Here is a 56,976-nt window from a genome sequence, read left to right on the forward strand (position 1 = left end):
GCCTCGGAGGAGACCGCCGCCGGAGAGCGCGTGTTCGCCGAGGGGGCGGGCGCGCTCCTCACCGACCTCGACGGCAACCAGTACCTGGACTTCGCGGCCGGGACTCTCACGCAGTCGCTGGGCCACTGCCACCCGGAGGTCGTCGGGGCGCTCACCGAGCAGGCCGGGCGGCTGTGGAACGTGCACGACGCCGCGACACCCGAACGGGCCGGACTGCTCGAACTGCTCGCGCGGCTGCTGCCCGACCACCTCGACACCTACGCGCTCTTCTCCACCGGCGCCGAAGCCGTCGAGGCGGCCCTGCGCGTGGTGCAGGCGACCGCCCCCGCCGGGCGCAACCGGATCGGGGCGCTGCGCCACGGCTTCCACGGCAAGACGATGGGCGCCCGGATGCTGGTCCACTGGGACATCGGCCACCAGGCCTTCGCCGGAAACAGCGTCCTCGGATACGCACCCAACTGCTACCGCTGCCCACTGGAGTTGACCTATCCGAGCTGCGGGGTGCGATGCGCCTCGCTCGTGCGCAAGCACATCGCCGAGAAGCCGAACGTCGCCGCGCTGGTCTTCGAACCGGTGCAGGGCGCGGCGGGCGTCGTCGTCCCGCCACCGGGCTACTGGGAGCAGATCGCCGAGGCCTGCCGCGCGAACGGCGTGCTGCTCGTCGCCGACGAGGTGCTGACCGGCGGCGGCCGCACCGGCGCCTTCCTCGCCTGCGACCGCGTCGGCGTCGAACCGGACCTGGTGATCCTCTCCAAGGGCATGGCGAACGGCTTCCCCTTCGCGGTGCTCGCCGGGCGCGCGGAACTGCTGCGCTCCCCCGAGGCCGCCACGGCAGGGTCGTACGCGTCGACGTACGCGAGCAATCCCCTGGGAATCGCCGCGGCGCACGCGACGCTCGGTGTCATCGAACGCGACGGACTGACCGAACGGTCCCGCAGACTTGGCCAGTTGCTCGGCGACCGGCTCGCGGCCCTGCACTCCCGCTACGAGCAGCTCGGTGACGTACGGGGACTGGGGCTCCTGTACGGCCTGGAGTTCGTCACCGACCGGGAGAGCCGCACGCCCGCGCCGAAGCTCGCCCGCGCGGTCCACTCCGCAGCACTCGACCTGGGCCTGCGGACGGCCTTCGGCGGCCACATCATCCGCCTCGCCCCGCCGTTCACGCTCGAAGAGGCACAACTGGACGACGGCGTGGCGCTGTTGGAGCTGGCCATCGAGCGAGCCGTCAAGCAGGTGGTGGCGTGATCGTCGCGGAGAACCTCACCAAGGAGTTCCGCATCGCCGAACGCAGACCCGGCCTGCTCGGCAGTCTCGCCACGCTCTTCACCCGCGAGTACCGCACCGTGCGCGCAGTGGACGGCGTCTCCTTCGAGATTCCCGCCGGGTCGAAGACCGCGTACATCGGCGCCAACGGAGCCGGAAAGTCCACCACGATCAAGATGCTGACCGGCATCATGACGCCGACGTCGGGGCGCTGCCTGGTCGGCGGCATCGAGCCCTACCGCAAGCGGCGGCAGAACGCCCGCTCCATCGGCGTCGTCTTCGGGCAGCGCAGCCAGCTGTGGTGGGACCTTTCGGTGCCCGACTCGTTCCGCATCCTGCGCCGCGTCTACGACATCCCCGAGCCGGTCTACCGCCGCAACCTCGCGCTCTACCGCGAACTGCTCGACATCGACGCTCTCGGCACCACCCCCGTGCGGCAGCTGAGCCTGGGCCAGCGGATGCGCGCGGAGATCGCGGCGAGCCTCCTGCACGACCCGGCCGTCGTCTTCTGGGACGAGCCGACCATCGGCCTCGACATGGTCCTCAAGTCGGCGGTGCGCGACCTGGTCAACCGCGCGCACCGCGAACTCGGCACGACCGTCGTGCTCACCAGCCACGACATCGCCGACATCGCCGCGATCTGCGACAGCGCCCTGGTCGTCGACCACGGCCGGGTCGTCCACCAGGGCTCCATCCAGGACCTGCTGCGCACGGCAGAGGACCGCTCGGTCACCTTCGACCACCGGGGCGGCCCGGCGCCGCGCGAGGCCATGGACCGCATCGAACGTGGCCTGCCCGGGGCGCGGGCGGCGGTCGAGGACGGCGGACGGATCCGCGTCGACTACCCGGCGGGCCTCTTCGCCTCGCGCCAGGTGCTCGCCTTCCTCCTCGACCACTTCGACCTCGTGGACTGCTACGCCCCGGAGCCCGACCTGGAGGAGGTGCTGCGGCAGATCTACGGCCGGGCACCCGCGCCTTCGCCCGTCAGCATCGACGGCGGCGGCCCCTCATGAACCTGGACATGAAGACGCGCGTGGGGCGGTACGTCCCCTTCGCCACCGGCGGCCTCCAGTCGCTGCTCCAGTACCGCTCGATGTTCGTCGTCACGGGCGTCACCGCCGCCGCGGGCGCCGCGGTCACCGTCTTCCTGTGGCGTGCCGTGTACGCGGACTCCCCGGGCGGCACGGGTCCCGGCGGTTTCACCACGGCGGGCATCACCACGTATCTGCTGGTCGCCCAGGTGCTGCAGGTCCTGCACGCCAACCGGGTCGACGACGAGGTGGCCGCCGAGGTCTACCGCGGGGACGTCGCCGTGATGCTGGTGCGGCCGGTCAGCTATCCGCTGGTGCGGCTCTTCGCGTGCCTGCCGGTCGTCGCGGCCAACGCCGTCCTGGTCGGTGTGCCGGTGCTGGTGTTCTTCTCGTTCCTGGTGCCGCTGACCGCGCCCCGCCCCGGCGACGCCCTGCTGTTCGCGGTGTCGACGGCGCTGTCGGTGCTCATCGCGTTCTGTGTGAATCTGCTGACCGGCATGACCGGCTTCATCACCACCAACACGTGGGGCGTGCGGATGGTGAAGCAGAGCGTCGTCGCCTTCTTCGCCGGTCAGCTGGTGCCGATCGCGCTGATGCCGGGCCCGCTGGCCGCGGTCGCCCGTGCGCTGCCCTTCAGCGGGATGGTCGACGGTCCGCTCACGCTGCTCCTCGGGAGGTACGAGGGGGTGGGCGGGGCCGTCGCCGTGCTGGCCCAGCAAGTGGGCTGGGCCGTCGGCCTCACCGTGCTGTGCGCGGTGCTGTGGCGGGCCGCGCTCGGGCGCCTGGAGGTGCTCGGCGGATGACGCGCACACGCCTCGGCACAGCCCTCTGGTACGTCAGGCTCTCCTGGTTCCTCGGCGGCGTCGGCCTGCACCGGCTCGCCGCCTACCGCCTCGACTTCGCGCTCGGCGCCGGGGCCTTCCTGGTGCGGGTCGGCATCCAGACCGCGGTGGTGGGCCTGGTCTTCCGGCAGGTGCCCGCGGTGGGCGGCTGGTCCTACCAAGAGGTGCTGTTCCTGCTCGGCTTCTCGCTTCTGCCGCGCGGCCTCGACCACCTCTTCACCGACCAGCTGTGGGAGCTCGGCCGCAAGCTGGTGCAGCGCGGCGAGTTCTATCGCTATCTGATCCGCCCGGTGAATCCGCTCTTCTCGCTGCTGTCCGAGCGCTTCTTCCATCCCGACGCGCTCGGTGAGCTCGTCGTCGGCGCCGTCCTCGTGACGTACGCGGGCACGTCGCTCGACCTTGACCTCACGGCCACGCAGTGGGCGCTCGCCCCGCTGCTCGTGCTCTGCGGGGCGCTGATCCACACGGCGGTGAAGCTGTTCTTCGCGTCGCTCTCGTTCTGGACGGTGACGAGCCTGCCCGCGATGTACGCGGCGAGCCAGGTCTCGGAGTTCGCGGCGTACCCCCTCGACATCTACCACGCGTCGCTGCGTGCGCTGCTGACCTGGGCGCTGCCGTTCGCCTTCACGTCGTACGTCCCGTGCGTCTATCTGCTCTCCGGCGGGACGGGGCTCCTGGGGTGGCTGCCCGTGGTGACGGCCCTGTCGCTGCTGCTGGCCCTCGCCGTGTGGCGGCGCGGCATCAACACGTACGAAATGACAGGGAGTTGAGGCCCGTGATCCGCGACGAGGGGCTGGACGCGCTGCTGCGCACGGCACCGTGGATGTCCGAGGACGGACGCAAGGCCGACCGGTATGCGCGCGTCGACCACGCCGAGCTCGGCTCCGCGGCGCTGCTGCTCGTCGTGGCGGCGGTCGGCGGTCCCGCGTCGGGCAGGCGGTTCTTCGTGCCGGTGGACCTGCGGGGCGGGCGGGAGGGACCGAGGGAGGCCCACGCCATGGACGAGTTCCACACGGCCGCGGTGCTGCGGACGCTGGCGGGCGGGACGCTGCGGACGGCGCAGGGCGGCGCGGTGGAGTTCCGGAGCGCGGGCGGTGCCGCACCCGAGGTGCGGCGGCTCCCCTTCGAGCGGGGCTGGTCGTCCAACGCCCTGTCCCTGATGGAGATCGGCGGCGTGCCGCACATCCACAAGACCTACCGCTGCCTCGACGACGGCGTGCGGGAGCCCGACCTGCTCCGACTGATGAACGGCACGGGACGCACCCCGGAGTGGACGGGAGACTACGCGTACACCGACCCTGCCTCCGGCACCCGCCACCCCCTGGGCGTCGTCTACCGCTACGCGCCCGGCGAGGGCATCGACGTACCGCTGCGGCAGAACCTGCGGTCCCTGTGGCCCGCCCTGTCCCGCCTCCTCAAGGACGCGTCGCCGGAGACGGTGGCGCGGCGCCATCTGCGGCCTCTGGAAGTGCAGTTGCGCGAGGCCGGGCGCTTCCTGCGCGGCTTCCACACCGACCTGGCCGAGCGCCTCGGCGACGGCACGCCGCAGCCCGCCTATCCGGCCGGTGAACGACTCGCGCAGACCGAGGACCGGCTCGCCGAGCTGCACGGCCGCACCACCGCCGACCCTGCGCTGCCCGGCCGGGCCGTGCGGCGGGCGTTCCGCGCCATGGAGGCGGAAGTGGCGTCTCTGCATGCCGAGTTGGGGCGTCCGGGCGCCTCCTGGACGGGCGGACCCTGCCACGGCGATCTGCATCTGTCGCATCTGCTGTGGCGCCCACCGGCCCTGATCGACCTCTCCACCCCGAGCACCGCTCCCACCGCACCGGGCTGGGCCGCGCAGTCGCCGCTGGAGGATGTCGTCGCGCTGCAGCGGGGCCTCGAGTACTTCGCGGCGGACGAGGCCGCGTTCGAGGCGGCCGGTCGACTGGGGGTCGAATCCCTGGAGACGATGCTCGGTTCCCTCGACGGCGCGCCCCACCTGCCCCCGGCCCAACAGGACGAGCTGCGGCAGGTGTTCGCGGTCGCCGACCACTGGCGGGAGCGCGTGCGCGCGCTCCTCCTCGGCCCCGCGTCCGGCGGACCGCTGCGGCGGCTGCTCTATCTGCGCCGACTGCTCCACGAACTCGCCTACAACCACGCGCACACGCGCCCCTACCACGCCGCGATCGACCTGCGCCACGCCCTGCGGCTCGGCGAAGGCGGCAGCGGCGCCCACCGCGAACCCGAGGACGTGAGGCCGTGATGACCCCCGAGACCGGCGTACCGGTCGAGCCCCGCATGCACATCATCGAGACCTACTTCGAGTGCTGCGGATTCGACCACACCTTCTTGCAGGGCGGCACCTCGGTGTACCTGTGGAACCTCTCGCGGGCCTTCGCCGCGCGCGGCCACCGGGTCTCCATCGTCACACCGGCGCACGGCAGGCTGGACGACCTGCGGTCGCGCTACGACGTGGAGGACCTGCCGTACGAGGACACGTACACCCTGCCCCTCGTCCTGGACCCGCAGGTCTGGCGGGGCTTCCCGGCCGAGGCCGCGATCGAGCTGCGCACGACGGCGCACCGCATCCGCCTTGACGGCGTCGACCTGTACTTCCTCTCCAACGACTACCTCGACCGGCTGCCGACCACGTTCTATCCGCCGTACTCCGCCAAGGGCCGTGACCTGGTCTTCTTCAAGCCGCTGGTCTTCCAGGCCGACAGTGTGCGGTTCCTGCGCGGCTGGTTCGGCGAGGAGCGGGCGATCGTGCACGCGCACGAGCCGTACTACCACTATCTGCTGCCTGCCGCGCTGCGCGACGACCCGACGAAACTGGTTGTCAGCACCGTGCAGAGCAATATGCCGATCGCGAAGAAGGTGTACGGGCCGAAGGTCCGGCGGCTCCTCGAACTCCTCGACGCCAAGGTCGAGTTGCCGACTGGGACGGAGGGCGAGGAAGGCGCGTATCCGGCGGCCGTCCTGCAGTACCAGCAGCTCACCCACCTCCACTACACCTACCCGCCCGACCACATCGCGCTCTACGAGCTCACCGCCGAGCACTCCGGCCTGATCGACTTCCTCTCCCCCGGTCAGCTGGACTTCTACGCCTCGTTCCGCGACACCCCGTTCGCCGAGCTCTTCGAGCGCCTCCCGATCGCGGACGTCGTGCGGCGCAACGCGCACAAGATGTTCGTGGGCGGCTGCGCGATCTCCGACGAGTGGCTCGCCAGGGACCCGGCCGACGTCGACCGGGCGGACGTGCTCGGCGGCCTCGGCCTCGATCCCGCCCTGCCGACCTTCTTCCACAACGCGCGCTACGCGGTCCACCACAAGGGACAGGTGGAGCTGGTGCGGGCCGTGGACCGGGTGCTGAGCGAGGGGCTCGCCGCCAACTTCGTGCTGCGCTGCATCGCCGGGGAGGGCATCGACGACCCCTACTTCCACGAGGTCGCGCGACGGCACGCGGGCCGACTGCACCTGGAGTGGGAGCGGGTCGACGAGCGGCGAGTGTTCGCGTACGCGGCCAGCTCCGACTTCTGTCTCTTCCCCTCCAAGTTCGAGATGGACACCTTCCTGATCGCGCAGGGCGAGGCGATGGTGTGCGGCGCCGTGCCGATCGCCACCGACCAGGAGGGCATGGCGCACTTCCGGCATGCCGATGGCCCCGCGACGGGCACCGGATTCGCCGTGAACCGGTCCTTCGCCGAGGACGACGACCTGCTCACCGCGGCGCTCACCGGCCGGATCCGGGAGGCGGTGACGCTGTGGACCGAGGAGCGGGACCGCTACCGGGAGCTGTCGGCCCGTGCTTCCGCCGTCGCACGCGCCTTCACCTGGGAGCGCTGCGCGGACCTGCACCTGGCCGCCTTCGGCCGCCTCTGGCGGGGCGAGCCCGCCGAACCACCGGTCCAACTCGCCCTGCGGCACGGCTGGTTCGAGCAACTGGAGGGTGCGGAGGCGGAAGAGGTCAAGGAGGCGGCGATCGCGCACGGCGCCGTGGACGTCTACGAGCGCCACGCACCCCTGAGCGCAGAGGCCGACGCCGATGCCGCCCGCCGGATCTTCGACACCGCCTGGCTGCGGGCCGACTTCGCCGCCTGCGAGCAGGTCGTCGACCGGGCGCCGGACGGTGTCGTGCGGGCGCAGGAAGTGGACCGGCTGCGCGGTCGCTGCCGCGTGGGCGAGGACGGCCGGATCGTCTACCGGCTCCCGCACGCGGAGCGCGTCGAGCTGGTCACCCCCTCCGAAACCGGCACGGACGGCCGCGCCCTTCCCTCCGTACACCTCCTGGAGCGCACCGCCCCGGGCGAGTTCAGCGGCCCGGCGCCCGACGAGCCCGGGGCCCGGCTGCTCCTGACCCTGTCCTCCGGGCGCGTCACGTGGGACGAGGTGCACCATGGCTGAGCCGGACGTGACGGGAACGGTCCGCACGGTGCTGCTCGCGGGCGGCGAAGGCCGACGCATGGGGCCGCTCGGGACGGGGCGGCTCAAGCCGCTGGTGCCGTACGGTGGGGCCTGCCGCCTCATCGACTTCAGCCTCGCCAACGCGCGGTCCTCGGGCCTCGGCGAGGTGCTGCTCCTCTCCCAGTACGAGGAGCGGCAGCTGATGGACGACCTGCACCGGGTGTGGAACCAGGGGCCGGACTTCCGGGTGCACTTCGGCCCGTACGACACCGCGTACGCCACGGCCGGTGCCGGGCTCCCGGCGGAACTGCCCACCCGTACCTGGCCGTTGGAGCGCGGCACGGCAGACGCACTGATCCGCAAGAGCGGGTACGTCTTCGGGGGCGAGAGCGGCCGTCGCGACCCGGAGCACGTCCTCGTCCTGCACGCCGACCACGTCTACCGCTTCGACTACCGGCCGCTGATCGACGCCCACCGCGCCTCGGGCGCGGCGCTCACCCTGGCGTACCAGCGGATCGACCCGCGCTGGGTGCACCTGTTCGGCATGGTCGAGTTCGATCCGCGGGGGCGGCTCACCGCGTTCGTGGAGAAGCCGGACGTCGCCACCAGCGACCTGGTGTTCGCGGCCTTCTGCGTCTTCGACGCGGCCGTCCTGCACCGGTATCTGGAGTTGCTCGACGGCAGCGGCTGGCAGCACGACATCAGCAGGGACGTGATCCCCGCGATGCTCGCGGCGGGCGAGCACATCCGCGGCCACGAGGTCGCGGGGCACTGGGAGGACATCGGCACCGTCGAGCGCTACCACCGCGCGCACCTCGCCCTCGCCGCCTCTCCCACGGCCGGGCTGCCCGTCGGCCGCATGCCGTGGACCGTGGCTCCGCAGGTGCGGCGCGCCTGGGTGGCGGACCACTTCGGGGTGCGCTCGTCGGTGGTGCCTTCGGACCTGGTCAACGACGGCCGGGTGGAGGACAGCGTGCTCTTTCCCGGCGTGCGCGTCGGCGCGGGCGCCCGGGTGCGGCGCAGCGTGGTGCTGCCCGGCGCCCGCGTCCCCGCGGGCGCCGACATCGACTCGGCGGTCGTCCTGGAGGACGGGCGCATCCAGCAGACGGACATCCGGCAGACGGCATCCGGCGGCCGGAAGACAGAGGGAGTACGCGCATGAGTGAGCCGCAGTACGACGTCCTGGTGGTCGGCGGCGCCGGGGTGGACACCATCGTGCGTGTCGACGCGCTGCGCCTGCCGCCCGGTGACTCGGTGTTCGTGCCGCCCGTGTACGACTACGTGGCGCACACCGGCAACGGGGTCGCGCTCGGCTGGCACGCCCTCGGCCTGTCCACCAAGTTCATCGACTTCCTCGGGGACGACGCGCAGGGCCGCTCGGTCCTCGACGCGTACGCCACCCGCGGCCTGGACTTCAGCCATGTGGTCTCGCCGCACGGCACCCCGCGCGGCGTCAACCTGGTCGACCCGCAGGGCCGCCGCTTCTCCTTCTACGACGGGCGGCACCCCGCGGACCTGCGGCTGCCGCGCGACTTCTACCTGCCGCACCTGGAACGCGCCCGGCACGTCCACCTCTCCATCACCGGCACCAACCGCGACATGTACGACGACATCCGCAGGCTCGGCGTGACCTGTTCGACGGACCTGCACGACTGGGACGGGCGCAACCCGCACCACCGCACGTACGCCCTCGCATCCGACCACGTCTTCCTCAGCGCGGCTGCGATCCACGACCGGCTGGACGAGGTGCTGCACTCGGTCATCGACGACGGCAGGGCACGCATCGTCGTCGCGACGGACGGCGCGGACGGCTGCCACGTCCTGGAGCGCGGCGACACGGAGGTGCGGCACTTCCCGGCGGTGCGTCCTGAGCGGCCCGTGGTCGACAGCAACGGCGCGGGCGACGCCTTCGTCACCGCGTTCCTGCACTCCCTCTTCGAGGGGCGACCGGTGGCGGAGTGCGTGCTTGCCGGGTCCGTTTCCGGGGCCTTCGCCTGCGGGAGCGCGGGCACCCACACCGAGTTCATCGACCTGCCGGGGCTGCGGGGCGCGTGCGCACGCGCGAGCGCCGCGGCCGCAGGCTGAGGGAGCGGCACGCACGTGCACATCATCAACTTCTCGTACGAGTGCGGCGGTTTCGACAACCGGCTGATGCGGGGCGGTCTCTCACCGCTGGTCTGGAACCTGTCCCGGGAGTACGCGGCGCGCGGTCACCGCGTGTCCGTGATCACCCCGGCCCACGGCCATCTCGACCGGCTCCGGGAGACGTTCCCTGTCGAGGAGCTCGACTACCGCGCCGACCACGTGGTGCCGCTCGTCCTCGACCCCAAGGTGTGGCCGGACCACCCGGCCGAGGTCGACGTCGAGCTGACCACCCGCGCCCACCGGCTCCGCCTCGACGGCGTGGACGTGTACTTCCTGTCCAACGCGTATCTGGACCTGCTGCCCGACCGGCTCTATCCGCCGCCCGGTATGGAGGGCCGGGACCTGGCGTACTTCAAGCCGCTGGTCTTCCAGGTGGACGGGCTGCGCTTCATCCGGTCAGGGCCGGTCTCCGACGCCGCGGGACCGGAGCCCGCGATCGTCCACGGTTTCGAGCCGTACTACCACTACCTGCTGCCGCCGGTGCTCGCCGCCGACCCGCGGCACCGCACCGTGAGCACGGTCGCGGCCAACGCGCCGGTCGGGCAGCAGGTCTACCGGCCCCAGGTGGAGCGTCTCCTCGCGCTCCTCGGGGCCGACTCGGGCATCGACCTCGACGCGCTCGACGGCCCGCTGCCGCCGGAGGACAGCGCGGCGGCCACGGTCGCGCGGGCCCTCGCGGGCACGCGGATGCACCAGGAACGCCGCCCCGACCACGTGAGCGTCTTCCCCCTGGTCGCCACCCACGCGGACCTCGTCGACTTCGTCTCGCCCGGCCAGCGCGCCTACTACAGCACCTTCGAAGGCACCCCCTTCGAGGCGCTCTTCGAGACGCTTCCGGTCGCCCGCGAGCTCCGCGCCCATCCGGACAAGCTCCTGATGGGCGGCTGCGGCGTCGCCGACGGCTGGCTCGGCCGGGATCCGGGGAGCGTGGACCGCGCCACGGTCCTGCGGGGCCTCGGCCTCGACCCCGCGCACCCCGTCTTCTTCCACGCGGCCCGCTACGCCGTGCACCACAAGGGCCAGCTGGAGCTGATGCGCGCGGTGGAGGAGGTCCTCGCCGCCGACCCGGACATCGGCTTCGTCATCCGCTGCTCGACGGGTGGGGGCGGCGAGTCGGCCGCGACGGTGGCGAACGCCTACTTCCAGAGCGTCGCCGACCGCCACCCCGGCCAGGTCCATCTGGACTGGCGGCTCGCCGACGAGGACACCCTCTTCGAGCAGGCCGCCTGCGCCGACTTCTGCGTCAACCCCTCCAAGTACGAGCTGGACGGCTTCCTCATCGCCCAGGCCGAGGCGATGGCGTGCGGGGCGGTACCGATCGCCACCGACCAGCGGGTCACCGGCCACTTCGGGCACGCGCGGCCGCTCGACGACCCGGCGGCGACGGGGTTCTCCGTGTGCGGCTCGTTCCGCGACGACGACCCCGTGCTCGCACGCGAACTGGCCGCGCGCATCCGACAGGCCGCCGCGGTCTTCCGCGACGACCCCGCCACGTACGACCGCCTGTCGGCCAACTCCCGCCGTCTCGCCCGGCAGTTCACCTGGTCGCGCAGCGCGGAGCTGCGCCTGGCCGCGTTCGGCACGCTGCTGCGCGGCGAACGGCTCCCCCGCCCCGTCGAGGAGGCCATCGCGTACGGCTGGTTCGACGCGCTGGACGACACGGACTTCGCGCGCCACGGCGAGCGGATCGCCCGGGCGGCGGCCGAACGGGGCGACGCGGCAGCGTACGCACGGTGTGCCCCACTGGACGCTCCCGCGCTGGAACGGCTCTTCGAAGCGGCCTACGCACGCGCGGACTTCGCGCGGTGCGCCGATCTCGTGGCGCTCGCGGGCCGCGACGACTGGGCGGCACGGCTGGCGGCCCGCTGCCGCCTGACCCGGGGCCCGGACCCGGACGGCGAGGGGGACGACGGCCGCCGGTGGCGGGTCGAGTACGTCCATGCGGGGGCCGAGCGCGTGGAGGTGGTCGTGGAGTCGGCGGGGGCGGCCCGGTCAGGGGTGTTGGAGTCCGCCGCCGAGGCCGTTGCCTCGGACGAGGCCGTGCCCATCGGGAGCGGGGCCGGGTTCCTGGCGCTGCGGCCGGGGGACGACGGCACGTTCCACGGGACCCTCGACGGGCCGCCCGTGGGACGGGAGCTCGTCGTCATGGTGACCCTGCGCTCGGGGCGGGTCGCCTGGGACGCGGTACCGGTCGCCGGGGCGGCGTCCCCGCCGTACCGGGTCGTCGCCACCGACCTCGACGGCACGCTGCTGCGCGGCGACCTGACCGTGTCGGACCGCACCCGCCGGGCCATCGCCCTGGCCACCGGGGCGGGCGCGCACCACCTCGTCGTCACCGGGCGGCCCGCCGCCGCCTGCAAGGAGTTCCTCACCGCGCTCGGCTACCGGGGCATCGCGGTGTGCGGGCAGGGCGCCCAGCTGTACGACGCGGGCGCGGACCGCCTCCTCGACTCCGCACGGCTGGACCTCGAACTGGCCCGGTCGGTGGTCGCGCGGGTCGAGGAGGTGCTCGGCACGCTGGAACTCGGGGTCGTCACCGCGCCGCCCGAGAGCCGCTTCAAGGTGACGCCGCGCTTCGGCGAGCGGGTCCGCCACGGATGGGACGTGACGGCCGACCGTGCGCGGCTGTGGTCCGGGCCCGTCGACAAACTGGTCCTGCACCATCCGGAGGTTCCGGAGGACGAACTGGCCACCGTCACGCGGAGGTTGTGCGGCGACGACGTGTCCGTCGTGCACTCCGTGAAGGGCATGGTGGAGGTGCTGCCGCCCGGCGTCACCAAGGGCGCGGGGGTCGCCCGGGCCGCCCGGCTCCTGGGGTTCACTGCCGCCGACACCGTGGCGTTCGGCGACATGCCCAACGACGTCCCGCTCCTCGCCTGGGCGGGCCACGGGGTGGCCGTCGCCAACGCCCATCCCGAGCTGCGCGCCATGGCCGACGAGATCGCGCCGAGCAACGATGAGGACGGCGTCGCCGTCGTCCTGGAACGGCTCTTCGCCCCGGCGCCGACCACTTCCCCGGGACGACGGGGGGCTCTCGCATGACGGGGAACTCCCTTAGGGCGAGCGGCCCTCGCCCGACGGACACGCTCACCGCACTCGCCCACGCCCACGCCGTGGCCACCGCCTACACCACCGACCGGGGCCACCGCGTGGACGTCTCCCCGGACACGCTGGTCGCCGTCCTCGCGGCATGCGGCGTGGACGCGTCGACGGAGACGACGGCACACGCCGCCCTGGAGGCCCACCGGCAGGAGCGGGCGGGGAGGTTGCTGCCGCCGTGTGTGGTGATACGGGTGCCCGGCGACGGTGCGCCGAACGACGGCCCCCCGCTCCCCGCCCTCCACCTCCCCCTCCACACCGACACCCACGTCCAGTTGGAGTCCGGCGCCACCACCGCCCTCGCACCCGCACTCCCGCCCGGCCACCACACCCTCCACGTCCGCACCCCCGACGGACGGCACGCGCACGCACCGCTGCTCGCCGTGCCCGACCGCCTCCCCGCCCCCGCGGACCGCACCTGGGGCTTCCTGATCCAGCTCTACTCCGTGCTCTCGCGCCGCTCCTGGGGCATGGGCGACCTCGGCGACCTGGCCGAACTCGCCTCCTGGTCGGGGCGGGCCCTGGGCGCCGGGTTCGTCCAGCTCGGACCGCTGCACGCCGTGGAGCCGGGCCCGCTGCCCGATCCCTCCCCGTACCGGCCGAGCTCGCGGCGCTTCGCCGACCCGATGCACGTACGCGTGGAGGCGGTGCCCGAGTACGCGTATCTGGACCCGGCGGCGCGCCCCGCCGTGGACCACCTCGTCGCCCGCGCCCGACAGCTGAACGACGCTGTCCTGGACGGGAGTTCACTCATCGACCGCGAGGCCGTGCGCGACCTCAAGCACCGGGCGTTGCGCGCCGTGCACGACGTGCCGCTGTCGCCGGGACGGGCCGCCGCCTTCGCCGCGTTCGTCGAGCGGGAGGGGCAGGGCCTCACGGACCACGCCACGTGGTGCGCGCTCGCCGACGTGCACGGCGGGGCGTGGCGGTCCTGGCCGGCCGAGCTGCGCGACCCCCGCTCCCCCGCCGTGTCGCGGGCCCGGGAGGAGCTCGCCGGGGCCGTCGACCACCACCGGTGGCTTGCCTGGATCACCGACGAGCAGCTGGCGGCCGCACAGGCCGCGGCGGTCGGTGCCGGGATGCGGGTCGGGCTCGTCCACGACCTGGCGGTCGGCGTCGCGCCCGAGGGCGCGGACGCCTGGGCCCTGCAGCGCTGTCTGGCCGCGGGCATGAGCGTGGGCGCGCCGCCGGACGACTTCAACCGGCGGGGCCAGGACTGGGGCCAGCCCCCGTGGCGGCCGGACGCCCTGGCCGCCGAGGGCTACCGGCCCTTCGCCGAGCTGCTGCGGTCCGGGCTGCGGCACGCCGGGGCCCTGCGCGTCGACCACGTGATGGGGCTATCCCGGCTGTGGTGGGTGCCGGAGGGGCGCCCACCCGCCGAGGGCACGTACGTCGGGTACGACCGGGACGCGATGCTCGGGGTGCTCGCGCTGGAGGCGTACCGCGCGGGCGCGGGCGTGATCGGCGAGGATCTCGGCACCGTCGAGGACGGCATGCGCGAGGAGCTCGCCGGGCGCGGCATGCTCGGCACGTCCGTGCAGCGCTTCGAGTACCTGGGCGGCTCCGCGGGACGGCACGGCCCGCTGCCGCCCGACCAGTGGCGGGCGGAGTGTCTGGCCACGCTCACGACCCACGACCTGCCCACGACGGCGGCCTGGCTCTCCGGCGAACACGTGGACCTGCGGGCCCGGCTCGGGCTGCTGACCCGGCCCGAGGCCGAGGAGAAGGCGGCGGCCGCCGCGGAACGCGACGGCTGGCTCGCCGAGCTGACCCGGCTGGGGCTGCTGCCCGACCCGGACGGCGAGGTCGCCGCCCTGCACCAGTTCCTGCGGCGCACGCCGGCCCGGATGCTCGGCGTCTGGCTGCCTGACGCGACCGGCGACCGCCGCCCGCAGAACCTGCCGGGCACCGCCACGGTGCACCCCAACTGGCGGCTGCCGGTGGCGGATGCGCAGGGCCGCCCGGTCCCGCTGGAGGAGCTCCCCGGGTCCGCGCTGCTGCGGACCCTGGCGGACGTCTTCGCGCCCCGGCCCCAGCACCCGAACGAGCACCACACGAACGACACCAAGAACGTGCACGAGAACGCGAACGAAACCAAGGAGAGACATGGCAGGCCAGGTTCTTGCTGAGGCCGAGGGGGTCCGTGAGGACTCCGGCGGCTTCGACCTGCTCGCACCGGACGGCACCGGCTACCGCGTCGACGTCACGGGCGGGGTCTTCCACCCGGACAACCCGCTGCTCGCGGAGTACGTGGCGGGGCGCCGCGTGGTGGCCTTCATCGGCCCGACGGTGGACCGGATCTACGGGGAACAGATACGCCGCTACCTCACCGCCCGCCTGGAGCCGGGCAGTTGGAGCGTGCACACCATCGCCACCGGGGAGCACAACAAGTCGCTCACCTCGGTGGAGGAGGTCTGCGCGACGGCCAAGGCGGCGGGCCTGGACCGGCACGGGGTGATGCTCGCGGTGGGCGGCGGCATCGTCGCGGACATCGTCGGCTTCGCCGCGTCCATGTACGCCCGCGGCATCCGCTACATCAAGGTCAACACCAGCCTGGTGGGACAGGTCGACGTCGGCGTCGGCGTCAAGACCGGCGTCAACGCCCTGCACACCAAGAACATGTTCGGCGCCTACCACCCCGCCCACGCCTCGCTCAACGACCCGGCGCTCCTGGACACCCTGCCCGCGCGCGAGATCCGCTGCGGCCTCGCCGAGATCGTGAAGATGGCGGTGATCCTCGACGGCGACCTGTTCAGGACGCTGGAGCGGCACCCGGACGCGTTCCGCCGCACCGCGTCCGGCACAGGTGGCGCCGACGTGGAGACGTACGTCATCCGTACCGCGATGCGGCTGATGATGGAGGAGCTCTGCCCGAACCTGCGCGAGCACGAGCTCGCCCGGCTCGTCGACTTCGGGCACACCTTCAGCCCGGTGATCGAGACGGCGGGCGGCCACCGCCTGGCCCACGGCGAGGCGGTCGCCGTCGACATGGCACTCTCCGCGCACCTCGCGCGCCTCCTCGGCCTCACGGACACGGAGACCTGCGAGCGAATCGTGACCCTGCTCGAACGGATCGGGCTCCCCGTGTACGACCCCGCCACCTGCACGCCCGAGCTGATGACGCAGGCTCTGCGCGCGTCGTGGCAGCGCCGTGGCCGCAAGCTGCACCTGGTCGTGCCGACCGCGCTCGGCAAGGCGGCCTTCGTCGACGAGCTGGAGCACCTGCCGACGGAGACGCTGCGGGCGGCTCTGGACGCGCTGGCGGACCGGGCGGTGCGGCGCGATGGCTGAGGACACGGCGGAGACGGGCCGCGGGCGCCCGGTCAACGTACGGGATCTGCTGACCGCCAAGGAGCACGACCACGGCGGCATCGGCGCCATCCTCGCGCACCGCGTCTTCACCCGCGAGGCGGGCGCTCCCGGTGCCGAGTTCATCGACCTGGCCGTCCTGCCGCCCGGCACGTCCATCGGCAGGCACCGGCACGGCGCGGACCGCGAGACGTACATCGTGCTCGCCGGGAGCGGACTGATGTTCCTCGACGGGGAGGAGTTCCGGGTGGCCACGGGCGACGTCGTCGTCAACCGGCCCCACGGCGAGCACGGCCTGCTCAACGACTCCGACGCCACGGATCTGCACCTGCTGGTCTTCGAGGAGGCAGTCCATGACCACGACGGACACTGACCGGCCCTTCACCGTGCTCGACGTGGGCGGAACCACGCTGCGGGTGGCGAGTTACGCCCCCGCTTCCGGCCGCCTCTCCCGCGTGCGCCGCGTCCCGGTCGAGGGCATGGCCCTCCATCCGGACGCCCCGGTGCCGGAGCTCCAGGAACGGGTGGTGGAGCAGATCGTGCGGGAGGTCGCCCGGCACGGCGCCGGGACGGGTTCGGCCCCGCGCGCGGTCGGGATCGCCTTCGCCGGGCCGGTGACCGCGGAGGGGCTGGTCGTCGCGGCGCCGACGGTGTGGGGGCGGCGCGGCGCACCACTGCCCCTCGGCGCGCGATTGAGCGAGCGGATCGGTGCGCCGGTCGCCGTCGTCAACGACCTCACTGCGGCGGCCTGGCGGTACGCCGCCACGGAGCCCGAGCCGTTCTGTCTCCTCACGGTCAGCTCGGGCATCGGCAACAAGGTCTTCCGCGGCGGTGACGTGCTCGTCGACCCCGCGGGCCACGGCGGTGAACTCGGGCACTGGGTCTGCGATCCCTCGCCCGACGCGCCGCTGTGCGACTGCGGGGGCCGCGGGCATCTGGGCGCGGTCGCCTCCGGGCGCGGCGTGCTCGCGGCGGCCCGGCGTGCGGCGGCCGCGGATCCTGCCGGGTTCGCCGCGTCCCGCCTCGCCGCGCTCTGCGGGGGCGACCGGCCCGAGGGGATCGGGAATCCGGCCCTTGCCAAGGCGATCGGGGAGGGCGACCCGTTCGCCACGGGGGTGCTCCGCGGCACGCTCGTACCGCTCGCGCAGGCCGTCTCGGCCGTCTTCACCTCGATCGGCGTGTGCCGGTTCATCCTGATGGGCGGTTTCGCGCTGGCGGTCGGGGAGCGCTACCGGGCGCTGCTGGTCGAGGAGTTGGTTCGCCAAGGGTGCTTCGGGCTCACCGCGGACCGCGTCGACGCCCTGGTGTCCCTCGGCGCCCCCGACGACGACCACGGCCTGATCGGCGCGGGCCGCCTCCTGACCAGCAGGGCCGCGTCCGCGGCAGGACAGCCGACCGTGTGACGCCACCGGCCGCCCGACCGAATCCGATCCCCATCCCCACAGACAGGCCCCGGATGACCACCACCCGTACCCTCATCGTCGGCAGCGGCTTCGTCGGGACCGGTATCGCCCGGCGCCTCGCGCGGGCAGGAGATGCCGTCACCCTCGTCTCGCGCACCAGGCCGACGTCGGCGCCCGAGGAGTACGGCGCCCGCTGGTCCGCGCTCGACGCCACCGACGCCGAGGCCTGCGGCCGCCTCCTGTCGCGGTTGCGGCCGGAGCGGATCGTGCTGGTGCACGGCCCCTCCGACGTCACCTGGTGCGAGGAGCACCCCGAGGAGGCCGACGCGGCGCACGCCGCCGTCGCGGCCAACTTCGCCGCGGCCGACTGCACTTCGCGCCTCGTCATGATCTCCACGGACAACGTCTTCGACGGTCACGCGTGGCACAACACGGAGCACACCCCCGTCTCCCCCGCCAACGCCTACGGCCGCGCCAAGCGGCACGCCGAGCGCCTGCTGCTCGCGCGGGCCCCGCATGCGGTCTGTCTGCGGGTCAGCCTCGTCTACGGCCATGAGTCCGTCGACGCGGGCAAGTGGCTCAACTTCTTCGCCGCCTGCGCCCACCGGCTGGCCGACGGCGCACGCGTCGAGGCGCCCGACGACCACTGGACCACGCCGGTCCATGTGGACGACGTGGCCGAGGTCGTGACCGCGCTCCTCACCGGTACGGACCCGCTGCCCCCGGTCCTGCACCTGGGCGGCCCCGACCGGGTCACCCGCGCCGAGTGGGCCGAGGTGATCGCCGAGGCTCTCGGCGCCCCGGCCGGGCTGGTCGTGCCGGTCCCCAAGGCCCGCAGCCGTTATGCGTCGCGGCCCCAGAACGCTTGCCTGGTCAGCGAGTTGCTGCCGCAGCTGCCTGCCACGTGCGCCGTGCCCGTACGCGGGGTGCGGGACGGGGCACGCGACCTGGCCGCCGCGTTCCCGCGAAGCGTCAGGCGTCCTCAAGGCGCAGGGTCTCGATCCGGTCCCAGCCACGGGCGGTGATCCGGTCCCGCAGGCCGAGTTCGGCGGTGGCGCGCACCACCAGGCACTGCGGGGGCTGCAGGTGGCAGGCGAAGGCGACGAGGGTTTCGAGGCCGCTGTTGGCCAGGTAGCGGACGCCGGTCAGGTCGAGAAGGATGTCGTCGGCCTGGGACTGGGACTGGGACTTGCCGTGGGCCTGGGTCTGGTCGGTCAGGGCGAGGGCCAGTGGCCCGCGATGGGTGCTCACGACCTCGCCGGACAGGCGCACGCCGGGGCTGTTGGTGTTGGGCATGATGAGGAGAAGATCGTCTGCGAAGTAGTCGCGCATGGCAGGTCCGATGCCTTGATGCGCCGTGGAAAGGAGGGACAGCGGTGGAAGTGGGGCCCGCCGGGCGGTCCTTCACGCGGTGCTGTGAAGCGGAGGCAGAGCCCCACTGAGAGCAGCCGCTGGCGTAAGGACCCACTCCGGGCCCGAGAGGTCGCCGGAAGGTCATCACAGCGCTAACAGCAACAACAGACCACGGACTGTTACTCAGCGTACCCTCATCACCGCGCATTTGGTAGAGGCATATGCAGGCGCAGACGAACGCCGCCCCGCGCGGGCAAGAGCGCGGGGCGGCGTCGGCATGACGTGGCGGAGGGTCAGTTCGTGGCGCCCGAACAGCTCTTGGCACCCACGTGTACGGCGACCGCGCTCTTCGCGGCGACGGCCGCCGCCAGTCGGCCGTCACCGTCGACGGTCACGGGCTTGCCGGACTGGACATCGCAGTACTCGCCCGCGGGCAGCGACGTCTGAAACGTCTCCTTCAGCTCGCCGTCACCCGAATTGATGGCGACGAAGGCCTTGTCGCCACGGCCGAAGGCGATGGCGTTGCCGCCGTTGTCCCACCAGTCGGTGACCTCGGCGCCGCCCGCGGAGTTGCGGAAGGCGACCATGCTCGCGATCTTCGGCTGCGCGTGCTGGCACACCCATGCGTCGCTGGAGCAGTCCGCCTTGCCGTCGGCGGGCGGGCCGTCGTCCTTGCCGTTGAACGCGTACCCGGAGTGGACGTCCGGGGAGCCGTACGGGAAGGCCAGCTCGAAGACGTGCGCCAAGGTGTAGGGGGCGCCCTGCTTGTAGGTGAGGACGTTGCCCTGGCGCTCGGTGTCGTGGTTGGCGACGAAGACGGCCGCGGACTCCGAGGGCAGCTTGCCGTCGGCGATGTTCTTCAGTCCGGCGAGGCTGCCGCCTTCGAAGGCGCCCTTGAGGGCATACGCGTAGTTGAACTCCTGTACGTGGCCGGTGCCGAGGTACTCGCCGGGCTGGACCTCCTCGCCAGGACCGGGCAGCGTCTCCTGCTTCCAGTACGCGTTCGGGTCGCTCAGCTGCGACTTGATCGCCTTCAGGTCGTCCTCGGGCATGTGCTTGGCCGCATCGATGCGGAAGCCGTCGACGCCGAGAGCAAGGAGGTCGTTCATGTATCCGGCGATGGTCTTGCGAACGTGCTCCTCACCGGTGTCCAGGTCGGCGAGGCCGCCGAGTTCGCAGTTCTGGCTCTCCTCCCGCTTGGTGTAGTCCTGGATCTCCTTCTTGCAGTTGTCCATGTCGGCGTCCCCGTAGGTGCCGGGGTAGTCGTACTTGGTGAACTGCGTGCCGCCGGATCCTGTGCCCTGGCCGTTGGTCATGTGGTTGATGACTGTGTCGGCGACGACCTTGACGCCCGCGTCGTGGCAGGTGCCCACCATCTTCTTGAACGACGCGCGGTCGCCGAGCCGGGAGGCGATCTTGTAGCTGACCGGCTGGTAGGCGGTCCACCACGACGGGCCCGCCAGACGCTCCTGTGGGGGTGAGGTCTGGACGTATCCGTAACCGGCCGGGCCGAGCGTGTCCGTGCACGCCTTGGCGATGGAGTCGAAGTTCCACTCGAACATCACCGCGGTGACGTCCTTCTCGGCGGCCGCCGTCCGGCTCTTCGCGACGGGCGCCGCCTCGCTCGGCTGCTGGGCTCCGAGCGAGAGACTGCCCGCCGCACCGGCCGCCAGCGCGGCACCCATGACGGCGATCCTGCGGGATCTCGATATACGGCCGTGCATCGAAAGCCTCCTACGTGGGGGGGGAGAGGTGGGGGGGGGATGGGGGTGCGCGGAGGCGGCGATGTGGTGGCGGCACAAGTCCCTTCGCTGGCACCGCCGTTGACGGCTTTATGAAAACTGCCGCCTCCTTGCTGAAAGTTGTTGCAGTCGGACCATAGGAGGCGCCTGTTGAAGGGTCAACCCCTCTCCCAGAACCGCTCGCCTCGCGGCGTCGGCCAGCACCCGTCGATCGGTGCCCCACAACGGAGCGTGTGCCGTGACCCGCACGCTCAGGCCGCGGGCGCCCGCCACCCGGCGCAGCGAGGCCGTGAAGTCCTCCTCGCCGAGGAAGGCTGCGGCGGTGCTCGGGGCACCGCCCTGGCGGTACTCGACCGTCACGGGCCGGACGGGCGCGCCCGCGTCGACCGCCGCCTGGAAGGCGGCCCGCCGGAACCGGCCGCCCGCCACCGAGCACCAGGTCGTCGCCTGCGGGAAGACGAGCACCGACGTGCCTGCGCGCAGGGAGTCGGCCAGCTCCGCGACGAGGGACGGCAGTCCGCGCGGGCTGCCGTCCCGGTCGATGAACCGCGTACCCACGCGCCGGGCCAGCGCGCCGACCACCGGCCACTGGCCGACCTCGCGCTTGGCCAGGACGCTCACCGGCTCGACGGCGAGCAGGGCGATGACGTCGAGCCAGGAGATGTGATTGGCGACGACCAGCGTGCCAACGCCACCCACGCGGCCTGCCTCGCCCGTCCGCACGCTCAGCGACGCGGCACCCACACCCCCCGCGCTCTCCACACCCACCCCGAGCGCGCCCAGGACCGCGCGGGCCTCGGCCTGGAGCGTCGACGGTTCGGCAAGCCGGTCGCCGCGGGCCACGGCCCTGGCCAGGGTGTACGTCAACGTGGCGTACCGGCGTGCGAGTTCGCCCAGCGGCACGCGCGGGTCCGGGTCGGTGGCACAGCTCGCCGGACAGCCGGGGTCGACCGTCCACGCGCTCATTGCGCGTCCTCGCCGAGGAAGTAGCGGCGGTGGCGCGCGCTGAGCCGCTCCATGTCGAGGAGGACGAAGAAGTCCGCGACGTCGAACTCCGGGTCGTGGGCGGGGGCTCCGCACACCCATGCGCCGAGGCGGAGGTAGCCGCGCAGCAGGGGCGGCAGGTCGGCGTAGGCCGGGCGTTCCGGTGCCGGGCCGCCGGGGGTCCACGGGCGCCGTGGGTGCACGCGCAGCTCGGGCGGCGCCGCGTGCTTGGCGGTGCCGAGCAGCCACGCGGCGGCCGCGGCCCGCCCGCCGTCCGCAAGGGGCACGGAGGCGCAGCCCGCCAGGTACCGGTGGCCGGAGAGCAGGACGTAGCGGGCGAGGGCGGACCACATCAGGTTGATGACGGCGCCGGAGCGGTGGTCGGGGTGGACGCAGGAACGGCCCGCCTCGACGATGGCGGGCCGCAGGCCGTTGAGCGCGACGAGCTCGAACTCCCCGTCGGAGTAGGACTGGTCGGCGCGGCCTGGCGGGAGTATTCGATACGTCCCGACGACCTCGCCGGTCGAGGTGTCGGTGACGATCAGGTGGTCGGCGAGGTCGTCGAAGGCGTCGATGTCGTGGCCGGGCAGGGGCGTGTCGAGGACGGCGCCCAGCTCTTCGGCGAAGACGCGGTGGCGCAGCCGCTGGGCTGCCCTGATCAGTTCGGTGGTGTCCGCGATGGAGGTGACGTACGAGCTGGTGGGGGTCGCGACGAGCGGCATCGAGGGCATGACGGTTCCGTTTCTCGGTTCGATGGGGACGACGGAGACGGGGAGCCTGGGAATCGGGGAGCCTGGGAATCGGGGAGACGGAGGGCCGGGGCCGAAGGGCGGCCGGGGCGAGACGAGCGGGTCTCATCCGGCCGGCGCCGCCGCGGCTCCGCACCGGCGCCCATTCAGCAAGGTGACGGCGCCGCTTGAACTGCGCGCTTCAGGCGTGCGTCGACCTGCCGTCTGGCGCACGTCCGAATCGCACCGCACCGGCGATGTCCCCGGTGTCCGGGGAGCTCACGGCGGAGCGGGGCGACGACGTCGTACGCCCCGCTCAGAAGCCCGAGCCGAACAGACGACGGCTCAGAAGGCCGGTCCGGCTCCACCCCATCCCACGGCCTGCGTGGTCTCCGGGCGGCGCGTGCGGTAGCTGTCCGCGTCGAGGGTGACGATCTCCGCGTGGTGGGCCAGGCGGTCCACCGTGGCGGCGGTCGCGCCGTCGCCGAACACCTCGTCCCAGCGGCCCAGCGGCCGGTTGCCGGTTGCCGGTTGCCGGTGACGATCAGCGAGTCCCGCTCGTAGCGGTGCGAGACGAGCGGGAAGAGGAGCTGGGCGACCTCGCAGTCGAAGGGCACGTAGCCGACCTCGTCCACGACGAGCACCGGGTACGAGTCGAGCCGGGCCAGCTCCTTGCCGAGCCGCCCCGCGGCCTTCGCGTCCGCGAGCCGCGCTCCCCACTCGGCGGCGGTCGCGAACAGCACCCGGTGATCGGCCTGACAGGCCCGTACGCCCAGGGCGACCGCCAGGTGCGTCTTGCCGGTGCCGGGGCCCTCGTCGAACATTTCGAGGACCTTCCTGGCCGGGAACCCCGCGGCCTCGATGCGCTCCTCCGCACCGGTCCAGGGCTCCGCCGCCTCTCCGTCCACACCGTCCACACCGTCCGCACTGTCCGCACTGTCCGCCCCGCCGCCCCCGGCCGCCCTGCCGCCCCGCTGCGCGGGGACCACCGCGGCCTGCACGTGCTCCTTCGCGGACCGCGCCTTCGCCTCGTGGGCAGCCATGGGCCCGGACACGTAGGCGAGGACGGCCGCGGACGCGATGAACGCCATATGGATGACCGTCAATGGATGACCGTCCCCCACATCAGGTCGTGCCGGGGCGTGTGGTGCACGTCGACGAACATCTGGAGCAGGTGCACCGACGAGATCCCCACGATGGCGGTGGCCAGCTTGACCTTCAGGACGTTGGAATTGACGTGCGACCGCCACTCCGGCTGATCCCGGTGGCCCTGCAGTCCGATCCGCGAGACGAAGGTCTCGTATCCCCCGACGATCACCATGATCAGCAGACTGGCGATCATCACCACGTCGACGAGCTTGAGGACGGCGAGCATGACGTGCGTCTCGTCCGCGTGCCCGCTGATGACGTGATCGATGAGGTGCCACAACTCGTTGAAGAAGTGGTCCGGCATCGACAATCTGAATTCGAGCCACCCGTTGGGGTTAATAGGAATCCAGTCGGACAGGAACGTCGCATGTCACCTCCCCCTTCCCTGCCCCTCGCGGGCATCACCGTCGTCAGCCTCGAGCAGGCCGTGGCCGCGCCTTTCGCCACCCGGCAGCTCGCCGATCTCGGGGCCCGGGTGGTCAAGGTCGAGCGGCCAGGGGGCGGTGACTTCGCACGGCGGTACGACACCACCGTGCGGGGGCAGGCCAGTTACTTCGTCTGGCTCAACCGGTCCAAGGAGTCGATCACCCTCGACCTCAAGTCGGAGCGGGGCCTGGCGATCCTGGAGGAACTCCTCGCGGGCGCCGACGTCTTCGTGCAGAACCTCGCCCCGGGCGCCGCCGCCCGGCTCGGGCTCGGCGCCGAGGAGCTGCAGGAGCGCCACCCGTCGCTGATCCCGTGCACCGTCAGCGGCTACGGCACGGACGGGCCCTGGGCCGACCGCAAGGCGTACGACCTGCTCGTGCAGTGCCAGACCGGGCTGCTCCAGCTCACCGGCACACCGGACGAGGCCGCGCGTGCGGGGATCTCCGTCGCCGACATCGCCGGGGGGATGTACGCGTACAGCGGCATCCTGTCGGCGCTGTACACGCGGGCGACGACGGGGCGGGCCCCCACCGTCGAGGTGTCCCTCTTCGACGCGCTCGCCGAGTGGATGGGCCAGCCCGCCTACTACACGCGGTACGGCGGCACCCAGCCGCCCCGCGTCGGCGCCCGGCACGCGACGGTCGCGCCGTACGGTCCGTTCACGGCGTCCGACGGCAAGGACGTGCTGCTTTCGGTGCAGAACGAGCGCGAATGGGCTGCCCTGTGCCGCGAGTTCATCGGGCGGCCCGAGCTGGCGGAAGAGCCGCGCTTCGCCACCGGGTCCGACCGCGTGGCGAACCGCGACGCGCTCGACGCGATCATCTCCGCGCGCTTCGCGGAGCTCGACAGCGACGCGGCCATGAAACTGCTCGACCGCACGGGCATCGCCAACGCCGGGGTCAACTCGGTCCACGAATTCCTCGACCACCCGGTGCTCACCGAGCGCGGACGCTGGCAGGACATCCGCGTGCCGGGCACGCCCGAGCCCGTACTGGCCCTGCTGCCCCCGGCCATCCTCTCCGGCGTCGCCCCGCGCATGGACCCGGTGCCGGACGCGGGCGAGCACACCGACGCGATCCTCGCGGAGCTCGGCCACGGCCCGGACGACGTCGCCCGGCTGCGCGCGGAGGGAGTCTGCCGGTGAGCTCCCTGGACGCCCTCTCACCGGAGGAGCAGCTGGTGGTCACCACCGTCCGCGACTTCGTGGACCGTGAGGTCAGGCCCGTCGCCAGGGAGTTGGAGCACTCCGACACCTATCCCGAAGCCCTCATCGAGGGAATGAAGGAGCTGGGCGTCTTCGGCCTCGCCGTTCCCGCGGAGTTCGGCGGGACCCCCGTCTCCACGCCCTGCTACGTCCTGGTCACCGAGGAGCTGGCCCGCGGCTGGATGAGCCTGGCGGGCGCGATGGGCGGCCACACGGTCGTCGCGAAGCTGCTCCTGCACTTCGGCACCCCGGAACAGCGGCGGCGCTGGCTGCCCCTGATGGCCACCGGCGAGGTGCGGGCCACCATGGCCCTGACCGAACCGGGCGGCGGCTCGGATCTGCAGGCGCTGCGCACGGTCGCGCGGCGAGACGAGGAGAGCGGCGGGTACGTCGTCGACGGCGCGAAGACCTGGATCACCAACTCCCGCCGCTCCGGGCTGATCGCGCTGCTCTGCAAGACCGACCCGGACGCCGAGCCCCGGCACCGCGGCATCTCCGTGCTGCTCGCCGAACACGGCCCAGGCCTGACCGTCTCGCGCGACCTGCCGAAGCTCGGCTACAAGGGCGTGGAGAGCTGCGAGCTGTCCTTCCACGGCTACCGCGCCCCGGCCGACGCCCTCCTCGGCGGCGTCGAGGGCAAGGGGTTCGGGCAGATGATGAAGGGCCTGGAGACGGGGCGGCTGCAGGTCGCGGCCCGTGCGCTGGGGGTGGCCCGCGCCGCGTTCGAGGACGCGCTGCGCTACAGCCAGGAGCGCGAGTCGTTCGGCGTGCCGATCTGGCGGCACCAGTCCATCGGCAACTACCTGGCAGACATGGCCACTTCGCTCTCCGCGGCCCGCCAGCTGACCCTGCACGCGGCCCGCGAGGCCGACGCGGGGCGGCGCGTGGACATGGAGGCGGGGATGGCCAAGCTCTTCGCCTCGGAGACGGCCGTGCGGATCACCCTGGACGCGATCCGCATCCACGGCGGCCACGGCTATTCGACGGAGTTCGACGTCGAACGCTACTTCCGCGACGCGCCGTTGATGGTCGTCGGCGAGGGCACCAACGAGATCCAGCGCACGGTGATCGCGCGACAGCTCGTGGCGCGCGGCGGCACGGACCTGTGAGCCGTGCCGCGCGTGCGGTGACCGTCAGCCGTCGGCGGCGACGCCGAGCCCTTCGAGTACGACCGCGTTCGACAGCCCGGCGAACACCTTGCCCGGCACGATGAGCTTGCCGCGCCGACTGCCGCTGCCGCTGCCGCTGCCGCTGCCCGCCAGGACGTACGGCAGATCGGCCACGGCGACGTCGACCAGCAGCGGCCATGCGGCGGGCGGCCCGATCGGCGTGATGCCGCCGTGCTCCATGCGGGTCCCCCCCGTCGCCGTGCCCATCGGCGCGAACGAGGCCTTCCGGGCGCCCAGTTGGCGGCGCACCGCAGTGCTCCAGGAACGTGGCGGTGTCGGCCCACCGCGGGTCGGTGTCGACATGGAATCAGGTCGTCGGCCGGGACCGGCCCGTGCCAGCCGCGCACCGCCTCCGCGACGGGCGGCGGACCCGTTCCCCCGGCAGCCCTCAGGCTCTCAGTAGGAGCCCGCGTGCGCGGGCGGCACCGAGACCGACATCGTCATCTCGACGGGCTCGGTGCCCTTGTTGTGGTAGCCGTGCTCCACATTGGCCTCGAAGGTGGCGGCCGTCCCCGCGGCCACGGCGCGCTCCGCGCCGTCCACGACGAGCGTCAGTTCGCCCCGCGCGACGTGCAGGAGCTCGATGGTGCCCGGCGGATGCGCGTCGGAGTCACTGCCCTCGCCCGGCATCAGATGCCAGGACCACAGCTCGAACGGTCCGCGCGCCTCGGCCCCCACGAGGAGCGTCGTACTGCTCCCGGCCTCCGTGGACCACATGCGGACCGCCTGCTCCGGCGGCACGAGCCGGACGTGCGACCCCTGTTCGTAGTCGAGGAGCGTGGTGATGCTGACACCCAGCGCGTCCGCGAGCTTCACCGTGATGCCCACGCTGGGGTTGGTCCTGGCCTGCTCGATCTGGATGATCATGCCGCGGCTGACGCCCGCGCGGGCGGCCAGGGCGTCGAGGGTGAAGCCCCTCTCGTTGCGCCAGCGCTTGAGGTTGCGGGCGAGCGACTGGGTCAGCTGGTCGAGGTCCGACACATTTCCGTCCAATATTCTGGATGACAGAGTTCAAGATACTGAACTACGGTGTGGTGCACCTGATGATCCCAGATGGTTCAACACACTGTACTGCGAGGCCCCCCGATGACCGCACTGTTCGCCCTGGCCACCAGCCTTCTGTGGGGCCTCGCCGACTTCGGCGGCGGACTGCTGACGCGGCGCGTCCCCGCCCTCACCGTGGTGGTGGCCTCGCAGACGATCGCGGTGGCGGTGCTCGGCACGGTCGTGGTCGCGACCGGCGGGTGGACCGAGTGGGGACCCCAGCTGTGGTTCGCGGTGGCCGCGGGTCTCGTCGGCCCCGTCGCGATGCTCGCCTTCTACAAGGCCCTGGCCCTCGGCCCGATGGGCGTCGTCTCACCGCTCGGCTCGCTCGGCGTCGCCGTACCGGTCGGCGTCGGACTCCTGCTGGGCGAGCGGCCGGGCCTCCCCCAGTTCGCGGGGATCGCCGTGGCGGTCGTGGGCATCCTGCTGGCGGGCGGACCCGAACTGCGCGGCGCCCCGGTGCAGCGGCAGGCCGTCCTGCTCACCCTCCTCGCCGCGTTCGGATTCGGCGGGGTCATGGCCCTGATCGCCGAGGCGTCGAGCAGTCTGACCGGACTGTTCCTCGCGCTCTTCGTGCAGCGCGTGACGAACGTGGCGGCGGGCGGCACGGCGCTGTACGTCTCCATGCGGCGCGGCGGCAGGGCGCTGCCCGAAGGCTCCGGGACGGAAGAGGGCGGCATGGGCATCCTGTGGGCCACGCTTCCGGCCCTCGCCTTCGTCGGCCTCGCGGACGTCGCCGCCAACGGCACGTACTCGGTGGCCGCCCAGAACGGCCCGGTCACCGTCGCCGCGGTGCTCTCCTCGGTCTACCCGGTGGTGACGGCGCTTGCGGCACGGGTGGTCCTGAAGGAACGGCTGCGCGGGGTGCAGGCGGCGGGCGCGGGTCTGGCCCTGGTGGGCACGGTCCTGCTCGCGAGCTGAGGCAGGCATTCCCCTCCCCGGCCCACGCTCGCAGACCTCACCCTCAGACCTCGCCCAACTCCCCCAACTCCCCCAGGGCAATGAGCTGTTCCGGCGTGACTCCATCAGGAATCGGCATCGGCGCGGGCGTGCGCAGGGGCGGCTGCCAGCCCTGCTCGGCATCCCAGGTCCGTACGACCCGCGCGGGCGCCCCGGCCACCACGGCGTGGTCGGGCACCTCGCCCCGGACCACCGCGCCCGCGGCGACCACCACGTTGCGGCCGATCCGCGCCCCCGGCAGGATCACCGCGCCCGTCCCGATCCAGCAGCCGGGCCCGATCTCCACCGGGTCCATCCGCGGCCACTGCTTGCCGATGGGCGTGTGCGGGTCGTCGTAGGAGTGGTTGGTGGACGTCACATACACATAGGGGCCGAAGTAGCAGTCGTCGCCGATCGAGACCGTCGTGTCCGCGATGACGTGGCTGCCGCGGCCGAGCACGACGCCGTTGCCGATGCGCAGGATCGGGGCGGGGCCGAGGTCGAGGTCCGGCATCAGGCCCGCGGTGAGCGTGACGTGCTGGCCCACGATGCAGTGGTCGCCGATCCTGATCCACGGCTCCCCGAAGACCGTGCCCTGCGGGAAGGCGAGCTTCGTGCCCTCGCCGATGGCGCCGAACCGCAGCCGCCCGGGGTGCGCGGCCGTCACCGCGCCCGTGCGCTGCACCCACTCCCAGCCCGCGTGGACGGCGCGCTGCGCGAGCCGGCGCGGCGCGGCAGCAAGGGATGAGAACGTGTTCCTGTTCTTCGGCACGGGCTCACGTTACTCAGCGCCACGAGGTCCCGCAGGCCCCCGGCCTGTGATCTTCACCCCACACGGCGGTGTGCGCTCCCCCGTCCCGTACGGTGCCGTCAGGCGCGACGCCACACAGACGTCCACGCAGGCGCACGCAGGCGTACGGAAGAGGGAGCGAGTCGATGGGCCACGAGGCACTCATCACCGGCATCGGCGGCAAGGACCCGAAGATCGATCAGGACGCGTTCACCGCGCCGACGTCCGTCGTGATCGGTGAGGTGACCCTGCAGGCCGGGGCGAGCGCCTGGTACGGCGCGGTGCTGCGCGCCGACTGCGGACCCATCGTCGTGGGCGCCGACAGCAACATCCAGGACAACTGCAGCCTGCACGTCGACCCGGGCTTCCCCATCACGATCGGGGAGCGCGTCTCGGTCGGCCACAACGCCGTCCTGCACGGCTGCACCGTCGAGGACGACTCGCTGATCGGCATGGGCGCCACCGTCCTGAACGGCGCGGTGATCGGCACCGGTTCGCTGGTGGCCGCCCAGGCCCTGGTGCCCCAGGGCATGCAGGTGCCCCCGGGCTCACTCGTCGCGGGCGTGCCCGCCAAGGTGCGCAGGCCGCTCACGGACGAGGAGCGCGAGGGCATCTCGCTCAACGGCACGCTCTACGTCGAGCTGGCCAAGGCCCACCGCGACGCGCACGCGGCGGGCTGACCCGGGGGACGGTTCAGTCGGCGGGGACGGGCTGCGGCTCGGCCACCGGGGTCCCGGCCGCCTCCGCCTCCGCCGCCGCCTTCTTCGCGCGGCGCTTGACGAACAGCATCGAGCCGACGCCGATGAGCACGGCGATGCCGAGTCCCACGTACGAGAACCGCTTGAGCCAGTCCTCGGCGACCACGCCGATGTAATAGATGACGGCGGTGGTGCCGCCCGCCCAGATGATGCCGCCGAGGACGTTGGCGATCAGGAACTTCCAGTACGGCATGCGCAGGACACCCGCGAGCGGGCCCGCGAAGATGCGCAGGAGAGCGATGAAGCGGCCGAAGAAGACCGCCCACATGCCCCACTTCTGGAAGGACCGCTCGGCGGTCGCCACGTTCGCGGCACCGAAGTGCTTGGGGAACTTCCGTTCCAGCCAGGCGAGGAGCGGCCGCCCGCCCTTGCGCCCGATGGCGTATCCGATGGAGTCGCCGATGATGGCGCCCGCGGTGGCGCACGCCCCGAGGATCACCGGGTTGAGGTCACCGTGCTGGGAGGACAGCAGCGCCGCCGAGACCAGGACGATCTCGCCGGGCAGCGGGATGCCCAGACTCTCGAGCCCGATGACGAGGCCCACCAGCGCGTAGATGCTGACGGCTGGTACGTGCTCCAGCCACTCCTGGACGTGCAACGCCGGTTCCTCCCGTGTCAAGTGTGTGTGCCCGGCGTGCGCGCCTGCTCGACCGCGCACGCCGGGCAGCCTACCCGGACGGGGTCACCCGGCCGGAACGGCGTCCCAGAGGTCGCACCGGTGTTCGTCGTGCACCGTGGCGCTGATCCCGGTGCCGCCCGCTGAGGCGGTGCGCAGGGCGAGCAGCCGCCCTGGCCGGGTGCGCTGGTCGGGGGCGGCGGGCCCGTCGTCGGCCCGCGGCACGCCGGTGCGGATGAAGGAGCCCCAGTACTGGACCATCTGCCGGGCGAGCGCCCGCTGTTCGGCATTCAGCGGCGAGTCCAGACCGAAGTGCTTGAAGAGGTACTGGACTTCGTTGACGTGGGTCGCGCCGAAGTCAAAGTCGGTGTCCAGCTCGCGCAGCGACGCGAAGGGCGGTGAGGTGCGGTCCGCGAACTCGTAGGCGTAGACGGGCCCGCGGTGTGCCAGGGCCGTGTTCATGCGCAGGGCCGTGCAGGCGAACATCCGGTCGCCCGTCGCCGCGCCGAACGCGTGCGTCGGCGAGGCGTGCTCCGCGAGCGGGTACGTCTTCAGGACGCGCCTGCCCAAGTCGGGACCGTACTCGTCGGTGACCGCCGCGGGGTACCGCTCGGCGGTGAGCGGAGCACCGGCGCCGTCGAACCGGCCGAAGGCGAAGAGGTTCCCCTCGTCACTGTTGGCGCCGTTGAGCACGGGCACGCGGGCCGCGCTCCCCTTCTCGTACGCCTCCTTGGGCTGCACCGGCAGGAAGGCGCCGCCTGCGACCGGACCCCAGTCGAAACCGGCCTGCGCGGCCAGGATGTCCTTCGCGGGTTTCCGCCGCAGACAGGCGAGGGTCGTCGCCGGGTCGGGGCAGCCCGCCTTCTTCGCGAAGGCCGCGCCGTCGCGGACCGCGGGAGCACGCTCGCGGGCCGCGCAGTCGCCGTACGCACCGCTCTCCACGATGCCCGCGCGGAACAGGCCGCGGGCGGTGGGCGAGGCGAGCAGCGTGCAGACGGAGCGGCCGCCCGCGGACTCGCCCGCGATGGTGACACGGCCCGCGTCACCGCCGAACCGGCCGATGTTGGCGCGCACCCAGCGCAGCGCGGCCTGCTGGTCGAGCAGTCCGTAGTTCCCTGACACACCGTCGGACGCCTCCCCGTCGAGACCCGCGGCGGCGAGGAACCCCATGGCGCCGAGGCGGTAGTTGACGGTCACGACGACGGTGCCGGTGGTGCGGGCGAACGTGTCGGGGACGATGTCCTCGCCCGCTCCCGCGGTGAGCCCGCCGCCGTGCAGCCAGACCATGACGGGGCGCTGCCGCTCGGCGTGCCCCCTGGGCGCGTAGACGTTGAGGTCGAGGCAGTCCTCGGTGTGGCTGGGTTTCTCGTACCCCGGGTCCCAACTGGCGCTCTGCACACAGCGGTTGCCGAATCCGGTCGCCCGGCGCACCCCGTCCCAGGGCTGCGCGGGGCGGGGCTCCTTCCAGCGCAGGCTGCCGACGGGCTGACGCGCGTAGGGGATGCCGAGGAACTGCCGCCCCTCGCCGGTCGATTCACCGCGCACCCAACCGGCATCGGTGCGCACCAGCGTGCCGTCCGTGGCGGCCGGATCGCCCGCGGCCTGCGCCGGGAGCGGTACGAGTGAGGCAGCGGCGGCGGCCGCCATGACGGCGACGACCGAGGCAGCCCGACGTATCCGCCCGCGCACGCCGCGCTTGTCGCCCTCCCCTCCCCTGACCCGGGTCATGAACCGGCCCCCTTGATGACGGCGTGCGCGGAGAGAATCAACTTGCCTGCGGATGTGCCCACTTGGACGGCCCGCCGGCCGGTTCCGAGCACCCAGCCGTGGCGTTCCGCGTCCCACGCCGACAGGGTCCTGCGGTCGACGTGGACGGTGACGCGCCGCTGCTGCCCGGCGCGCAGGGCGACCCGCTCGTAGCCGCCGAGCACCCGCTCGGCCTGCGTCATCGCGAGGTGGGGCGAGGGACCGACGTACACCTGCGCGACGGTGATGCCGTCCCGTCTGCCGGTGTTGCGCACGGTGAAGGTGACGTCCACGCCCCGGCCGACCCCACGGACCGTCAGGTCCCGGTAGGCGAAGGTGGTGTACGAGAGTCCGTGCCCGAAGGGGAAGAGCGGCCGCACCCCTTCGGCGTCGTACCAGCGGTGGCCGACGAGGATGCCCTCCGAGTACTCCTCGACGCCGTTCGCCCCCGGGTAGCGGAGCGGGTTCCCCGCCATCGGGTGGTGGTCGTCGTCCACCGGGAAGGACTGGGTGAGGCGGCCGCCGGGGTCACAGTCGCCGAACAGGACGGCGGCGGTAGCGGCCGCGCCCTCCTGGCCTGGGTAGTACATCTGCAGCACGGCGGCGGTCCGCTCCAGCCACGGCATGGAGGTGGCGGACGACGTGTTCAGGACCACGGTGGTACGGGGGTTGGCGGCGGTCACCGCCCTGATCAGGTCTTCCTGATGACCCGGGAGCGCGACGGTCGTGCGGTCCTGGCCCTCGGTCGCGTCCTCGTACGCGAACAGGACGACACTGTGCGCGCCGCGCGCCGCCCGCACCGCCGCGGCGACGTCCGCCGTGCGGGTGGCGCCGGTGACGCGGCGCAGCCGGAACGTCTGGCCCCGGTCGCCGCCCTCGGCCCTGATCCGCAGCCGGTGCCCGGCAGGGGTGAGGGGCAGCGTCACGCGCCGGACGTTCAGCCCGTCCGGCGCGGTGGAGACGAGTCCGCCGGAGAAGAACTCGCCGACGCCCGGCTGGGTCGGATAGAGCTCGACGCCGTCCAGCTCCACCTTGGGCCGCTCGCCCGAGTAGTGGATAACGAGCGTCCACTCGTCCGACTCCGCGGGCGTCAGTGTCCCTTCGTACGTCCACTCCTTGCCCGCGGCGACCCGCTGGCCCTCGGCGTCGAGGCCGGGGCTGAGCTCGCGCCGGGGGATCGCCTTGCCGTAGAGGTCCTCGCCCAGCGCGTATGTGACGTCGGCGCCGCGTCCGGCCCGGGCGGTGATGGCGTCGAGCGGGCTTTCCGCCCGGTCGGGGATGACGTGGGCGCTGCCGCCGCCGCTGACGAAGGGGTAGCGGCCCGTGGGCCCGATGACGGCGATGTCGCGGGCGGCGCGACCCCTCAGCGGCAGGGTCCCGTGGGTGTTGCGCAGCAGGGTGGCGCCCGCCTTGGCGACGTCGAGGGCGACCGCGGCCCCGGCCCGCGGGTCGCGCCCGGGACGCGGCGGCGCGCTCTCGTCGAGCAGTCCGAACCGTTCCATGACGCCGAGGATCCGGCGGACGGAGCGGTCGACCTGCGGCTCGGGGACGCTGCCGTTCTTGACGGCCTTCTTCAGGGCGGCGCCGAAGTAGGCGTCGTCGGGCATCTCCATGTCGAGCCCCGCGGCGAGGGCGGCGGCGGTGCTGTGCTGCGCGAACCAGTCGGTCATCACCCACCCCTCGAAGCCCCAGCGCTCGCGCAGGATGTCGCTGAGCAGGGTCTTGTTCTCGCAGGCGAAGGTGCCGTTGACCTTGTTGTACGCGCCCATGACGGCGCCCGTGCCCGCGGCGACGGCCGCCTCGAACCCCCGTAGCTCCGTCTCGTGCATGGTCCGTTCGTCGGCCCGCACGTCGATGGACATGCGGTCCTTCTCCTGGTTGTTCAGGGCGAAGTGCTTGACGGTGGCGATGAGGCCCTCGCCCTGGATGCCCTTGATCTCCTCGGCCACCATGTCGGCGGCGAGCAGCGGGTCCTCCGCGAAGGTCTCGAAGTTGCGGCCCGCGTACGGGGTGCGGATGAGGTTGACCATCGGCGACAGGAGCACGTCCTGCTTGAGGGCGCGCCCTTCGCGGCCGATGACCTGGCCGTAGCGCCGGGCGAGGGCCGGGTCGAAGGCGGAGGCAAGCAGGACGGGGGCGGGCAGGGCGGTGGCGCGGGCCGCGACGCGGACGCCCGCGGGTCCGTCGGCGAGGCGCAGCGCGGGGATGCCGAGCCGCGGCACGCCGGGCACGTAACCCGCCTGGCCGAGGCTCTTGGGGTCGGTCGCGCCGTGCAGCAGGGAGATCTTCTCGTCGAGGGTGAGTCTGCCGACGAGGGACTCGACGCGAGGGCCCGCGGCGGGGCCCTGTCTGGACCGGGCGGCCGCGTGCGAGGGCACCGCCACGCCGGTGGTGGCCGCGGCGGCCACGGTGATCGCACCGCCGACCAGCCTGAGAGCTGACCGCCGGGACACGGAGTCGGACATGAGCCGTCACTTCCTTCTGTGCCTGGAGCGCGAACACGACTGTGCAAAACGAAGCGTGTACACGTGCCAATAGCGGGTCGTCGTTCGCCCTTTGAACGCACTATGCGACAGAAGGACTTGACGCGCCGTTAGACACCACGAGGGGCGGCGGGAAAACTATGACCGAGGATGACTCGTGTCAATAAGTTGAACAAGAAGCGACGGGCGAACGCCGGTGACCCGCCATCTCTCACGGGTCACCGAACGACGTCAGGCCCGTGGTTGCGTCCCGGGGGACACAACCACGGGCCTGAGGGCACCCGTTCGGGAATTCAGCTGGGGTTGTTGGGCCGCAGCGTCCACACCACCGTCATCTCGCCGGTGACGGCGCCGTCCTCGCGCCGGATCTCGATCGCGACCGGGAACTCGGGGCGCTCGCCCGCGTCGAGTTCGGCGATCACGTCGGCGACCGGACGGCCGAGGGTCGCCGTCGCCGTCACGGGGCCCATGGCCAGCTTCTTGTACGCGATCTCGGCGCTGACGGCGAGCGGGACCGCCCGCGAGAGCTCCGCGCCGAACGCGGCGAGGACGATGGCCCCGCTCGCGGACTCGCCCAGCGTGAACATGGCACCGGCGTGGGGTCCGCCGACGTGGTTGTGGTAGTCGCTCTGGTCGGGCAGGGCGACCACGGCCCTGTCCGGCGCGGTCTCCCGGAACTCGAGGTTCAGGGTCCGGGCCATCGGAACCGTGGCGGCGAGCATCTCGCCGATCGACATCTGGTCTGCGCTCATGGCCGCGATGTTACCCACGGGTAGGGATCCTTGACCAGGACCTGTCCGCGAGTGGATCACCGTCACCTATGGTTGACGCCCATGTGGCATGGAGAGCAGCCGCCCGGGGGCGAGCAGAACCAGCACGGTCAGGGACAGAACCAGGGGCCGGGACAGGGGCCGGGACCGGGGCAGAACCCCTACCAGCAGCCGGGGTACCAGCAGCCCAATCCGTACGGGCAGCAGGCCCCGTGGAACGCTCCGACGATGCCCGCGGGCCCGCAGGGAGCGCCGCCCGAGCCGCCGCGCGGCGGCCAGGACAACGGCAACCGCACCAAGCTGATCGCCATGGTCACGGCCGGTGCCGTCGTGGTCGCCGCGGGCGTCACGGGCTTCCTGCTCCTCGGCGGCGACAAGGACGACAACGCCGGGCCCGACCCGGCGAAGTCCAGCGCCTCCGCGGACCCGACCGGCTCGGACGACCCCAACCCGCGCACCGGCGACGGCATGCCCAAGCCGACCGTTCCCGGCTGGAAGGTCGTCGTCAATCCCAAGGTCGGCATCGCCTTCGACGTGCCCGCCCAGTGGTCCCTGGAGTCGCGGGACTGGGCGGGCGGAGTCGTCGACAACAAGGATGCCGATGACGACGCGGCGCCGTTCCTCGCCGCTTACGCGGCCCCCGCCTACTTCAAGGAGAAGTGGTGCGTGAGCGACGAGGACAAGGACGGCATCAAGGACGACACGCCACTGGCGGCCGCGGGCACACGCGGCGGGCGCGGCATGAAGAGCACCCAGCAGTTCGCGCGCCACGAGGCGACCAACTGGGTCTACGGCGTGTACACGCAGCCGGACAGGAAGAGGGTCACGACGGGCCCGACCGAGTCGTACACCAGCAAGTCCGGCGTCAAGGGCAGCCTGGTGAAGGCGAGTTCGTCCGGTGTCGAGAAGCAGGGCAAGTGCGAATCGGACGGCAAGGCCACGGTGTTCGCCTTCAAGGACCAGGAGGGGCGGTTCGTCGCCTGGTCCTTCCACGGAGCCAAGGACGTCAAGGACGAACTTCCGGACGCCACGGTCGAGAAGATCCTCGCAACGGTGCGTCTGTACGACCCCGTCCAGGACTGACCCCTTTCGGGAAGCCGGGCCCGCCGTGACCCCGGGGCCGTTGTGATCTTGTATGACCGGTCCCCGTATCGTGTCCGGCCATGTGGCCAGAACAGCAGCCGCCCGGGGGCGAGCAGAACTCGCAGGGCCAGAGTCAGAACCCGTACCAGCAGCCGGGGTACCAGCAGCCGAACCCGTACCAGCAGCCGGGTTACCAGGCGCCCAACCCCTACCAGCAGCCCGCGCCCGGGCAGCAGGGCCAGTGGAGCGCACCGACCACTCCCACGGGGGTGCCGCAGGCGCCGAGCGGCGCCGGTGGCAGTGGCGGTGGCGGCGGCCGGGGCGGGCGCAACAAGGTCAAGATCATTTCGATCGTGACGGCGGCCGCCGTGGTCGTGGCCGCCGGTGTCACCGGATACCTGGTCCTCGGCGGCGGGGACGACGAGGACACCAAGGCCGACTCCCCCGCGGCGGGCCCCCACAAGCCGAGCCCTCCGGCGGACAGCGGCTCCGACGGCGGGCGCGACACGGACAACGAGCTGAAGCCGACCATCAAGGGCTGGCACGTCGTGGTGAACCCGAAGTGGGGCACCGCCTTCGACGTGCCGCCGGAGTGGGAGGTGCAGAATCCCGGCTCGGCGATCGCCTTCGAGGACAACAAGACCGGCAAGCCGCTGATGACCATGTCGGCGCCCGCGTACCTCAAGTCGAAGTGGTGCGTCACGGACGACGACAAGGACGGCAGGACCGAGGACCACGAGCTCGCCGCCGTGGGCACGAAGGGCGCCAACGGCGCGAAGAACACCGACGAGGTCGCGGTCAACCAGGTCGCGTGGTGGGTCTACGCCGGATACACCCAGCCGGACAAGAAGAGCTTCACCTCCGACGAGAAGGCGGAGCCGTACACCACCAAGTCCGGCATCAAGGGCAGCATCGCCCGCGCCCGGTCCACGAACACGCCGCAGAAGGGCAAGTGCGCGTCGGACGGCAAGGCCATCACCTTCGGCTTCAAGAACGGCGAGGGCGAGTACGTCGCCTGGAGCCTCTACGGCGCCAAGGGCGTGAAGGAAGAGATACCGGAGAAGACCGTGATGAAGATCCTCAGCACGGTGCGCACCCACGGAGACCCGACGGAATCCTGAGGCGCTCCGCCGCTTCTCCGCACCCTTCTCCCCCTTCCTGCACTCTTCTCCACCCGCCCCACAGGGGGCGCACATGGCACCAGGACCCCGGCACCTCTATGGTTACTGGCCATGTGGCCAGAAAATCAGCCGCCCGGGGGCGAGCAGAACCCGCAGGACCAGAGTCAGAACCCGTACCAGCAGCCGGGGTACCAGCAGCCGAACCCGTATCAGCAGCCGGGATACCAGCAGCAGCCTGCGGGTGGCTACCAGCAGCAGCCGCACTCGGGCGCGTACTCGCAGCCCGAGCAGTCGCAGTGGGCGGCTCCGACGCCGCCGCCCATGCCGCCGCAGCAGGCCGGTGGCGGGCAGGGCGGTGGCGGCGGCAACAAGACGAAGGTCACCGCCATCGTGGCGGCGCTCGCCGTGGTGGTGGCGGCCGGGGTCACCGGCTTCCTGGTCTTCGGCGGCGATGACGACAAGAACGACGAGGCGGGCCCCGCGAAGCCCTCGAAGTCCGCGCCGAAGAAGCCGAGCCCGTCGGCGAGCGACGACGGGAACGCGCGCGGCGAGGGCGACGACAACAAGCCCATGATCGACGGCTGGCAGGTCGTCGTGAACCCCAAGTGGGGCACCGCCTTCGACGTCCCGCCGGACTGGAAGGTCGAGACGCCGGACACCTTCATCGCCTTCGACGACCGCAAGGAAGAGGGCGCGAAGACGATCATCGGCATGTCCGCGCCCGCGATCTTCAAGGACAAGTGGTGCACGTCCGACGACGACAAGGACGGCGAGCCCGACGACACCTCGCTCGCCGCGGTCGGCACCAAGGGCCAGAACGGCGCCAAGAACACCAAGGACGTCGCGCGCAACGACTCGGCCTGGTGGGTCTTCGGCGGCTACACCGAGCAGACGAAGGCCGACAAGAAGAAGATCAAGATCGGCGAGATCGAGGACTTCACCACCAAGGCCGGGATCAAGGGCAGCGTCGCCACGTCGACGACGTCCGGTGCCGCCACGTCGGCCAAGTGCGACTCCGAGGGCAAGGCCACCACGTTCGCCTTCAAGAACGGCGCCGGTGAGTTCGTCGCCTGGACCCTCTACGGCGCCAAGGGCGTCAAGGAAGAGGTCTCCGACGACCTCGTGAAGAAGATCCTCGGCACGGTGCGGCTGAGCGAGGAGACGCCCGAGTCCTGAGCAAGCCCGCACGGAATCGGTTTGGCAAGTCGGCCGCCCGCCGGGGATAGTCCCGGAGTGACGCCTCCCGCCCCCGCGCCGAGCCGCCGCCCCTCCTGGGCAGGCCGCAACTACACGCTGCTGACCGCCGCCGCGATCGTGACGAACCTCGGAAGCCACGGGGCGTTGATCGCGGCGGCTTTCGCCGTCCTCGACGCGGGAGGCGACGGCGGGGACGTCGGGCTCGTGGCGGCCGCGCGGACGCTGCCGCTCGTACTGTTCCTGCTCATCGGCGGGGCCATCGCCGACCGGCTGCCGCGGCACCACGTCATGGTCGCGGCCAACGCCCTCAACTGCGTCTCGCAGGCCGCCTTCGCCGTGCTCGTCATCGCGGGCGAACCCCGGCTCTGGCAGATGATGCTGCTCGGCGGGCTGGGCGGCGTCGGCCAGGCCTTCTTCGGGCCCGCCGCCGAGGGCATGCTGATGTCGTCGGTCAGCGGCGAGCAGGTCGGCCGCGCGTTCGCGCTGTACCGCATGGCGATGCAGGGGGCCGGGCTCGGCGGGGCGGCGCTCGGTGGTCTGCTGGTGGCGGCGATCGGTCCCGGCTGGGTGCTGGCGGTGGACGCCGCGGCGTTCGCGGTCGCGGGGGCGCTGCGGTGCTTCCTCGACGTGAGCCACATCCCGAAGCGCGCGCCCGGCGAGGGGCTCATCGCCGACCTGCGGGACGGCTGGCGTGAGTTCACCGGACGGCCCTGGCTCTGGTCGATCGTGGCGCAGTTCTCGGTGGTGGTGGCGGTGGTCGGTGCCGCCGAGTCGGTGTTCGGGCCGCTGGTGGCGCGCGACGAGCTGGGCGGCGCGGGGCCGTGGGGCCTGGCGCTCGGCGCGTTCGGAGCGGGCACGGTCGGCGGGGCGTTCCTGATGATGCGGTGGAAGCCGCGGCGCCTGCTGTTCGCGGGCACCCTCTGCGTCTTCCCGCTCGCGGCGCCTTCGGCGGCGCTCGCCGTGCCACTGCCGGTCGCCGGTCTCGCCGCGGTGATGTTCGTCAGCGGTGTGGCGATCGAGGTGTTCGGCGTCTCCTGGATGACCGCGATGCACCAGGAGATCCCGGAGGAGAAGCTGTCGCGCGTCGCCGCCTACGACTGGTTCGGCTCGATCGCGATGGTCCCGCTGGCCACGGCGCTCGCGGGCCCCGCGGAGTCCGCGTTCGGCCGGACCCCGTCGCTCTGGGGCTGCGCGGTCCTGGTGGTCCTGGTGACGGCGGCCGTCCTCTTCGTGCCGGACGTACGCAACCTGACCCGGCGCACGACGCACGTGGCGTCGGCCGTGGCCGAGGCGTCATCCCCCGATGGAGAAGGCGCCGTCGGGCGGCTCGGGTGACGGGACCGCTTCCTCGTCCCGTACCGGTCGCGCGTCCCCGATGAAGCGGCGCAGCGCGTCGCCGTGCTCGACCCGGGCGGGGAAGACGTCGGAGGCCGTGCGGCGGGCCAGCGCCTCGATGTCGATGGGCCGGTGCGCGGCGATCAGCACGGCGTTCCCGAAGCGGCGCCCGCGCAGCACGGACGGCTCGGCGATCAGCGCGAGATCCTCGAAGACCTCGGCGAACGTGGCGAGTTGGGAGCGGAGGAAGGCGAACGGGGCGCCGTCGGCGAGGTTCGCGGCGTAGTGCCCGCCGGGGCGCAGCACCCGGTCGGCGGTCCGCGCGTACGCCACCGTGGTGAGGTGCGCGGGCACGCGTGAGCCGCCGAAGACATCGGCGACGACGATGTCGGCGCTGTCGTCCGGCGCCGCGTCGAGCCACTCCCTGGCGTCCGCGCCGTGCACGACGACCCCGCTCGCACCGGCCAACGGCAGCCGCTCGGCGACCAGGCGGAGCAGCCCGCGGTCCGCCTCGACGACCTGCTGGTGGGAGCCCGGACGGGTCGCGGCGAGGTAGCGGGGCAGGGTGAGGGCACCGCCGCCGAGGTGGGTGACGTCGAGCGGGGTGCCCGGCTCTGCCGCGGTGTCGAGGACGTGGGCGAGCCTGCGCGCGTACTCGAACTCCAGGTGGGTGGGCTCGTCCAGATCGACGTACGACTGGGGCGCTCCGTCGACGGTGAGCAGCCAGGCGCGCCGCCGGTCGACGTCGGGCATGAGCTTGGCCGTGCCGTGATCGACTTCCCGAGTCACCGGAACGGCCTCGTCCGCCGCCGCGCCCGCCCCGCTGCCCAGGGCGTCCGCCCCGGCCCCGCCCTCGAACTCATGCTCGTCCACGCCGTCCATTGTGCCCGCCCGCCTCGGGGGCGGATTCCCCCGAGGCGGGCGGGACGGGCCTCGGCCCGTCAGGCGACTTCCGTCACGGTGCCCGCGCCGACGGTGCGGCCGCCCTCGCGGATCGCGAAGCCGAGCCCCGTCTCCAGCGGTACGTCACGGCCGAGTTCGACCGTCATCGTGACCGTGTCGCCGGGGCGGGCCACGGCGGCCTCGCCGAGGTCGACGTCGCCGACCACGTCCGCGGTCCTGATGTAGAACTGCGGCCGGTACCCGGTGGCGATCGGCGTCGTACGGCCGCCCTCCTTGGCCGACAGGACGTACACCTGCGCGGTGAAGCGGCGCCGTGGAGTGACGCTGCCGGGCGCCGCGACGACATGGCCGCGTCGTACTGCGTCGCGTGGCAGACCGCGCAGCAGCAGCGCCACGTTGTCGCCCGCCTGCGCCTCCTCCATCGGCTTGCCGAAGGTCTCCAGGCCGGTGACCACGGTCTCGGTGTCCGCGCCGAGCACCTCCACGCGGTCCCCGAGCCGGACGGTGCCGCGCTCCACGGCGCCGGTGACGACGGTGCCGCGCCCGGTGATGGTGAGCACGTTCTCGACGGACAGCAGGAACGGCGCGTCGAGATACCGCTCGGGCATCGGCACGTACGTGTCCACCGCGTCGAGGAGGGCCTCGATCGAGGACGTCCACCGCGGGTCGCCCTCCAGCGCCTTCAGCCCCGAGACCCGTACGACGGGTACGGAGTCGCCTCCGTACCCGTGCGAGGAGAGCAGGTCGCGGACCTCAAGCTCGACGAGGTCGGTGAGCACAGCGTCCTCACCGTCGTCGACGGCGTCGGCCTTGTTCAGCGCGACGACGATGTGGTCGACGCCGACCTGCCGGGCGAGCAGCACGTGCTCGGCGGTCTGCGGCATGATCCCGTCGAGCGCGGACACGACGAGGATCGCCCCGTCGAGCTGGGCGGCGCCGGTGACCATGTTCTTGATGTAGTCCGCGTGGCCCGGCATGTCCACGTGCGCGTAGTGCCTGGTGTCCGTCTCGTACTCGACGTGCGCGATGTTGATGGTGATGCCGCGCTGGGCCTCCTCGGGGGCGCGGTCGATGCGGTCGAAGGAGACGTACTGGGTGCTGCTGTCGGCACCGCGCTCGCTGAGGACCTTGGTGATGGCGGCGGTCAGGGTGGTCTTGCCGTGGTCGACGTGCCCCATCGTGCCGATGTTCAGGTGCGGCTTCGTACGGACGTAGGCGGTCTTGGACATGGTGGTTCCTTCTCCGGAACTCGAAGCTGTTGTCCCGGACCGGCGGTGTGCGCGGTCGGGACGGGGACCCCGGGGGCCCTACCGACCCTCCCCCTCGGGGGTCCGCCGGAATGTCCGGGGAGGGTCAGCTTCGGGCGCCGTCGAAGGCGACAGGTGTGAAGGCGACAGGTGCGAGGACGGCAGCCTTCGCAGCGCCCGCGACTGCGGGCGTTGCTGCGAGGAAGGCGTACCGGAACATGTGGCTGATCCTCACCGAAGAAATCGCCCACGTCGAATGATTTTCGCGCGAACGGCACGTGCTGGGCACAGAGTTGCCGATCGCCCGGGTGTCAGTGGCCGGGCAGGCCGCCTGCCCATACCGCGGGCGTACGGCCCGACCACGGGCTCGCCTGTTCGAGCTGCCCGGCAAGGCGGAAGAGGCGCCCCTCCTCCCCGTAACCGGCGGCGAACTGCATGCCGATCGGAAGCCCCGTCCCTGCGTCGGCCGTCACCGGCACGGACATGGCGGGCGTGCCCGCGACGTTGAACGCCATGGTGAACGGCGAGCGGTCGTTGAGGCGGTCGATCCAGCCGTGGCCGTCCAGCGCCTCCGCGCCCTCCCCGTAGGCGCCCAGGAGCATGGGAAGCTCCGGCAGGGTCGGGGTGAGCAGGAGGTCGTGGGTGTCGAAGTACCGCGCGAGGCTGCGGGCGACCCGGTTGCGGACCGCCAGCGCCTCGACGAACCGGGCGCCGCCGACCCGCTGTCCGTACCGGTATCCGGCCAGGGTCACCGGTTCGAGGGTCGAGGAATCGACGGCCCGGCCGAGGGCGGCGGCAAGCCCGTCGATCGAGGCCGCGAGGTTCGCCGTCATCAGACGGGCGTTGGCCAGGACGAACTCCTCCCAGTCGACTCCGAGGTCGACCTCCGCCTCCGCCACGTGGTGGCCGAGGGATTCGAGCAGGCGCACGGTACGGGAGACGGCGTCGGCCACCGGTGCGGTGGTGCGGCGCCCGCCCCACGCCTGGGTGAGGACACCGATCCGCTGCGGGCCCGGGGGCCGGGTGACTTCCTCCGCGTAGGGCCTGGGCGGCTGCGGGGCGAAGTAGGGGTCGCCCGGTTCCGGGCCGCGGATCCCGTCGAGGAGTGCCGCGCTGTCGCGCACGGTGCGGCTCACGCTGCCGTGCACGCCCAGGCCGTTGAATATCTCGTCGGCGTCGGGGCCCGCGGAGACCCGGCCGCGGGTGGGCTTGAGCCCGAAGAGGCCGTTGTAGGCGGCGGGGATGCGGAGCGAGCCCGCGGCGTCCGTGGCGTGCGCGAGGGGCACCACCCCGGCGGCGACGGCCGCGCCCGCTCCCCCGCTGGATCCGCCCGCGCTCCGTTCCGGGTCCCACGGGTTGCGGGTCGGGCCGTACAGCGCGGGCTCCGTGGTGATGCTGTAGGCCAGCTCCGGGGTGGCGGTGCGGCCGAACGTCACGAGTCCGGCCCGCCGCAGTCGCCGCATCAGCGCGGAGTCGGCGCCCGCGACATGACCGGCCGCGAGACGGCTGCCCAGCTCCATCCGCCTTCCTGCCATGGCGACCCCGAGGTCCTTGATCAGGAAAGGGACCCCGGCCAGCGGTGCGCTCCCGGGGGCGGGCTCGTCGTCGGTGGGCCACGTCTCGACGACGGCGTTGACCTGCGGATTAACGGCCTGCGCCGCCTCGCGCGCGGCCGCCACCAGTTCGGCGGGGGTCACCTCGCCCGCGGCCACCAGCTCGCCGAGCCCCACCGCGTCGAACGTCACGTACTCGGTAACTCTCACTGCCACTCCCAGCACAAGGACAATACCGTCGAGTCCCATGCGATACCGATCGGTATCGCATGGGACGGACTGGTACCGTAGCAGCCATGACAGCGACCACCAGCAGGCCGGGCAGGGTGGCGAAACTGCCTCCTCGCGAGCGCATCCTCGACGCGGCGGAAGAGCTCTTCCAGAGCGAGGGCATCCGCCGGGTCGGCGTCCAGGCGATCGCAGACCGGGCCGAGACCACGAAGGCAGCCATCTACCGGCACTTCGAGACCAAGGACGCACTGGTCGCCGAGTGGCTGCGGATCGTCGCCGCCGACTATCAGGCGGCCTTCGACCGGGTCGAGACCGCACACCCCGATCAGCCCAGGGAGCAGATCCTGGGCCTGGCGCGCTTCATCGCCGAGGGCCTGCCGACGATCTCGTACCGGGGCTGCCCGTTCATCAACTCCCTCGCCGAGCTGCCCGACCGCTCGCACCCCGCACGGCAGGTGATCGAGGAGCACAAGGCCCGCCAGACCCGCCGACTGGTCGGCATGTGCGCCGACGCCGGACTCCCCGACCCCGAGCAGACCGCGGCCGAAATCACCTTCCTGCTCGAAGGCGCGCAGGTCAGCACGCAGAACGGCAGCATCGACCGGGCCGGGGACCGCCTGCTGACGATCGTCGAGGGGGTCCTCGACCGGCAGGGGCCGCAGCTCCCGGCCACCGCGACGGGAGCGGTCAGAGGTTCTTGAACGCCTCACGCACCGAGAGCGGCGCGAGCCCGCCCCGCTCCCGCTCCACGAAGGCGCGTACGGCCTCCGGATCGGTCTTGGCGTACTCCCGCAGACACCAGCCGATCGCCTTCCGGATGAAGAAGTCGGGATGCCCCGCCTGGCGTACGCAGTAGGCGAAGAGCCGCTCCGTGTCGGTGTCCGACTTGTACCGGAGCTGGTGGAGGAGGGCCGTCCGGGCCACCCACAGGTCGTCGTCCTCGATCCACTCGTCCATGGCGGCCCGCAGCTCCGGGTCGGCCGCGACCAGGCCCCCGACGACGTGGGCGGCGAGCGCGTCGACCGTGTCCCACCAAGGACGCGACGTCACGAGGTTCCGGACGACGGGCAGGAACCCGGACGAGCAACGCTTCACATGGCGGCGCAGATAGTCGACGGCGAAGTAGGCGTACTCCCTCTCGGGCAGTTCCCAGCAGCGCAGGGCAATCGCTTTGCAGTCTTTTTCGTCGGGGCGCGGAGTACCGGCGAGGACGGCGCGGGACAGGTCGCGGCGCACCGGTGAGGTCAGGCCGAGGAAGGGGGCGACGTCCTTCATATACGCCTTCATCTGCACGGACCGCTCCGGATCAGCCGCCTCCGAGTAGCTCACGACGAGCCGTTCGAGGACCGTGTCGGCCAGGTCACTGCTCGGCACCGCGCTCGGGACTGTGACGCTCATGAGACGCACCATACGGCGATCAGACACATGAGCCGGTTACTCTTCCCGGATGTTCGAGACCGCCACCGCCCGCCCGCAGGGCCTCGCCGTGCGCTGCGCCAGGGCCCTGCTCTCGCCGTGGTCGCGGCTTTCGCTGCTCGTGATGCTGCTGGCCGCGGCGGCGACGTGTGTGCTGGTCTTCGAGCCGCAGCGGTTCCTCTCCGACGGGTGGCCCGCGCAGTTGGGCGGCGCCACGGCGGTGGCCCTGTTCGCGGTGGCGTACGGGGTGTGCACCGCCGCGTTCGTGCCGCGTCCGCTGCTCAATCTGGCGGCGGGCGCGCTCTTCGGCTCGCAGGTGGGCCTGGGCGCGGCGATCGCGGGCACGGTGTTCGGCGCCGGGATCGCCTTCGGTCTGGGCCGGATGCTGGGCCAGGACGCGCTGCGGCCGCTGCTGCGGGGGCGCTGGCTGAAGGCCGTGGACGGCCAGCTCAGTCGGCACGGCTTCCGCTCGATGCTGGCGGTGCGGTTGTTCCCCGGGGTGCCGTTCGCCGCGGCCAACTACTGCGCGGCGGTGTCCCGCATGGGCTGGCTGCCGTTCCTGCTCGCGACGGGCCTCGGCTCGATCCCGAACACGGCCGCGTACGTCATCGCGGGCGCCCGCGCGTCGACGCCGACGTCACCCGTCTTCCTGGTCGCGATGGGGTTCATCGCGGTGACGGGTCTTGGCGGGGCGGCGGTGGCGTGGTTCAAGCGCCACCACTTCCGCGACCACTGAGCCGACCGCGCGCCGCGCGCCCCACTCCCCACTCTCCGCTGGAAGAACGGGTGAACTTCCGGCGAAGTGCCAGCGGCGTACGGTCGAAGCACCGGCGGCGACGCGGTCCGGCACGACGACCTCACCGCGCATCCGCAGGCGCCGGAATGGACGACGACGGGACCGACGCCACAGCCGCCGAACGGCCCTCCCACCGTCTCGTAACCCTGGAGCGCTACGCTGCCCCACGACGGGGGACGTGATCGCCCCCGCGCCCCGGCGTTCCGCCCGCTCACCGTGCAGTCACGTTTCAGCCACGCCTCAGCCACGCCCCTCTATGACCGCTACGACCGCACCCGCGGCCTGATGATCAGTACTTGGACGGCGCAGTTTTCATGTCTTGGCTTGAATCCTTCATCCTCGGGCTCGTCCAGGGGCTGACCGAGTTCCTCCCGATCTCCTCCAGCGCGCACCTGCGACTGACCGCGGCGTTCGCGGGCTGGCACGATCCCGGGGCCGCGTTCACCGCGATCACGCAGATCGGCACCGAGGCCGCCGTGCTGATCTACTTCCGCAAGGACATCGCGCGGATCCTGTCGGCGTGGTTCGGCTCGCTCTTCGGCAAGGTGCCGCGCTCGGACCACGACGCGCAGATGGGCTGGCTGGTCATCGTCGGCTCGATCCCGATCGGCGTCATGGGCGTGACGTTCAAGGACCAGATCGAGGGCCCGTTCCGCGATCTGCGCCTCATCGCCACGACGCTGATCGTGATGGGCATCGTCCTCGGCGTCGCCGACCGCCTGGCGGCCCGCGACGAGACGGGCGGCAAGCACCGCGCGGTACGCCGCCGAAAGGACCTCAAGGAACTCGGCGTCAAGGACGGTCTGATCTTCGGCATCTGCCAGGCGATGGCCCTGATCCCCGGCGTCTCCCGCTCGGGCGCCACGATCAGCGGCGGCCTCCTCATGGGCTACACCCGCGAGGCCGCGGCCCGCTACTCCTTCCTCCTCGCTATCCCCGCCGTCCTCGCGTCAGGCGTCTTCGAGCTGAAGGACGCGGGCGAGGGCGGCCACGTCTCCTGGGGCCCGACGATCTTCGCCACGATCATCGCCTTCGTGGTCGGCTACGCGGTCATCGCGTGGTTCATGAAGTTCATCACCACGAAGAGCTTCATGCCGTTCGTCTACTACCGGATCCTGCTGGGCATCGTGCTGTTCATCCTGGTGGGCGTGGGCGAACTCAGCCCGCATGCGGGCGAGTCGGCGGGATGAGGCTCGGATCGGTGCAGGTCGGCAGCGCGTTGCCGGGGCGCCGATCCGCCATCGGCCTGACCGCTCTCTGCGCTGTGTGGTAGAAGACCAGACAGCGCACAAAGGACGGGACGTGTTCTGCGGGGGAAGCATGGAGATGTCACTCAGCGTCGAGAGTCCTGCCGCGGGCGACGAGGCCGCCTTGCTCCGGCGGTGGTTGCTCGGCGACCGGGCGCTGCGCGGTCACGTGACGATGCAAGCGACGCAACCAGGTGCAGGGGACGAGTCATCCGGGGCCATGGGACCGTCCGTCCTGGAACTGATCAATGTCGCGGCCTCGAACGCGATCGCCCTCGGCAACCTGCTGTTGTCGGTGGCCCTGTGGCGCTCAAGTCGGCCGTCTCCGCCGCCAACGGTCCGTATCGAAGCGAACGGAGTGAGCGTCACCGTGAACACGGACGACCAAGAGACGCTCCGCGAGCTGACCGAGATGCTGCAGCGGGCCCGCCCGGAGCGATGAGCGCCCCGCGATGACCGATCAGCTCTGCGGCGTGGACACCTCCGCCGTCGTCCTCATCGGATGCCACGCGTTCGAGCAGCTGGAATCGCTCCCCGCGGTGAAGAAGAACCTCACCGACTTGGCCAGGCTGTTCACCGACCCCACCAACTGGGGGATTCGGCAGGACCGGATCACCGTCCTGTCGCAGCCTTCGCACGAGAGTGACGTGCTGCATGCCGTGCGGAGCGCGGCGAGCGCAGCCTCGGACGCACTCATCGTCTACTACGCGGGCCACGGCTTGCTCGACCCCGTGGACCAAGAGCTCTACCTCTCGCTGCCCGGCTCCAGACTGAGCGATGTGCACGTGGAATCCGCGCTGCGGTTCGAGTTTCTGCGCCGGGTGTTCCTCAGCAGCGCGGCCGAGAAGAAGGTGCTGCTGCTGGACTGCTGTTACAGCGGCCGTGCCATGGCCGGTGAGATGGGAGCCCCGGGCCTTGGTGGCATACTGCCGAAGCTCGAGGTGGCCGGCACCTGCTTGATCACCGCATGCTCCGAGAACGCCAGGGCGTTGGCGCCGCCCGGCGAACCGAACACCGCTTTCACCGGGGCACTCCTGAAAGCCCTGGAACAGGGTGTGCCGGGCGCGGGTGAGCTGCTGGACATGACGACCCTCTACGAGCACGTGCTCAGCGAGCTCCGGGCCAGGTCACTCCCGCTCCCCCAGCAGCGCAGCCGCAACACCGCTGCCCGGATCTGCATCGCCCGCAACCGCGCGGCCTTGGTGCCGTCCGCCGACGATGGACACACCCCAGCCACGAGGCGCAGTCCACTGTTCCCTCCGGCCATGCCCGAGGTGTGGGGCGACGTACCGCGCCGCAACACCCGGTTCACCGGCCGTGAGTCGCTCCTGAACAAGGCCCACCACCTGCTGCGGGACAGCGAGTCCGGTGCGGGTGTCCTCACGCTGCACGGGATGCCCGGGGTGGGCAAGACCCAGCTCGCGGCCGAGTACGCGCACCGGTTCGGCTCCGAGTACGACGTGGTGTGGTGGGTCAATGCCTGGGCACGGGTGGTGTACCGCCGTCTCGTCGCCGAACTCGCAGCGAGACTGGGCCTGTCCACAGGTGCCGAGTACGGCGAGCGACTGCGCGCGGTCCGGGACTCGCTGCGCCGCGGCGAACCGTACTCCCGGTGGCTGCTGATCCTGGACGGCGCCGACGAACCCGACCAGATCTCGGATCTCGTGCCCACCGGCCCGGGGCACGTGCTCATCACCTCCCGCAACCTCCAGTGGAGCGAGCACAACAGCAAGCTGCTGGAGGTCCCGGTCTACGACCGCGACGAGTCGGTGGCGTTCGTCCGGCGCCGCGCTCCGCGGCTGACGGACACCGGAGCGGACCAGTTGGCGGAGGCGTTGGAGGATCTGCCCCTGTTGCTCGACCAGGCAGCGGGCTGGATGAACGAATCGGACCAGGCCGTCACGGACTACATCGGGCTGTTGGAGGACGGCGTCGACCAGGACGCGCTCAAGGTGTCCGCAGACTTCCCTGTCGCCTTTCCGACGGCTTGGTCAATGCTCCTGAACAAACTCAGCGAGTCCCTCCCGGCATCGGTCGACCTGCTGCGCCTGTGCACCTTCTTCGCCCCCGGCTTCATCCCGGTAGGGCTGCTGAAGGCCATGCCTCGCGACGGTCTGCCGGACCGGCTGGTCGGACTCCGGGACGATCCGCTGCTGTGGCACAGGGCGATCAATCAGCTGCGTCAGTACTCGGTGGTACGGCTGAAGTCGTACGATTCCACCTCGCACGAGTCCACTCCGCACGAGCCCGCTGCGGACGCTTCCATGCTGCCGGGCGACTCGCTGTATCTGCACCGCATGGTGCACCAGATCGTGCGCAGGGACGTGCCGGAGGAGACCCGGCGCGCATTCATCGAGGTGGCGCGCCGGACGCTCGCGGCGGCCGACCCGGGACGTCCCACCGACACCCGCCGGTGGGACGCGTATGCGGAGATCGTGCCGCACCTCACGTACGCGGAGGTCCTGAACAGCGAGGACACCGAGGTCCAGCACCTGCTCCTCAACTGCCTGCGCTACATGTACGTCTCCGGCGACCACGAGGCCGGTATCAAGCTCGGTGAGCGCGCCATCGAGACATGGCGCTCGCTGCTCGGCGAGACGCACCCACTGATCTGGGAACTGACGTATCACCACACCAACCTGCTGCGCGCCGTCGGCAGTTACGCACGCGCCGAGACCCTAGGCCGCACCGCCGTCGAACACCTCCGTCAGGCGCACGGAGAGGTGGATCTGGACCATCTGCGCGCGGTCGGCGGGCGCGCCGCCGACCTGCGGGGTCTCGGCCGCTACGACGAGGCGCTGGAGATGAGCCATCGGCTGCACGCGACCCATGTTCACCTCCTCGGTGCACAGGATTCGAGGACCCTCGACGCGCTGCACGACCTGGGCTCCTCGCTGCGGCTGGTCGGCCGCTACCTAGAGGCCCTGGACACCGACAGGGAGACGGTGCAGGCCCGCCGTTCACTGCTGAAGGGGCGGCATCCCTGGACGCTCCTCTCGGAGGCCTCCTACGCCATCGACTTGCGGCTGCTGGGCCGCTATGCGGAGGCCGAGGCCAGACAGGAGATGAACGTCCGTGAGTACCGCGTCACCATGGGAGCGGACAACCCGTACACGTTGCGCGCCGAACACAACCTCGCGCTGTGCCACTACCGCAACGGTGACCGTGGCAGGGCGGAGCAGCTCTTCTCCCGAGTGCTCGATGCCGGTGAGCGCCGGATGGGCGCAGGGCACCCCATTACGTTGGCCTTCGCGACCAGCCAGAGCCTTTTCGCGCGCGAGCACGGCGACATCGACCGGGCATACGAGGCCAGCGCGTCCATCATCGCCCGCTACGAAGAACTCCTCGTGGAAGGCCACCCGTTCATCGCCGGGGCCCGCGCCAACCACGCCCTGGTCCTGCGCAGCCTCGGGGAGCGGGAGCAGGCACAGGCGCTGATCGAGCAGGCGCTGGCCGACATGACGGCGACGATAGGGGTGAACCACCCTCACACCTTGGGCTGCGCCATCAATGCCTCCGCCCTGCGCCACCTGATCGACGATACGGAGTCGGCGGCCGAGCTCAGCAAAGACACGTACACCCGGGCCACCGAGACCCTCGGCCGCACCCACCCCCTCACCCTGTCCGCCCGCATCGCCTACGCGGCCGACCTACGCGACCTGCGACAGCACCAGAAGGCCGAGAAGAACGAGCAGAAGGCCATCTCCGACCTCATCGCGACCCTGGGACACCAGCACGTCCACACCGTCTCGGCCCGGGCCCGCAAACGGCCGTACTGGGACTTCGAGCCCCTCACGACCTGACCGGTCCAAGACCGCGCGCGTCGACGCTGCGACCGAACCCGCCTGTGCCGCTCGATCAAGGCGCCTTCACGACACTGTCGGCCGCCCTGACCGTGCGGTTCCGGTCGACGCTGCTCAGCATGAGGGGAATGGGTCCTACCGTGCCGAGGAGACGTGATGACGACGGGCTGGGTGCAGCGAGAGGTACCGGGATCCGGCGAGGCAGGCGAGTGGTTGCCGGTCCTGGACGTTCCTCTTCCGGGGCGGCAGCGGCGCTGGACCGTCTTGTTGCGGTGGCTGCTGTTGCTTCCCCAGTTCGTGGTCTATGCGGTGCTCAGCGTGGTGGCGTTCTTCGTCACGATTGTCGGGTGGTTCGCTGCACTCTTCATGGGCAGGCTGCCGGACGGGATCTTCAGGTTTCTCGGTTCCGTGCTCGCGTACGCGACCCGGGTGAACGCCAGCGCGACGCTCCTCGTCGACCAGTACCCGCCCTTCTCGTTCTCGGCGCCGAACTACCCGGTGCAGATTGAGGTGCGCCCCACGCCGCTCAACCGTCTCGCGGTCTTCTTCCGGCTGATCCTGATGATTCCGGCGGCCGTTGTCAGCGGCCTCCTGCAGAGCGGGTGGTACGCGATCAGCTGGGTGTTCTGGCTCATCGCCCTGATTCTGGGGCGCCTGCCCGGCCCGCTCTACGCGGCGACGGCAGCTGTCGCCCGGTACAGCATGCGTCTGGACGCCTACGCCTACCTGCTCACCCCCGCCTACCCGAAGAGGCTGTTCGGGGACGAGCAGGTACCCCCTGAGGACGTACGGTCCGGTACCCGGCCGCTGCTGCTGGACACCGCGGCCACGGTTCTCGTCGTGCTGTTCCTGCTGCTCGGTCTCGCCGGTCATCTGGTGAACACCACCGTCGACTACGGTTCCGATGACGACCACGACTCGGCCGGGGCATCCGATTCAGTCGCACTTCGTGACGAGCGATGAGTTTCCCCGCCTGCCTCCGTCCTACCTTGCGAACACCGAGGAAGCGGAGGCATGGGATGGACAAGCAGTTCACCGCAACCCTGCGGAAGAGCCCGAACAAGGGCGGCTGGACCTACGTCGTGTGGCCAGAGTCGGCCGAGTTCTTCGGCACCCGCGGCCTGGTGAAGGTCCGGGGCACGATCGACGGTCATCCGTTCCAGAGTTCGTTCATGGCCCTGGGGGACGGGACGCACAAGCTGCCCGTGAAAGCGGACGTGCGCAAGGCGATCGGCAAGGAGGAAGGGGACACCGTGACCGTCCGTCTACAGGAGCGGGTCAACACCAGAGTCAACACCTGACGTCAAGAACGACTTCGGCTTGCGGCGTGGGTCCAGGTGGCGGCCAGGACCAGCGCGGCAGTCCGTAGCGGTTCCTCCACGATGGGGGTGTGGCCCGTGTCGGGCAGCAGGTCGACCCTCGCGCCCGGAACGGCTCGGTAGTCGGCCGCGGAAGCCGGGCGCCATCTGCGGTCCTGTTCGCCGAAGATCACCTGCAACGGCTTGCCGAGGGGCGCAAGCCGGGACGGGAGCGCCTGGCGGCTCAGGTAGGCGGTGGACGCCTGCATCGCCGCGGTGACCGCGGCCTGGCTCATGCCGCGCACTTCGTCGACGAACTCCTGCGGCACCTCGTAGCCCGCGCGGAATCCCGTGCTCGCGAACTGGCGGAGCTGCTCATCGGTCGGTGGCCACTGGGTGGGGGCGGTCGCGGTGGACGGCGGTGCGATGAAGGCGTCCATGCCGGGGCCGGTGCTGATGAGTACGAGGGCGGTCACCAGGTCGGGGCGCTGCTCGGCGAGAGCGGTGGCGGTATAGCCGCCGCTGGAATGGCCGACGGCCGTCGCGCGCTCGACGCCGAGCCGGTCAAGCGCCGCGCCGATCCTGCGCCCCTGCTCGGGAATCCCGTAGTCGCCGTCGGCCGGTTCGGCCGAACGGCCGTGCCCCGGCAGGTCGACCCGGATGACGCGATGAGACATGGACAGCAGCGGAACCAGCGCGTCCCACGAGCGGCTCGAAGTCGCCGAGCCATGGATGAGCAGGAGTGCGGGGGCGTCGCGGGGGCCGTCCTGGCCGACGTAGAGGTCACCGTGTTCCAGGCGGAGGACCGAGTCCTCGGTGGGAGAAGTCATGAGCCCACTGTCAGCGGCGGCCCGCGCCGACGGCTTGGACAAATGTTCCCTCCCCGGCAGACGTAGCCTGAAGGGATGGGGTCCACCACCAGTGCACCTGACAGTTCCACCGCGTGGGACGTGGCACGCCCGCAGCGGTCGCGCCGCGTCACCGGTGCCGACATGGCCGGGTTCCGGGTCCCCGGCACGCTCACGGAAGGCCTCCGCCTGGTGCCGCACCCCGCGGTGATGCTGATCCTGGAATTCGGACCGAGCCCGTCCACCGTGCACGACGGCACGGGCGGCCGCCATCGGGGAAGTCTCGTCGCCGGGCCCGGATTCGGCTCCGGAGGCGGGGTCCGGGCGTGGGGTGAACACGTCGAGTGCGTACAGGTGCGTCTGTCCCCCGTCGTCGCGGGCACGATCCTGGGCGTCGGCCCGGCCGAGCTGGCCGGGGCCATGGTGTCGCTCGATGACCTGTGGGGTCGTGAGGCGTCGCGGATCCGCGAGCAACTGGGCGGGATCTCCTCGTGGGCGGACCGATTCGCGTACACGGAGGGGCTGCTCCTCGCCCGTCGACGCGAGGCGCGGAAAGCGGTGGACCCGGCGGTGATCTGGGCCTGGAACCGCATCGTCGAAAGCAAGGGGCTCGTCCGGGTCGACGAGCTGGCGGACGACCTCGGATGGAGCCGCAAGCGCCTGTGGTCCCGATTCCAGTCCGCCATCGGCATTCCGCCCAAGCGCGCCGCGAGGCTGGCCCGCTTCGACCATGCCGTGCACCGCCTGGTCGCGGGCTCCGGCGCGGCCGACGTCGCGGCGGACAGCGGCTACTGCGACCAGTCGCATCTGCATCGGGACGTCATGGCGTTCACCGGCGCGACCCCGACGACCGTGGTGGTCGAGCCGTTCCTGACCGTGGACGACCGCGCATGGCCCAGCGGTCCAGCGGCCTAGCGCCCCACAGCCGTCCACCCCGTGGCTGTCCACCCCGCAGCCGTCCACCCCGCAGCCACCACCTGCGCTTCGATCACGTGGCGGAAGTGTGCGGTAGCTGACAGTTCCGATTGTCGTAGCCATCCCCTAGGGTTGACGCCATGCCCTTAACCCCACCCCCCCATGGTTCCGCGCGGTCTTCCGTCGAATTGAACGAGCGGATCCGCGGCCTGTGGCTGCGCGCGGGCGGCCGCCTCTCCCCCGAACAGCGCAGAGAGTACGAGCAGTTGGTGACGGAGTGGGCCGCCGCAGTCCGCAAGGAGATGGTGCGGGCCGCATAGGCCCTTCGTCCCTGCACGCCCCTTGGCTCAACACCCCCCGTGCCCAACACTGAGCCGATGACGCAGCGCGTGGAACTCGCCGCCGTGATCGACCGGTTGGCCGTCGATGCCCTCATCACCGAGTACGCGGTGGCCGTCGACGACGGCGACTGGACCGCCTATCGACAGCTCTTCGCCCCGAGCGGGCGCGCCGACTACCGCTCCGCGGGCGGCATCGAGGGAGGAGCCGCTGAGATCACCGCGTGGCTGGCGGAGACGATGCAGATGTTCCCCATGCGCCAGCACCTGATCACCAACCGCAGGCTGGAGTTCGGGACGCTGGACCAGGACGTCGACGACGTCGCCCGCGTCCAGGCCGACTACGTGAACCCGATGCGGTTCGCGAAGCCCGCGGGTCAGCCAGCGGCCGGTGAGCGTGAGCCCTCGACCGCACCTGACTTCATCTGCGGCGGCCGCTACGCCTTCACTCTCGTGCGTACGCACCATGGCTGGCGGTTGCGCCAGGTGGTCGTCACGGAGAAGTGGCGCCAGATGGCCGGTCTCCCTTCCGACACGCGTGGTGCGGGGTTCTGATGCCCGGCCCACTGTCCTAGATCGTCCGCGTCGCGCACACTGGAAATACGACCGGGCGTCGGGGACAGAGGGAGGCGCTGCATGGATCTTTCCGGCGACGACCGGTGGGAGCGGAACGGGCGACAGGACGGGCGACGGAACGGGCCCTGGAGCAGGCAGCGCGCCGCGCGCCTCCTCGCGTCGCGCTGGTGGCGCGGCGGCATCGCCGTCACGGCGGGCGCGCTGCCCGCCCTCGCGTTCCCCGCCCCGTCGCTGTGGTGGTTCGCGTACGTCGCGCTGGTGCCGTGGATGCTGCTGGCACGGTCCGCCCCGACCGCTCGGCGGGCCGCGCTCGACGGCTGGCTGGGCGGCCTCGGCTTCATGGTGGCCGTGCACCACTGGCTGCTCCCGAGCCTGCATGTGTTCACGCTCGTCATCGCCGCGCTGCTCGGTCTGCTGTGGGCGCCCTGGGGGTGGCTCGTACGACGGTTCCTCGGCGGTGTGCCGCAGGCCGGGCGGGCCACGGCCGCGCTCGTGGTGCTGCCCTCGGGGTGGCTGATGGTCGAACTGGTCAGGTCATGGGAAGGGCTGGGCGGGCCGTGGGGGCTGCTCGGCTCCAGCCAGTGGCAGGTGACGCCCGCGCTGCGGCTCGTCTCGGTGGGCGGGGTGTGGCTGGTCAGCGCGTTCGTCGTGGTCGTGAACACGGGGGTCGCGCTGCTCGCCCTCGCGGCGGCCGCACGGGCGACGACTCCCCGTACGGAGCACACGGACGCCGTCTCCACACCCGCTTCGTCCCACGCCCTCCCCGCCCTCGCAGGCATCCTCGCCGTGGCCACCGCCGGGGCCGCCGCCTGGGGGTGGGCCCCCCGCCCCGAACCCGCCGGGCACGCCCGCGTCGCCGTCGTGCAGCCGGGCGTCATCGAAGACGGCGTCGCGAGCGCCGACAAGCGCCTGGCCCGGGAGGAGGCGCTGACCCGGACCCTGGCGGGCCGGGATGTCGACCTCGTCGTCTGGGGCGAGAGCAGCGTCGGCTTCGACCTGGCCGACCGGCCGGACGTCGCACGCCGGATCGCCGCGCTCTCCCGCGAGGTGGGCGCGGACATCCTGGTGAACGTCGACGCGCGCCGCTCCGACCGGCCCGGCATATTCAAGAGTTCCGTCCTGGTGGGCCCGGAAGGGCCGACCGGCGACCGCTACGACAAGATGCGGCTCGTGCCCTTCGGCGAGTACATTCCGGCGCGCTCCCTGCTCGGCTGGGCCACGTCCGTCGGCAAGGCGGCGGGCGAGGACCGCAGGCGCGGCGACCACCAGGTGGTGATGAACACCGGCCGCAACACCGAAGGCAAGAACGGGCGCGCCACCGGGCACGACCTCCGCATCGGCCCCCTCGTCTGCTTCGAGTCCGCGTTCCCCGACATGAGCCGTCGGCTCACCCAGGACGGCGCCCAGCTGCTGCTCGCCCAGTCCGCCACGTCGTCGTTCCAGCACAGCTGGGCGCCCCGGCAGCACGCGTCGCTCGCGGCGGTGCGGGCCGCGGAGACGGGCCGCCCCATGGTGCACGCCACGCTCACCGGCGTCTCCGCGGTGCACGGCCCCGACGGGGCGCGCATCGGCAACACGCTCGGCACGTCGGCGAGCGCCACGGCCGTGTACGACGTGCCGCTGGCCACCGGCGAGACGGCGTACGTGAAGTGGGGCGACTGGCCCGTGCACGCCGCGGTCCTCGTACTCG

Annotated in this window: 49 protein-coding genes and 3 pseudogenes (2 of these 52 running past the window's edge); 33 read left to right on the forward strand and 19 right to left on the reverse strand. The window is 71.9% G+C overall.

All coding sequences use genetic code 11. The features are described from left to right. The 14 genes in view from AC068B_RS33675 to AC068B_RS33740 are tightly spaced (at most 53 nt apart) and all read left to right on the forward strand, a layout consistent with a single transcriptional unit that may run on beyond the window. Positions 1 to 1,245, forward strand: partial view of an aspartate aminotransferase family protein gene (locus tag AC068B_RS33675; protein WP_478675330.1) — the 3' portion only. It extends 60 nt beyond the left edge of the window; only the last 1,245 of its 1,305 coding nucleotides appear in the window; the start codon falls outside the window, past its left edge; its stop codon occupies positions 1,243 to 1,245. Next, entirely contained in the window at positions 1,242 to 2,276 is a 1,035-nt protein-coding gene (locus AC068B_RS33680; protein WP_478675331.1) for an ABC transporter ATP-binding protein, read from the forward strand. The genes AC068B_RS33675 and AC068B_RS33680 overlap by 4 nt, the downstream gene beginning before the upstream one ends. 8 nt (positions 2,277 to 2,284) lie before the next feature. Further along, positions 2,285 to 3,097 carry an ABC transporter permease gene (locus AC068B_RS33685; protein WP_478675332.1) on the forward strand — a complete coding sequence of 271 codons (813 nt, stop codon included), beginning with the start codon at positions 2,285 to 2,287 and terminating at the stop codon, positions 3,095 to 3,097. Next, the gene (locus tag AC068B_RS33690) at positions 3,094 to 3,906 is read left to right on the forward strand and encodes an ABC transporter permease (RefSeq protein WP_478675333.1); all 813 of its coding nucleotides are present in this window, start codon (positions 3,094 to 3,096) and stop codon (positions 3,904 to 3,906) included. The genes AC068B_RS33685 and AC068B_RS33690 overlap by 4 nt, the downstream gene beginning before the upstream one ends. 5 nt (positions 3,907 to 3,911) lie before the next feature. Next, the gene (locus AC068B_RS33695) at positions 3,912 to 5,381 is read left to right on the forward strand and encodes a hypothetical protein (RefSeq protein ID WP_478675334.1); all 1,470 of its coding nucleotides are present in this window, start codon (positions 3,912 to 3,914) and stop codon (positions 5,379 to 5,381) included. Continuing rightward, complete coding sequence (locus AC068B_RS33700; protein ID WP_478675335.1) at positions 5,381 to 7,522, forward strand: glycosyltransferase; 2,142 nt, start codon at positions 5,381 to 5,383, stop codon at positions 7,520 to 7,522. Before AC068B_RS33695 ends, AC068B_RS33700 begins: the two co-directional genes overlap by 1 nt. Continuing rightward, the gene (locus tag AC068B_RS33705) at positions 7,515 to 8,684 is read left to right on the forward strand and encodes a sugar phosphate nucleotidyltransferase (protein WP_478675336.1); all 1,170 of its coding nucleotides are present in this window, start codon (positions 7,515 to 7,517) and stop codon (positions 8,682 to 8,684) included. The genes AC068B_RS33700 and AC068B_RS33705 overlap by 8 nt, the downstream gene beginning before the upstream one ends. Continuing rightward, positions 8,681 to 9,607: a carbohydrate kinase family protein gene (locus AC068B_RS33710; protein WP_478675337.1), complete on the forward strand. Its 927-nt coding sequence runs from the start codon at positions 8,681 to 8,683 to the stop codon at positions 9,605 to 9,607. The genes AC068B_RS33705 and AC068B_RS33710 overlap by 4 nt, the downstream gene beginning before the upstream one ends. 15 nt (positions 9,608 to 9,622) lie before the next feature. Continuing rightward, complete coding sequence (locus AC068B_RS33715; protein ID WP_478675338.1) at positions 9,623 to 12,709, forward strand: Cof-type HAD-IIB family hydrolase; 3,087 nt, start codon at positions 9,623 to 9,625, stop codon at positions 12,707 to 12,709. After that, positions 12,706 to 14,895, forward strand: coding sequence for a 4-alpha-glucanotransferase (malQ, locus tag AC068B_RS33720; protein WP_478675339.1), 2,190 nt, complete (start codon positions 12,706 to 12,708; stop codon positions 14,893 to 14,895). Before AC068B_RS33715 ends, malQ begins: the two co-directional genes overlap by 4 nt. Further along, positions 14,873 to 16,057, forward strand: a complete 1,185-nt coding sequence (locus AC068B_RS33725; protein ID WP_478675340.1) for a sedoheptulose 7-phosphate cyclase — start codon at positions 14,873 to 14,875, stop codon at positions 16,055 to 16,057. The genes malQ and AC068B_RS33725 overlap by 23 nt, the downstream gene beginning before the upstream one ends. After that, positions 16,050 to 16,448 (forward strand): cupin domain-containing protein, encoded by a 399-nt coding sequence (locus AC068B_RS33730; RefSeq protein ID WP_478675341.1) that lies wholly within the window; start codon positions 16,050 to 16,052, stop codon positions 16,446 to 16,448. The genes AC068B_RS33725 and AC068B_RS33730 overlap by 8 nt, the downstream gene beginning before the upstream one ends. Continuing rightward, positions 16,429 to 17,478: an ROK family protein gene (locus AC068B_RS33735; RefSeq protein ID WP_478675342.1), complete on the forward strand. Its 1,050-nt coding sequence runs from the start codon at positions 16,429 to 16,431 to the stop codon at positions 17,476 to 17,478. Before AC068B_RS33730 ends, AC068B_RS33735 begins: the two co-directional genes overlap by 20 nt. Positions 17,479 to 17,531: 53 nt before the next feature. Continuing rightward, positions 17,532 to 18,503 carry an SDR family oxidoreductase gene (locus tag AC068B_RS33740; RefSeq protein WP_478675343.1) on the forward strand — a complete coding sequence of 324 codons (972 nt, stop codon included), beginning with the start codon at positions 17,532 to 17,534 and terminating at the stop codon, positions 18,501 to 18,503. Here AC068B_RS33740 and AC068B_RS33745 read toward each other — a convergent pair. From AC068B_RS33745 to AC068B_RS33775, 7 genes and pseudogenes are all read right to left on the reverse strand, one after another. Beyond that, complete coding sequence (locus AC068B_RS33745) at positions 18,451 to 18,810, reverse strand: hypothetical protein (RefSeq protein ID WP_478675344.1); 360 nt, start codon at positions 18,808 to 18,810, stop codon at positions 18,451 to 18,453. The genes AC068B_RS33740 and AC068B_RS33745 overlap by 53 nt on opposite strands. Before the next feature lie 320 nt (positions 18,811 to 19,130). Continuing rightward, positions 19,131 to 20,555: pseudogene (locus tag AC068B_RS33750) on the reverse strand (alpha-amylase); the annotation flags it as partial. 108 nt (positions 20,556 to 20,663) lie between these two features. Further along, complete coding sequence (locus AC068B_RS33755) at positions 20,664 to 21,539, reverse strand: lysophospholipid acyltransferase family protein (protein WP_478675345.1); 876 nt, start codon at positions 21,537 to 21,539, stop codon at positions 20,664 to 20,666. Further along, on the reverse strand, positions 21,536 to 22,288 hold the full coding sequence (locus tag AC068B_RS33760; RefSeq protein ID WP_478675346.1) for a GNAT family N-acetyltransferase: 753 nt from the start codon (positions 22,286 to 22,288) through the stop codon (positions 21,536 to 21,538). Before AC068B_RS33760 ends, AC068B_RS33755 begins: the two co-directional genes overlap by 4 nt. A 342-nt stretch (positions 22,289 to 22,630) precedes the next feature. Beyond that, the gene (locus tag AC068B_RS33765; RefSeq protein ID WP_478675410.1) at positions 22,631 to 22,777 is read right to left on the reverse strand and encodes a hypothetical protein; all 147 of its coding nucleotides are present in this window, start codon (positions 22,775 to 22,777) and stop codon (positions 22,631 to 22,633) included. Positions 22,778 to 22,869: 92 nt separating this feature from the next. Continuing rightward, a pseudogene (locus AC068B_RS33770) lies at positions 22,870 to 23,376 on the reverse strand (ATP-binding protein); the annotation flags it as partial. Between the two features lie 11 nt (positions 23,377 to 23,387). Then, complete coding sequence (locus AC068B_RS33775; protein WP_478675347.1) at positions 23,388 to 23,738, reverse strand: YqhA family protein; 351 nt, start codon at positions 23,736 to 23,738, stop codon at positions 23,388 to 23,390. Positions 23,739 to 23,801: 63 nt separating this feature from the next. On the opposite strand from AC068B_RS33775, the gene AC068B_RS33780 reads away from it, so the two are divergent. Both AC068B_RS33780 and AC068B_RS33785 read left to right on the forward strand, forming a co-directional pair. Continuing rightward, the gene (locus tag AC068B_RS33780) at positions 23,802 to 25,004 is read left to right on the forward strand and encodes a CaiB/BaiF CoA transferase family protein (RefSeq protein ID WP_478675348.1); all 1,203 of its coding nucleotides are present in this window, start codon (positions 23,802 to 23,804) and stop codon (positions 25,002 to 25,004) included. Then, complete coding sequence (locus tag AC068B_RS33785) at positions 25,001 to 26,173, forward strand: acyl-CoA dehydrogenase family protein (RefSeq protein ID WP_478675349.1); 1,173 nt, start codon at positions 25,001 to 25,003, stop codon at positions 26,171 to 26,173. Before AC068B_RS33780 ends, AC068B_RS33785 begins: the two co-directional genes overlap by 4 nt. 24 nt (positions 26,174 to 26,197) lie before the next feature. On the opposite strand, the pseudogene AC068B_RS33790 reads toward AC068B_RS33785, so the two are convergent. Beyond that, positions 26,198 to 26,625: pseudogene (locus AC068B_RS33790) on the reverse strand (YbaK/EbsC family protein). A gap of 4 nt (positions 26,626 to 26,629) precedes the next feature. Next, the gene (locus tag AC068B_RS33795) at positions 26,630 to 27,214 is read right to left on the reverse strand and encodes an XRE family transcriptional regulator (protein WP_478675350.1); all 585 of its coding nucleotides are present in this window, start codon (positions 27,212 to 27,214) and stop codon (positions 26,630 to 26,632) included. Positions 27,215 to 27,319: 105 nt separating this feature from the next. Between AC068B_RS33795 and AC068B_RS33800 the strand changes: the two genes are divergently transcribed. Further along, positions 27,320 to 28,198: an EamA family transporter gene (locus AC068B_RS33800; protein WP_478675351.1), complete on the forward strand. Its 879-nt coding sequence runs from the start codon at positions 27,320 to 27,322 to the stop codon at positions 28,196 to 28,198. A 43-nt stretch (positions 28,199 to 28,241) separates the two neighbouring features. Here the strand turns inward: AC068B_RS33800 and AC068B_RS33805 are convergent, their stop codons facing one another. Beyond that, entirely contained in the window at positions 28,242 to 28,988 is a 747-nt protein-coding gene (locus AC068B_RS33805; protein ID WP_478675352.1) for an acyltransferase, read from the reverse strand. Positions 28,989 to 29,152: 164 nt separating this feature from the next. Between AC068B_RS33805 and AC068B_RS33810 the strand changes: the two genes are divergently transcribed. Beyond that, positions 29,153 to 29,686, forward strand: a complete 534-nt coding sequence (locus AC068B_RS33810) for a gamma carbonic anhydrase family protein (RefSeq protein ID WP_478675353.1) — start codon at positions 29,153 to 29,155, stop codon at positions 29,684 to 29,686. 13 nt (positions 29,687 to 29,699) lie between these two features. Here AC068B_RS33810 and AC068B_RS33815 read toward each other — a convergent pair whose 3' ends face one another. The 4 genes from AC068B_RS33815 to AC068B_RS33830 form a co-directional block, all read right to left on the reverse strand. Then, complete coding sequence (locus AC068B_RS33815) at positions 29,700 to 30,362, reverse strand: DedA family protein (protein ID WP_478675354.1); 663 nt, start codon at positions 30,360 to 30,362, stop codon at positions 29,700 to 29,702. Positions 30,363 to 30,446: 84 nt separating this feature from the next. After that, a complete protein-coding gene (locus AC068B_RS33820) occupies positions 30,447 to 32,108 on the reverse strand; it encodes a carboxylesterase/lipase family protein (RefSeq protein ID WP_478675355.1) in 1,662 nt (553 codons plus the stop codon). Next, positions 32,105 to 34,591, reverse strand: coding sequence for a beta-glucosidase (locus tag AC068B_RS33825; RefSeq protein WP_478675356.1), 2,487 nt, complete (start codon positions 34,589 to 34,591; stop codon positions 32,105 to 32,107). The genes AC068B_RS33820 and AC068B_RS33825 overlap by 4 nt, the downstream gene beginning before the upstream one ends. A 311-nt stretch (positions 34,592 to 34,902) precedes the next feature. Continuing rightward, complete coding sequence (locus tag AC068B_RS33830) at positions 34,903 to 35,361, reverse strand: DUF4442 domain-containing protein (RefSeq protein WP_306337646.1); 459 nt, start codon at positions 35,359 to 35,361, stop codon at positions 34,903 to 34,905. Between the two features lie 81 nt (positions 35,362 to 35,442). On the opposite strand from AC068B_RS33830, the gene AC068B_RS33835 reads away from it, so the two are divergent. From AC068B_RS33835 to AC068B_RS33850, 4 genes are all read left to right on the forward strand, one after another. Beyond that, positions 35,443 to 36,462 (forward strand): DUF8017 domain-containing protein, encoded by a 1,020-nt coding sequence (locus AC068B_RS33835; RefSeq protein ID WP_478675357.1) that lies wholly within the window; start codon positions 35,443 to 35,445, stop codon positions 36,460 to 36,462. An 80-nt stretch (positions 36,463 to 36,542) separates the two neighbouring features. Further along, the gene (locus tag AC068B_RS33840) at positions 36,543 to 37,583 is read left to right on the forward strand and encodes a DUF8017 domain-containing protein (RefSeq protein ID WP_478675358.1); all 1,041 of its coding nucleotides are present in this window, start codon (positions 36,543 to 36,545) and stop codon (positions 37,581 to 37,583) included. A gap of 111 nt (positions 37,584 to 37,694) precedes the next feature. Beyond that, positions 37,695 to 38,759, forward strand: coding sequence for a DUF8017 domain-containing protein (locus AC068B_RS33845; protein ID WP_478675359.1), 1,065 nt, complete (start codon positions 37,695 to 37,697; stop codon positions 38,757 to 38,759). A gap of 57 nt (positions 38,760 to 38,816) precedes the next feature. Beyond that, positions 38,817 to 40,115, forward strand: coding sequence for an MFS transporter (locus AC068B_RS33850; protein WP_478675360.1), 1,299 nt, complete (start codon positions 38,817 to 38,819; stop codon positions 40,113 to 40,115). On the opposite strand, the gene AC068B_RS33855 is transcribed toward AC068B_RS33850, so the two are convergent. From AC068B_RS33855 to AC068B_RS33865, 3 genes are all read right to left on the reverse strand, one after another. Further along, positions 40,074 to 40,868 (reverse strand): spermidine synthase, encoded by a 795-nt coding sequence (locus AC068B_RS33855; protein ID WP_478675411.1) that lies wholly within the window; start codon positions 40,866 to 40,868, stop codon positions 40,074 to 40,076. The two genes, AC068B_RS33850 and AC068B_RS33855, sit on opposite strands and share 42 nt — an antisense overlap. 188 nt (positions 40,869 to 41,056) lie before the next feature. After that, positions 41,057 to 42,247 carry an elongation factor Tu gene (tuf, locus tag AC068B_RS33860; protein WP_478675361.1) on the reverse strand — a complete coding sequence of 397 codons (1,191 nt, stop codon included), beginning with the start codon at positions 42,245 to 42,247 and terminating at the stop codon, positions 41,057 to 41,059. A gap of 329 nt (positions 42,248 to 42,576) precedes the next feature. Continuing rightward, on the reverse strand, positions 42,577 to 44,028 hold the full coding sequence (locus tag AC068B_RS33865) for an amidase (RefSeq protein ID WP_478675362.1): 1,452 nt from the start codon (positions 44,026 to 44,028) through the stop codon (positions 42,577 to 42,579). An 86-nt stretch (positions 44,029 to 44,114) separates the two neighbouring features. On the opposite strand from AC068B_RS33865, the gene AC068B_RS33870 reads away from it, so the two are divergent. Beyond that, complete coding sequence (locus AC068B_RS33870) at positions 44,115 to 44,750, forward strand: TetR/AcrR family transcriptional regulator (protein WP_478675363.1); 636 nt, start codon at positions 44,115 to 44,117, stop codon at positions 44,748 to 44,750. Here AC068B_RS33870 and AC068B_RS33875 read toward each other — a convergent pair. Then, positions 44,737 to 45,447 (reverse strand): DNA alkylation repair protein, encoded by a 711-nt coding sequence (locus tag AC068B_RS33875; protein ID WP_478675364.1) that lies wholly within the window; start codon positions 45,445 to 45,447, stop codon positions 44,737 to 44,739. The two genes, AC068B_RS33870 and AC068B_RS33875, sit on opposite strands and share 14 nt — an antisense overlap. A 49-nt stretch (positions 45,448 to 45,496) precedes the next feature. On the opposite strand from AC068B_RS33875, the gene AC068B_RS33880 reads away from it, so the two are divergent. From AC068B_RS33880 to AC068B_RS33905, 6 genes are all read left to right on the forward strand, one after another. Continuing rightward, the gene (locus tag AC068B_RS33880; protein ID WP_356265832.1) at positions 45,497 to 46,201 is read left to right on the forward strand and encodes a TVP38/TMEM64 family protein; all 705 of its coding nucleotides are present in this window, start codon (positions 45,497 to 45,499) and stop codon (positions 46,199 to 46,201) included. 374 nt (positions 46,202 to 46,575) lie between these two features. Beyond that, positions 46,576 to 47,451, forward strand: a complete 876-nt coding sequence (locus AC068B_RS33885) for an undecaprenyl-diphosphate phosphatase (RefSeq protein ID WP_478675365.1) — start codon at positions 46,576 to 46,578, stop codon at positions 47,449 to 47,451. A 130-nt stretch (positions 47,452 to 47,581) separates the two neighbouring features. After that, entirely contained in the window at positions 47,582 to 47,950 is a 369-nt protein-coding gene (locus AC068B_RS33890; protein WP_478675366.1) for an effector-associated constant component EACC1, read from the forward strand. 10 nt (positions 47,951 to 47,960) lie between these two features. After that, positions 47,961 to 51,311, forward strand: a complete 3,351-nt coding sequence (gene fxsT / locus AC068B_RS33895) for an FxSxx-COOH system tetratricopeptide repeat protein (protein WP_478675367.1) — start codon at positions 47,961 to 47,963, stop codon at positions 51,309 to 51,311. A gap of 156 nt (positions 51,312 to 51,467) precedes the next feature. Continuing rightward, positions 51,468 to 52,274, forward strand: a complete 807-nt coding sequence (locus AC068B_RS33900) for a DUF4389 domain-containing protein (RefSeq protein ID WP_478675368.1) — start codon at positions 51,468 to 51,470, stop codon at positions 52,272 to 52,274. A 56-nt stretch (positions 52,275 to 52,330) separates the two neighbouring features. Continuing rightward, complete coding sequence (locus tag AC068B_RS33905; RefSeq protein WP_478675369.1) at positions 52,331 to 52,612, forward strand: DUF1905 domain-containing protein; 282 nt, start codon at positions 52,331 to 52,333, stop codon at positions 52,610 to 52,612. A 2-nt stretch (positions 52,613 to 52,614) separates the two neighbouring features. Here AC068B_RS33905 and AC068B_RS33910 read toward each other — a convergent pair whose 3' ends face one another. Next, a complete protein-coding gene (locus AC068B_RS33910; protein WP_478675370.1) occupies positions 52,615 to 53,439 on the reverse strand; it encodes an alpha/beta fold hydrolase in 825 nt (274 codons plus the stop codon). A gap of 162 nt (positions 53,440 to 53,601) precedes the next feature. Between AC068B_RS33910 and AC068B_RS33915 the strand changes: the two genes are divergently transcribed. The 4 genes from AC068B_RS33915 to lnt form a co-directional block, all read left to right on the forward strand. Further along, a complete protein-coding gene (locus tag AC068B_RS33915) occupies positions 53,602 to 54,372 on the forward strand; it encodes a helix-turn-helix domain-containing protein (RefSeq protein WP_478675412.1) in 771 nt (256 codons plus the stop codon). 188 nt (positions 54,373 to 54,560) lie between these two features. After that, positions 54,561 to 54,692: a hypothetical protein gene (locus AC068B_RS33920; RefSeq protein WP_478675371.1), complete on the forward strand. Its 132-nt coding sequence runs from the start codon at positions 54,561 to 54,563 to the stop codon at positions 54,690 to 54,692. A gap of 57 nt (positions 54,693 to 54,749) precedes the next feature. Then, entirely contained in the window at positions 54,750 to 55,265 is a 516-nt protein-coding gene (locus AC068B_RS33925) for a nuclear transport factor 2 family protein (RefSeq protein ID WP_478675372.1), read from the forward strand. 81 nt (positions 55,266 to 55,346) lie between these two features. Continuing rightward, positions 55,347 to 56,976 carry the 5' portion of an apolipoprotein N-acyltransferase gene (lnt, locus tag AC068B_RS33930; RefSeq protein ID WP_478675373.1) on the forward strand. 125 nt of this gene lie beyond the right edge of the window, so only the first 1,630 of its 1,755 coding nucleotides appear in the window; it begins with the start codon at positions 55,347 to 55,349; the stop codon falls past the right edge of the window.

The organism is Streptomyces sp. NPDC042371, from assembly GCF_056437465.1.

Bases quoted from the DNA above. Each gene is read 5' to 3' on its own strand.
- AC068B_RS33685 (WP_478675332.1), top strand. From the start codon at position 2,285: ATGAAGACGCGCGTGGGGCGGTACGTCCCCTTCGCCACCGGCGGCCTC.
- AC068B_RS33690 (WP_478675333.1), top strand. From the start codon at position 3,094: ATGACGCGCACACGCCTCGGCACAGCCCTCTGGTACGTCAGGCTCTCC.
- AC068B_RS33700 (WP_478675335.1), top strand. From the start codon at position 5,381: ATGACCCCCGAGACCGGCGTACCGGTCGAGCCCCGCATGCACATCATC.
- AC068B_RS33705 (WP_478675336.1), top strand. From the start codon at position 7,515: ATGGCTGAGCCGGACGTGACGGGAACGGTCCGCACGGTGCTGCTCGCG.
- AC068B_RS33710 (WP_478675337.1), top strand. From the start codon at position 8,681: ATGAGTGAGCCGCAGTACGACGTCCTGGTGGTCGGCGGCGCCGGGGTG.
- malQ (WP_478675339.1), top strand. From the start codon at position 12,706: ATGACGGGGAACTCCCTTAGGGCGAGCGGCCCTCGCCCGACGGACACG.
- AC068B_RS33725 (WP_478675340.1), top strand. From the start codon at position 14,873: ATGGCAGGCCAGGTTCTTGCTGAGGCCGAGGGGGTCCGTGAGGACTCC.
- AC068B_RS33730 (WP_478675341.1), top strand. From the start codon at position 16,050: ATGGCTGAGGACACGGCGGAGACGGGCCGCGGGCGCCCGGTCAACGTA.
- AC068B_RS33735 (WP_478675342.1), top strand. From the start codon at position 16,429: ATGACCACGACGGACACTGACCGGCCCTTCACCGTGCTCGACGTGGGC.
- AC068B_RS33740 (WP_478675343.1), top strand. From the start codon at position 17,532: ATGACCACCACCCGTACCCTCATCGTCGGCAGCGGCTTCGTCGGGACC.
- AC068B_RS33745 (WP_478675344.1), bottom strand. From the start codon at position 18,810: ATGCGCGACTACTTCGCAGACGATCTTCTCCTCATCATGCCCAACACC.
- AC068B_RS33755 (WP_478675345.1), bottom strand. From the start codon at position 21,539: ATGAGCGCGTGGACGGTCGACCCCGGCTGTCCGGCGAGCTGTGCCACC.
- AC068B_RS33760 (WP_478675346.1), bottom strand. From the start codon at position 22,288: ATGCCCTCGATGCCGCTCGTCGCGACCCCCACCAGCTCGTACGTCACC.
- AC068B_RS33775 (WP_478675347.1), bottom strand. From the start codon at position 23,738: ATGCCGGACCACTTCTTCAACGAGTTGTGGCACCTCATCGATCACGTC.
- AC068B_RS33780 (WP_478675348.1), top strand. From the start codon at position 23,802: ATGTCACCTCCCCCTTCCCTGCCCCTCGCGGGCATCACCGTCGTCAGC.
- AC068B_RS33800 (WP_478675351.1), top strand. From the start codon at position 27,320: ATGACCGCACTGTTCGCCCTGGCCACCAGCCTTCTGTGGGGCCTCGCC.
- AC068B_RS33810 (WP_478675353.1), top strand. From the start codon at position 29,153: ATGGGCCACGAGGCACTCATCACCGGCATCGGCGGCAAGGACCCGAAG.
- AC068B_RS33820 (WP_478675355.1), bottom strand. From the start codon at position 32,108: ATGACCCGGGTCAGGGGAGGGGAGGGCGACAAGCGCGGCGTGCGCGGG.
- AC068B_RS33825 (WP_478675356.1), bottom strand. From the start codon at position 34,591: ATGTCCGACTCCGTGTCCCGGCGGTCAGCTCTCAGGCTGGTCGGCGGT.
- AC068B_RS33830 (WP_306337646.1), bottom strand. From the start codon at position 35,361: ATGAGCGCAGACCAGATGTCGATCGGCGAGATGCTCGCCGCCACGGTT.
- AC068B_RS33835 (WP_478675357.1), top strand. From the start codon at position 35,443: ATGTGGCATGGAGAGCAGCCGCCCGGGGGCGAGCAGAACCAGCACGGT.
- AC068B_RS33840 (WP_478675358.1), top strand. From the start codon at position 36,543: ATGTGGCCAGAACAGCAGCCGCCCGGGGGCGAGCAGAACTCGCAGGGC.
- AC068B_RS33845 (WP_478675359.1), top strand. From the start codon at position 37,695: ATGTGGCCAGAAAATCAGCCGCCCGGGGGCGAGCAGAACCCGCAGGAC.
- AC068B_RS33855 (WP_478675411.1), bottom strand. From the start codon at position 40,868: ATGCCCGACGTCGACCGGCGGCGCGCCTGGCTGCTCACCGTCGACGGA.
- tuf (WP_478675361.1), bottom strand. From the start codon at position 42,247: ATGTCCAAGACCGCCTACGTCCGTACGAAGCCGCACCTGAACATCGGC.
- AC068B_RS33870 (WP_478675363.1), top strand. From the start codon at position 44,115: ATGACAGCGACCACCAGCAGGCCGGGCAGGGTGGCGAAACTGCCTCCT.
- AC068B_RS33875 (WP_478675364.1), bottom strand. From the start codon at position 45,447: ATGAGCGTCACAGTCCCGAGCGCGGTGCCGAGCAGTGACCTGGCCGAC.
- AC068B_RS33880 (WP_356265832.1), top strand. From the start codon at position 45,497: ATGTTCGAGACCGCCACCGCCCGCCCGCAGGGCCTCGCCGTGCGCTGC.
- AC068B_RS33885 (WP_478675365.1), top strand. From the start codon at position 46,576: ATGTCTTGGCTTGAATCCTTCATCCTCGGGCTCGTCCAGGGGCTGACC.
- AC068B_RS33890 (WP_478675366.1), top strand. From the start codon at position 47,582: ATGGAGATGTCACTCAGCGTCGAGAGTCCTGCCGCGGGCGACGAGGCC.
- fxsT (WP_478675367.1), top strand. From the start codon at position 47,961: ATGACCGATCAGCTCTGCGGCGTGGACACCTCCGCCGTCGTCCTCATC.
- AC068B_RS33900 (WP_478675368.1), top strand. From the start codon at position 51,468: ATGACGACGGGCTGGGTGCAGCGAGAGGTACCGGGATCCGGCGAGGCA.
- AC068B_RS33905 (WP_478675369.1), top strand. From the start codon at position 52,331: ATGGACAAGCAGTTCACCGCAACCCTGCGGAAGAGCCCGAACAAGGGC.
- AC068B_RS33910 (WP_478675370.1), bottom strand. From the start codon at position 53,439: ATGACTTCTCCCACCGAGGACTCGGTCCTCCGCCTGGAACACGGTGAC.
- AC068B_RS33915 (WP_478675412.1), top strand. From the start codon at position 53,602: ATGGCCGGGTTCCGGGTCCCCGGCACGCTCACGGAAGGCCTCCGCCTG.
- AC068B_RS33925 (WP_478675372.1), top strand. From the start codon at position 54,750: ATGACGCAGCGCGTGGAACTCGCCGCCGTGATCGACCGGTTGGCCGTC.